Genomic DNA, 42,291 nt, shown 5'->3' on the forward strand with positions numbered 1-42,291 from the left:
GGGGACGACGGGGGCCCGGCCGGGCGAACCGATATACCCGCGGGCCCGGGCCCGGCCAACACCCGCGCGCGAGCGGCTCAGTGGATGACGGCCGCCTCCGGCGCCACCTCGGACTTGGCCGGGCCGCCATCGGACGCACCGGCCGGGCCGGCCCCCCGCAGCGGGACCTCCTTGACGAACCAGGCGGCCGCGAAGCCCAGTACCGCGATCCCCGCACCCAGCAGGAACGCCGAGTGCGTACCGGCGGCCACCGCGTGCTGGTAGGCGTCCCGGACGACCTCCGGCAGCTTCGCGAGGCTGGCCGCGTCCAACTGCGCCGAGCCGGCCTTGGCCGCCGCCTCGGGACCGAGCCGGTCGGTCATCGTGCTGGTGACCTGACTCGTGAACAGGGAGCCCATCAGCGCCACGCCGAAGGAGCCGCCGAGCGTACGGAACAGGGTCGCCGAGGAGGACGCGACGCCCATGTCCTTCATCTCGACGCTGTTCTGCGCGACCAGCATCGTGATCTGCATCAGGAAGCCGAGGCCGGCGCCGAGCACCGCCATGTACACACCGGACATCAGGCGGCTGGTCCCGGTGTCCATGGTGGCGAGCAGGAAGAGCCCGACGACCATGAGCCCGCCGCCGATGATCGGGAAGATCTTGTACTTGCCGCTGCTGGTGGTGATCCGGCCCGCGATCAGCGAGACGGCCATCATCGAGAGCAGCATCGGCAGGAGCAGCAGGCCGGAGTTGGTGGCCGAGGCGCCCTGGACCGACTGCTGGAAGAGCGGCAGGTACAGCACGCCGCCGAACATCGCGAAGCCGACCAGGAAGCCGATCACGGACATGAGGGTGAAGTTGCGGCTGCGGAAGATGTGCAGCGGCATGACCGGGTCGGCGGCCTTGGTCTCGGCGTAGAGGAAGCCGGCGATGGAGACGATGCCGACGGCGACCAGGCCGATGATCTCGGTGGAGCCCCACGCGTACTCGGTGCCGCCCCAGGTGGTGACGAGGACGGTGGAGGTGATGCCGACGGTGAGCAGCGCCGCGCCGAGGTAGTCGATCTTGGGGCGCTCTCCGTGCTGCTTCTTCGGGAGGTGCAGCACGGCGGTGACCATGGCCAGGGCCACGGCGCCGAGCGGCAGGTTGATGTAGAAGGACCAGCGCCAGCCCATGTGGTCGGTGATGGTGCCGCCGACCAGCGGTCCACCGATCATGGCGAGGGCCATCACGCCGGCCATCATGCCCTGGTACTTGCCGCGCTCGCGGGGCGGGATCAGGTCGCCGATGATCGCCATGACGCCGACCATCAGGCCGCCGGCGCCGAGGCCCTGGATCGCGCGGAAGCCGATGAGCTGGCCCATGTCCTGGGCCATGCCGCTGAGTGCGGAGCCGATCAGGAAGATGACGATCGAGACGAGGAAGGAGCCCTTCCGCCCGTACATGTCACCGACCTTGCCCCAGATGGGGGTGGAGGCGGCGGTGGCCAGCGTGTAGGCGGTGACGACCCAGGAGAGGTGCTCCAGGCCGCCGAGCTCGCCGACGATCGTGGGCATGGCCGTGCCGATGATCATGTTGTCGAGCATCGCCAGCAGCATCGCGATCATGAGCGCCATCAGGACGACCCGCACGCTGCGCGGCTTCACCTCCTCCGAGGCGGCCGCGTTCTTCTTGGTTTCCACCATGTTCCACTCCCCTGGCGCATACGCACCGGCCCTGGGACTTACTTGCCGACCGGCTAGTTCACTACACTGGGGAAGGTAGACCCGTAACTAGCCGGGCGTCAAGTAAGCAAACAGGGGAGAGTCATGCCCAGCAGCAGTCCACAGCCGCGCCGCGGCAATACGCGGCAGCGCATCCAGGACGTGGCACTGGAACTCTTCGCCGAGCAGGGGTACGAGAAGACCTCGCTGCGGGAGATCGCGGAGCGGCTTGGGGTCACGAAGGCGGCGCTGTACTACCACTTCAAGACCAAGGAAGACATCATCATCAGCCTGTTCGACGACCTGACCCGGCCGATCGACGAGCTGATCCAGTGGGCGGAGGAGCAGCCGCGCACGCTGGAGATGAAGCGGGAGGTCCTGCGCCGCTACAGCGAGGCGATGGCGGGCGGCGCCTCCCTGTACCGCTTCATGCAGGAGAACCAGGCCTCACTGCGGGAGCTGACCATCGGCGAGACGGTGAAGAAGCGCCTCTTCGCCCTGGTGGATCTGCTCCGGACCGGCCAGGAGGACGCCCCGCTGGCCGACCAAGTGCGGTGCGTGAGCGCCCTGTTCACCCTGCACGCGGGAATGATGTTCCTCCAGCACGTGGAGGGGGATCCCGAGGAGACCCGCCAGGCCGCCCTGGAGGTCGCGACGGACCTGATCACCCAGGCCCACCGGGCGTAGATTCCGCCTCGTTCACTCGATCGAACGAACGAGACCCGGAATAACTACTCTCCGTAGTCGGAGCGGCTACTTTTGGTGATGCGCGCTGCGGAAGGGCCGCGGCGCCCGAGCCAAAGGCACCGCCGTCATGATGCGTCTCGCCCTCACCACCGCCGCTGCCGCGGCAGCCGCCGTCTTCGCCACCACGCCCGCGCCGCCGCAGGCCCCCGCGCCGGCCGCCCCCCTCTCCTACGTCGCCCTCGGGGACTCCTACAGCGCGGCCTCCTTCGTGCGCCCCTGGAACACCGACGGATGCGGGCGCTCCGAGCTGGACTATCCCCATCAGGCCGCGCGGAGGCTGAAGTTGGAGCTCACCGATGTCACCTGCTCCGCCGCGGAGGTCAGAGCGGGGCTGCTGGGCCCGCAGTCCGAGCTGAAGGGGCCACCCTCCGTGCCCCCACCGGGCGGATGGGCCGCAAAGCCCGCGCAGATCACGGCCGTTACGGCGGCCACCGATCTGGTCACGGTCGGCGCCGGCGGCAACTCCGTGGGCTTCTCGGAGATCGTCGAGACCTGCGTGAAGCGGGGCCTGGCCTCTTTCGGTACGGGCACACCGTGCACCGATCACTACGCGCGGGGCCGGGGCGCCGCCGGACTCGACGCCCGGTTCAGCGCGCTGGAGGCCGATTTCACGGCCCTGCTGAAGGAGATCCGCACGCGCGCTCCGCGCGCCGGGGTGGCGGTCGTCGGATATCCGGCCGTCGTGGACGAGGCCGCGGGCTGCGGCTGGGGATCCTGGCACCAGCTCGGAACCGTCGCCAAGGGCGACATGCCCTGGCTCGACGGCCTGGAGCGCAGACTCAACGCCCTCCTGCGGGAGCAGGCCCGCCGCAGCGGCGCCGCGTATGTGGACACGTACACCTCCAGCACCGGGCACGGGGTGTGTGCGGGCGCAGAGCAGCGCTGGATGTACGGGATCAAGGACAGCCTGACCGGACCGGGGGAACAGAGCGACCCGCCCTCCGAGCTGTGCCGCTCCATCCCGGCCCGGGGTGAGGCCTGCACCGTCCTCCACCCGAACCTCCGCGGCGCCACCCACCAGGCGGACCGCGTCACCGAGACCCTGACCGCGCTGGGGGCGGACAGAACCTGATATTCAGCACGCCGGCCGGCATGTTGCTCGCCGGAAGGACCGCCATCGTCACGGGGCCGAGCAGGGGCTCGGAGGCGCCATCGCGGAGCGCTTCGCGCAGGAGGGCGCGCGCGTGGTCCTCGCGCCCTCCCACATGATCGGCGCCAGCTTCATCCTCGACGGCGGCTGGACCACCCGCTGACGGAGGCCGGACACGCAGCGGGGCCCGGACCCGCGCGGTGCGGTCCGGACCCTGTCTCGTGCGGTGTCGCCGTGGGGCGGGGGTGCGTCAGCTCTGCGCGGTGGTGTCGTCCGTCTGCCCGGCGCCCTCGGCCGCGACCGCCTTCTCGCGCATCTTGCGCAGCAGCTCCGCCTTCAGGTCGGCCGCACCCTGGCGGTCGAGGTTGCGGTGCGGGCCGTTGTTCTGCCGTTCGGCGCGGGACTGCCGCTTGCGCTGGCCGCCGCCCTGGCCGACGGGGTTGTTGATGTTCTTGCTGACGGTCACGGGTTCTCCCGGTCATGGTGCGAAGTGATCTACGGATGCGTCGGTGGGGGACGGACGGCGGCGGCGTCGACGGACGTCAGCCGGGGCCCATCACGCGCTCACTCGTAAATCGGCCTCTGGAAGAACATGACAAAGACGTTACCCGCTTCCGTCGACCCCGCACACCAACCGTTTCGCCGCACCGGCGCCCTGCCGTTGCGGGACGACCCTCAGCGGGCTTCCCGTGACTCCCGCCACTGGGCGAGTTCTGCTTCGACGTCGAATTCCCCGAGGTTCAGCGGGGGGCCGGGCGGCGGCCTGCGCAGGGCCGCGCGGATCTTGTCGTTGATCTCCGTGAGGAGGTCGCGGACCTGGCGTTCGGTGCGGGCGGCCTTGATCGCCTCGCGGGCGTCTTCCGCCTCCTTGCGCAGGGCGAGTGCCGGCGGGAGGACCGCGAAGCCCTCGCGGTGCAGCTTGCCCTTGATCCACCACAGCTCGTCGTACGGGGCGTCGAGCGAGGCCAGCGGTTTGCCGAAGCCGGGCAGTTCCGCGAAGTCTCCGCGTTCCCCGGCCTGTCTGATCTGGCGGTCCACGAAGGATTCGAAGCTGACACCAGGCGGTTTGCGCTCGGTCACGTTGCCTCCCAAGGGGTCCCTGCCAGCATAACTCCGAGGACTGGAGAGGGGGTTGCACACCGTAACCGGCTGGCCTTCGGCCTCAGAGGCGGCGGTCCGACTCCTCGATCGGGATGTCGTTGATGCTGGCCTCGCGGCGGCGCATCAGGCCCGCCGCGTCGAACTCCCACTGCTCGTTACCGTGGCTGCGCCACCACTGGCCGCTCGTGTCGTGCCACTCGTACTCGAAGCGCACCGAGATGCGGTTGCCGGTGTAGGCCCACAGCTCCTTGCGCAGCCGGTACTCCAGCTCGCGCTCCCACTTCTCGGCGAGGAAGGCGCGGATCTCGGCGCGACCGGTCAGGAAGCGGTCGCGGTTGCGCCAGGCGGAGTCCTCGGTGTAGGCGAGGGCGACGCGTTCGGGGTCGCGGCTGTTCCAGGCGTCCTCGGCGGCCTGCACCTTGGCCCGGGCGGACTCCTCGGTGAAGGGCGGCAGCGGCGGTCGCACGGAGGGAGGGGTGGTGGAAGGAGGGGTGACGGAATCAGTGGCGGTCACGGTGGGGCACCTCTCTGCAGCGGCTGGCGAGCGAGGGTGAGAACGATCGTTCTCAGCACTGCGCCCACCCTAGAGAACGGCCGTTCTCCGCGCAAGCGATTCTGGTTTACGCTGCATGCATGCCCGCCGCCCCGATGACCGACGAAGACGCCCGCACCCGCCTGCTGGACGCCGCCGAGGCGCTGTTCTACGCCGAGGGCATCCAGGCCGTGGGCATGGACCGGATCCGCGCCGCGTCGGGCATCCCGCTCAAGCGGCTGTACCGCCTCTACCCGGCCAAGGAATCCCTGGTCACCGCCTATCTGGAGCGCCGCGACCGCCGCTGGACGGCGAGCCTGCGCGCAGCGGTCGCAGGGCAGGCCGACCCGGTCGGGGCGGTCTTCGAGTGGCTCGCGGGGTGGTTCTCGGAGCCGGACTTCCGCGGCTGCGCCTTCCTGAACGCGTACGGGGAGCTGGGCGCGGGGCCCACCGGAGTGCTGGACGTCGTACGCCGGCACAAGGCGGAGCTACGGGCGTTGCTGGCCGGCATCACCGGGCCGGGCCGGGAGGGCCTGGCGGAACAGTTGCTGCTGCTGGTCGAGGGGGCGACGGTGGTCGCGGCCCTGGAGCCGGGCCCGGGGGCAGCGGTGCGGGCGCGGGAGGCGGCGTACGTCCTGGTGCGGGCCGATGGAGGGATTAACGCGGCGGCCGAGTGATCGGTCACGCGTCGTACACAACCGCTTCGCATTGTCAGCTTTTAACTGGTGTTGGGACTTTTGTCCACCGGAAGACCGCATTCGGCGGTCACCCTCCGGTCCGTCGCCTTTCCTCGCGGAGGAAACACCCTTGTCTGCTTCCCGCTGCACGTCGGCCGCCCTGGTCGTCGCGGCCGTCACCGCGACCTGCCTGCTGCCGGCCGTGCCGGCCTTCGCCGCCGGCTCGCCGCACATCCGGTTCTCCCAGCCGTACGTCCCCTCGATCGCCGCCGGAAAGACCGGCCGCGTGGTGATCGTGGCGGAGACCGGCGGCGATCCGGCACTCAGCAGCAGCTTCCGGATCACCGCTCCGGAGCGGACGACCTTCCCCGAGGCCCGCTTCTACTGGAACGGCGACCGCGCGGGCGCACCCTGCACCCTCTCCAGCAACGCCCGCCAGCTGACCTGCGACGCCGGGACCCGGGCGGGCTTCGCCTTCCCGGCGGAGAGCAACACCCGGCTGGGCGTCCTCGTACGGGTGGACGCGAACGCTCCCGAGGGCACGACGCTCGACGGCGGCGAGTGGGCGGCCGGGGCGGGCTCCTCGCCCGGTCTGTACGCGGTGTCCACCCCGGTGAGGGGGCCCAAGGGCGACGACGGGCACGACGGTCACGACGGGAAGCCGGGCCACGACGGCAAGCCCGGTCACCACGGGAAGCCGGGCCGCCCCGGACCCAAGGGCGACAAGGGCGACCAGGGCGAGCGCGGCGAGAAGGGCGAGCGCGGGGACCGCGGGGAGAAGGGCGACCAGGGGAAGAAGGGTCCGAAGGGCGACACCGGCCCCGCCGGGCCGAAGGGCGACCAGGGTCCGGCCGGCGGCCCCCAGGGTCCGAAGGGCGACACCGGGGCACCCGGGCCGAAGGGCGACACGGGCCCGTCGGGCGGCCCGAAGGGCGACACCGGAGCACCCGGACCGAAGGGCGACACGGGCAACCCCGGCCCGACGGGACCGGCAGGACCGGCAGGAGTCCCCGGACCGGGCGGACCCCAGGGCCCCAAGGGCGACACCGGCCCGGCCGGCGGACCCAAGGGCGACAAGGGCGACAAGGGTGACAAGGGCGACCGCGGAGACACCGGGCCGACGGGAGCGAGCGGACCGGCCGGACCGAAGGGCGACCGGGGCCCGAAGGGCAAGCCGGGCAAGCCCGGACCCGAGGGCAAGCCGGGCCGCCCGGGACCCAAGGGAGACCAGGGCCCGAAGGGCCCGAAGGGCGACCAGGGCAAGCCCGGCAAGTGCAAGTGCGGCAAGGACCACGGAGGTAAGGACCACGGGGGCAAGGACCACGGCGGTAAGGACCACGGCGGCAAGGGCAACAAGCCCGGCAAGCACGCCGCCCGCATCGTCAGCGACAAGCTGCACGTCCGCACCGGCCCCGGCACGCACTACAAGAAGACCGGCGTCTTCAAGTACGGCAACAAGGTCCAGGTGCAGTGCAAGACCAACGGCACCTCGGTCGACGGCAACACCATTTGGTACAAGCTCGCCGACGGCCGCGGCTGGATCTCCGCCCGCTACGCCGCGAACCTGAACCGCATCCCCACCTGCTGACCGGACCGGCCTGACCCGGCCTGACCCAGCTCGACCACCTTCGGTGCGCACCGAGGCCTCCAAGCCCCGGTGCGCACCGAAGTCGTTTCCGCACCAGCAGGGCCGTTCGACCGTTCCCCTCCGCCGGCTCCCCTCCCCCGCTCCCCTCTCCCTGCTCGCGGAAGCGCGGGTTCGATGCCCGCCCTCCGCTCCACAGCAAAGCCCCAGGTCACCGACCTGGGGCTTGGGTGATCCCGGCCGCAGCCGGCGAGGAGAGGACCTCGTACCGCCGCGAGGGCGGCCTGCTGCGCGAAGGAGAAGCGGACCCGCACGACGAGGCGCCCTGGCCGGCGGCCCGGTGCGGAGCACCGAATGCGCGGGGGGCTACCGGGTCGCCGCATGCTTGTGCCGTGCCCGGGCGTACCCGGACACGGCACAAGCGGTCAGGCCCTGATCAGCTCAGGGTGCCGGTTACTTCATGTCCTTCCGGCGGTGGTTGGGGTCCATGGGGGCCTCCATGACCTTGGCCGGCTTGGCGCGCTGGGCCGTCCCGATCGGCAGCGGCGGGGTGACCAGTACCCAGCCGTCGGTGCAGTTCACCAGGGTGTCGGTGTTGTTCTCGAGCTCACACCGGCGCTCGTACAGCTCGTTGTCCAGGGTCAGGACCTGGAACACGACGTCGTTCGCCTGGGAGGCCACGGAGATGGAGCAGGCGTCGGCGGGGAGGTCCGCGCCACCGTTGGTGCCCTGGGTCAAGGGCGTCCAGTTCCAGGTGGTCGGTTCCTGGATGGAGCGGACGCCGCCGACGACCTGGTCGGCGGTCAGGACGGCCTTGACCTCGCTGGAGTTGCTGGGCTCGTAGGCGTCGACGTCCTGGCAGGTGGCGGGACCAGCAGGACCGGTCGCACCGGTCGCACCGTCCGCACCGTCGGCGCCGGCCGGACCCGTCGGACCCTGCGGACCCGTCGGACCGGTCGCACCGCCGCCAGGTCCGGCCGGACCCTGCGGACCCGTCGGACCCGTCGCACCATCCGCGCCGTCGGCGCCGTCAGCGCCGGCCGGACCCTGCGGACCCGTCGCGCCGGCCGGACCCTGCGGACCCGTCGGACCGGTCGCACCGCCGCCAGGTCCGGCCGGACCCGTCGGACCCTGCGGACCCTGCGGACCCTGCGGACCCGTCGGACCCGTCGCGCCCGTGCCACCCGGCTTGCACTTGTCGTGGTCGTCGCCCGGCGCCAGGTACCTGGCGGACTGCTCGTGCTGCTTCGCCGCCCAGTCCACCACCTGCGGTGCGTGGAGCCAGTCCGGCCCCTGCGCCCCGCGCGGCCCGTCGTGTCCGTCGTGCCCGTCGGGCCGGCAGTCGTCACCTCCGTCCGGCGAGCTCGCCGCGGCCACTGCCACGGTCTGCTGCGCTGACGGCGTGCCCGCTGCGGCAGGGCTCGCGATGCCCGCCACAACGAGAGCCAGCGCCGCGAACGTGCCGGTCGTCAGCCACCCTGCCCGCCGGGGAAGCGGGCCGAGAGAAGATCGTGTCCCGGACTCAGGACTCATGCGTTGCTCCTTCTGGAACCGAATGATGTGCGTCTACGGACTGGGTCGCCCCGGGACACAGTCGACCGACAGCCGGGAGACGTGTCAGAGGCACGCACGGACTTCAGCGCATCGGCCCAAAGCGGGCGGGCCATGAGGACGACCCTCCAGCGCGCCTCCCCCGCTTCGGACGCACGTACAGGCTCCGGTGTGAATCTCGTCGACGGCCGTGTCGCGCCTCGTCCGGTCCGCCCTCGAACCTGTTCCTGAAGGCCGTGAGTTGGGCCGCGTGAGCACCCCGGCCCGGCGGGGCGGGACCGCCGCCTCGAAACCCGCGGAAGAAACTCCGACGGAGATGTCGAGAACCCGTGCCCCGCTCCGTCTCCTCAGTGAACGCGGCCACAATGGGTCGCACAGCACCGAGGAGACCACCATGGCCAAGTACCTGCTTCTCAAGCACTACCGCGGCGCTCCGGCCCCCGCCAACGACGTACCCATGAGCGAGTGGACGCCGGAGGAGATCTCGGCCCACATCCAGTACATGAGCGATTTCGCGGCCCGGCTGGAGGGGACCGGCGAGTACGTCGACGGTCAGGCGCTCGCCCCCGAGGGGACCTGGGTCCGGTACGACGGCGAGGGCCGCCCGCCCGTCACCGACGGCCCCTTCGCCGAGACGAAGGACCTGATCGCCGGCTGGATGGTGATCGACGTGGACAGCTACGAGCGTGCCGTCGAGCTGGCCGGGGAGCTCTCTGCGGCCCCCGGTGCGGGTGGCAAGCCGATCCACGAGTGGCTGGAGCTGCGCCCCTTCCTGTCGGCGGCGCCCACCATCCCGGAGTGCCCGCACTCGTGACCGCGCCGATGGACGAGGCCCTGCTCCGGAGCCTCACACCGCAGGTCCTCGGGATCCTCGTCCGCCGCGGAGCAGATTTCGCGGCGGCCGAGGACGCCGTACAGGAAGCCCTGATCGAAGCGGTCCGGGTCTGGCCCGAGGACCCTCCCCGGGACCCGAAGGCGTGGCTGGTCACCGTGGCCTGGCGCCGGTTCCTCGACGCGACGCGGGCGGACACCGCCCGGCGGCGGCGCGAGGAGCGCGTGGAGGAGGAGCCGGCGCCCGGCCCCGCGCCCGCGGTGGACGACACCCTCCAGCTCTACTTCCTCTGCGCCCACCCCTCCCTCACCCCGTCCTCGGCCGTCGCGCTCACCCTGCGCGCGGTCGGCGGACTCACGACACGGCAGATCGCCGCGGCCTACCTCGTCCCCGAGGCGACCATGGCGCAGCGCATCAGCCGCGCCAAGCGGACCGTCTCCGACGTCCGCTTCGACCGCCCCGGGGACGTCGGCACGGTCCTGCGCGTCCTCTACCTGGTGTTCAACGAGGGCTACTCCGGCGACATCGACCTCGCCGCCGAGGCCATCCGCCTCACCCGCGGCCTGGCCGCCGCCATCGACCATCCCGAGGTGTCGGGGCTCCTCGCCCTGATGCTGCTCCACCACGCCCGGCGCGCGACGCGCACCGCCCCCGACGGGAGCCTGATCCCGCTCGCCGAGCAGGACCGCACCCGCTGGGACACGGCCCTGATCGCCGAGGGCATCGGCATCCTCCATCCCGCCCTCGCCCGCGACCGGCTGGGCGAGTTCCAGGCCCAGGCGGCCATCGCAGCCCTCCACGCGGACGCGCCCACCACCGAGGAGACCGACTGGGTGCAGATCGTGGAGTGGTACGACGAGTTGGTACGCCTCACCGACAGCCCGATCGCCCGCCTCAACCGCGCGGTGGCGGTCGGTGAGGCCGACGGCCCCCGCGCCGGCCTGGCGGCGCTGGCGGAGCTCGACGCCACGCTCCCCCGCCACACCGCGGCGGCCGCGTACCTCCACGAACGCGACGGCGACCTGACCACGGCGGCCCGCCTGTACGCCGAGGCGGCCCACCGGGCCCCCAACCTCGCGGAACGCGACCACCTGACCCGCCAGGCGGCCCGCCTGAACTCCGCCCGCCGGCCCTGAGCAGCCGGAACCCCGAGATCTGTCAAGCCCCGAACGTCAGGGGCATGACGCGGTGCGCCGATCCGGGGTCAATGGAGGCATGGGATCACACAGAGCAGGTGACCCACCCGCATCGTCCGGGGCCATCCCTGAACGACGCGTCATGCGGGAACAGGGGGACCGATCGACCGTCCCTCTGCCGCTGCTCGACGGAGGTGAACTTCTCATGACCCACAAACCCCACATGCCCCACGCACCCCGCACACGGCGCCTCGCCGTACTCACGGCCACGGCCGCCCTGGCCGCGGCGGGCGGACTGCTGCCCTCCAGCGCGTTCGCCGCACCGGCCACGCCGCACGCCGACACCGTCACCGCCGCGGCACCCGGTCACGACGGCCGCGGCGATCAACGCATCGGCTCCTGCCATTGGCACAGCGTCGGCGGCGACCACGGCAAGCGCAAGGGCCACGATCCCGGCTGGGGCTGGTGGCACTGCCACAAGCACGGGCACGGGCACAAGCACGGGCACAAGGACGGGCACGACAAGGACCGCCGGCGCGACAACGACCGCTGGCGCGATGCCGACCGCTGGCGCGACGTCGACCGCTGGCTCGACATCGGCCGCTGGTACAACGACGGCCGCGTCCACGGCACCTGAGCCGGCTCTGGAGCCCAAGGAAGCCGCCCCACACCACAACTGAATTCACGGTCCGGGCTGGAGGGCACGTCCCCCCAGCCCGGTCCGCCGCACGTGTGCAGATGATCCGCCGACGCGTGGCCACACGCCTCACCACGTCATGCTCCGGCCGGGCGCGCGCCCTGTTGGTCCCGGTCCCGGTCTGCGCGTGCCGCCGCGGTGGCGCGGGCGAAGGCCTCCTCCGGGAGCGGGCCGTCGGCCTCGGGGAGCAGATGGGCGCGGGGAATCCTCAGGTCCAGCAGAAGCTCACGCAGGGTGGGGACGGTGCCGCGGGTGAGGTGGACCGCGCTGCGGTGCAGGGCCTCGCGGCCGGCCAGACGCGTGGTGGACCACCAGTGGGAGCCGGTCCGGTCGCGGACCTCTTCCCAGCCGCCCCTCAGGAACTCACTCTCGGGGTAGGCGGCGATCCCACTGCTGCCCGACGCGGCGGGTGCGCGCGGGATCGGGTCGAGGTCGGCGTCCACCAGGACCAGACGGGAGACCACGTGCTGGTGCCGGGCGGACAGGACGATGGCCACCCAGCCGCCCATGCTGTGAGCGATCAGTTCGGCGCCGGCGACATTCGCGCAGGTCAGGGCTACGGCACGCCTATCCGCGTGTGACTCCAGGATGTAGTCGAAGCCGGTCGGCCGGTCGCTGATGCCGTGCCCCGGCATGTCGACCAGCAGCGAACGGCGGCCCGCGAGCAGGGGATGGACCGCGACCTCCGTGAAGTAGGCGGGCGACGTGGCGCCCAGCCCGTGCACGTAGACACGTGCGGGCTCCCGCCCCGGCAGCTCGACCCAGCGGATCCGGTCGCCCTCGGGCGTCACGGCGGCATGGCGCGCAGTCTGCTCCCCTGCGGTCGAGATCGAGGAGAGACGAGAGTAGCCACTGGGCCAGGGCGTCCTGCTACGGCTTCCGCTTCACATCGGCCACGTCCACGCCTTCGCCCTCGAAAGCCCCGAACGCTTCGACGCTCACCCCGCTGCCGGTGCCCGTGACCTCCAGGGCCAACCGGCTTCCCATCATGCGCAAGTCGATCCTCACGCGGGGAGCGCCCTCGTGGTCCGGCATCCGGTGGATGTGCGCCGCCGGGTAGTCGAGGTCCGTCAGCTTCTTCTGCATCGTCTGGTAGTCGGCCGTCTTCGTGTTCTTGAACGCCTCGCTGATGCGCTGCGCGTGCTCGCCGCCGAAGCACTCCTCCCCGGCACTCAGGGGCACCTCTTCGGTCGGGTCGGGCAGGGCGAAGCCGGGTGTCGGCTCCGGCGGCGACGCGGCATCGTCCGGCAGGGGGACCGGTATGCCCCCGTCGGCGTCCGGAACACCCGGCGGAGTCTCGCCAGGCCCGTACTCCGGCTCCGGACCTCCCTCCCGACCCGGCAGGTCCTCGGGCTCGGGCGGGACTCCCCCAGTCGGCACGCCCTCGGGGGCCACGCCCTTGTCGGCCGGAACGTGCTGAGCACAGCTCGGCAGGATGCGGGTCATCATCTCGAGGAAGCGCAGCTCCGGATCGCCCTCGCCCGTCGGAGCTTCCTGCGACGCGGATGCCGCCGAGACGCCGCTGCCCGCGAGGGCCTGATCGGTGGTGGCGTTCCGGGTGCCGCAGCCGGACAGCACGATGCAGCCGAGCACGGCCACCAGCAGGGACTTCGGGAGGGAGATTGATCGCATGCCCGCATCATGCAGAGACCGGTTCACCGGCCACATGAGTACGCCTACTCACCTCATCCTGAGCTGCCGTCAGGAGGTGAGGTACCCGGCAGCCCCCGCCACCGGCAGGCTCGCCCAGGTTCGTGTCCCGCCCCCGGGTTCCCGGGACTCCCCGAAGCCCCAGGCCCCGCCGCAGTCCCGCACCACGGCGGCCATCACCCGCAGTGCGGCGCGTCGGCGGGCCTCGCAGTGGGCGGCGAGGCGGGGGTGGGAGTGGGGGGTGTGCCCGTCGTAGACGGTGAGGCGGAGGGCGCCTTCGCGGTGGCGGAGAGCGAGGTACAGGCTCCGGCCGGGATCCAAGTACCAGGCCGCCGCAATGAGTTCACCGACCACCTGCACGGCCGCGGGCACGACCCGGTCGAGGCGATGCGCGTGCAGGACGGACCGTACGGTGCTGCGCGCGATCTGGGCGCTGTACGGCTCCCCGGGCACGGTCAGGCTGCACGACAGCCCGTCGGGGGACGGCGGCTCGTCGCTCGGCGGACAAGCGTCGAAGCAGCCGGGGCTGGGGGGCATGAAGGGGCTGAGCATGACGGACTCCCTGTCGTAACGCGGATGGCGACGTGTACTTCGGTGAGCTCGACGCGCACGGATTGCTCTCGCGTTGATGGGGGCAGTGGCTCGTCGCCGAGGCCGAGGCATGCTGCGGCGATGCACTTCCAACTCCCTTGCGTGAGCCGTGCATTACCGAATGTAGCGCGAAGCGGGCCTTTTTTGGCCCGCCGTCCGGGAGAAGTCAGCCGTTCGTGCACGAGGGTCCGGTGACGCGTAAGACTGCACCCCATGACCGCGAGGACAGCTCCCACCGAGCGCCAGAAGCGACTGGGGTACGAACTGCGCCGAATGCGCACGTCAGCAGGGCTCTCGGCCGAGTTCACGGCGGGCCTGCTGGGCGTGGACCGCGGCGCAATCTCCGCCATGGAGTCGGGCACCCGCGCCATCTCTACCGAACGGATCCGCACACTGGCAGCCAACTGCCAGGTTGACGACGAGCGGTACATCGCCGGGCTGACGGACATGGCCCTGCCCGCCGGCCCTCGATGGTGGGACCGCTACAGGGGCCAAGTACCGCAAGGCTTTTTGGACATCGCCGAGCTGGAGGCGCGCAGCATCCGCATGCGGGTTGCGTACCCGCACCACATGCCGGGACTGCTCCAGACCTCGGACCATGCCCTCGCCGTGTTCCGCATGGTCATCCCCGCACTCCCCGAGCACGAGGTCGCGCTGCGGCTGGCACTGCGCGTCGAGCGCCAGAGCGTCCTGGACGGCGAGAACGCTCCCGCGTTCGTAGCCGTCGTGCACGAAGCCGCTCTGCGGTTGCGGTTCGGCAGTACGGACATCCTGCGGGCGCAGCTGAACCACTTGATCCAGCGCTCCGAACAGGACAATGTGACTTTGCTCGTCCTCCCGTTCGAGGCGGGCGGCTTTCCGGGAGCAGGACAAACGGTGCTCTACGCGGAAGGGCCGACGGCGCAACTCGACACCGTGCAGATCGACAACTCGCACGGGCCCGACTTCCTCCATGCCGAGACCCAACTCGCGAAGTACCGAGCTCATTTCGAGCTGATGGAGCAGATGGCGCTATCCCCGGAGGCATCCCGGGACTTCATCCATTCCATCGCGAGCGAACTGTGAGAGGGGACATCGTGACCGACGTGACCTGGGAGGACCCCTTCTGCGGCGAGGGGAACTCCTGCTACCGGATCGGGGTGGACGGGGACGGCAACAGCTACATAGCCCTCTCCGGCCAGGAGGACACGTACCTCACCGACACCCGTGAAGCCTTGCAACAGCTCATCCGGGACATCAAGGCCGGCAAGGCCGACCACCTGCTGGCGGACTGACCCCGCCACCCGCCGGAGCGGACAGCGGGGTCCCGCTCTACTTGATGCTGCGCGGGAAGGTGATCTCCACGCGGCGGTTCTTCTTGCGGCCTTCCTCGGTGCCGTTGTCGGCGATCGGGTAGTCCTCGCTGTAGCCGCGTACGTCGAAGGTGACGCTCGGGTTGGTCACCGTCTTCGCCAGCTCGGCCTGCACGGCGTCGGCTCGCTTCTTGGAGAGTTCCTTGCCGTGCTCGTAGCTGCCCTGGTCGTCGGTGAAGCCGAAAACCCGGACGGTGGTGGCCTTCTGGGTGTTGATCTCCTGCGCGATGGCCTGGATGCGGGCGGCGGCCTGTGCATTGAAGACGGCGCTGTCCTCGGGGAACATCACCTCGGACTGGAGCGCCATCATGACGGTCTGGTTCGTCTCCTGGCGCCGCTCTTCGCCGCCGAGATCTTCGACTACCTCCACCATGTCCAGCACCTTCGGGGGTGCGAGAATGCCGCCCTGGGGGAGCTTCAGCCCTGGGGAGTCGGCTTTGATGGGTACGGGCGCCGCGGCGGAAGGTTCCGTCCCGGGGGGTACGGACGGCGTGACGTCGTCGGCATACGCACTGGTCGCGCCGATGAAGTGCACGCTGGCGATGACGAGACCGGCGACGGCCGTGGCTGCGGTGGTTCGATGGCGTTTGGTCATGAGGTCACCCGGAGAGTTTGATGGTGGCCGCGGCAAAGCTCGGCAGACCGAACACGACCTCGGTGGTAGTGGCCGGCGGCGAGGGGAACTGTGCGAAGACGGCGACACTCTCCCCACCCTTAATGGACGCGAGGCCGGTAGTACACGCACATCGCCCCTCTGTGTCACGCAGCACGAGGTAGCGCTTCTTGCCAACAGCGTCGACCAGACTTGCGCCGGCAACGGAGCCGGGGCTAGCCGTCCTCTCTTCGCCTCGCAAGGCCCCGAGGCTGGTGACCCTCTCGGAACCTGTGTTCTTGATCTGACCACTGACGGTGACATACCCGTCTTGGTCGCGAACAGCCGAATTGATCTCCAATACGAGACTGGAAGGCCCTTGCGCCGTAGCAATTACTTCGAGAGGTCCCGAATTCTTACTTGCGCTGGGCGCGGGCTGCTGAGGGGTACTCTCCTGGTTCTGCGGAGTCGAGGACTTCTGGGACTCCTTCGGCTTCTCACCTGCTCCGCCGCACCCGGCCAACGCGAGGGCCAAGACCGCCGCAACCGCAACGGCCGCTCCCCCGCGGACCTTCACCTTCTGCCGAATGCTCATGTACGCCGCTTCCTTGTCTCTCGTTCGCTATCAGTCGACCAGTCGCACGCTGAAGAGCTTCCTCGCCAGCTTGTGCAACGGTCCTGGATCCGAAGGATCCACGGTGATCTCCCCTCCGCCCCGGCACTGAATGCCTATGGGCCCAGGTACGGTGTCGCCACCCCCTGGCGACGGTGTCGGGGTGGGCGTTGGAGTGGGCGCGGGTTGCAGTGAGCAGCGCGGTTCGATCAAGGCCGTCGCCCTGGCCTGGCCATGCAGGTTCTCGGTCCCCGGGACGACCGAGTCTCCCACCGTGCCGTTGGTGGTCACCGTGACGGTGAACTCCAGAGAGTCGAAATCGCATTCCGCAGTGGGCAGCCTGGCCTCGTTCGAGCCAGCAAAGCCCTGAGCCTTCGCGCAGGCCCCCTCAGCATCGAAGCGACGACCCCTGAGGATCTCCTCCCACTCCTCCGGTGTGAGGGTAAGGAGACTCCTGCCCATGAAGGCGTTGTCCCTGACCTCCCGGGCAGCCGCGAGCGCCGCCGCATCGGCAGCACCCTGCGCATCGCTGCGCGTGGCCCCCGCCATCCCGACGACGACGAAGGCCAACGCGGCGAAGAGCAGGCAGGCCATCATCGCAACGTAAAAGGGGAGAACCTGCCCCCGGTCACGCGAGCCTGGCCCGGTCATCCGCCCGTGATGTCCTGCAAGGCCCCATCGATGGCACCCACGATGTCGCCCGCCAGCCCGGACGCGATGATCGCCGTGATGATCAGCGCAATGATCACGATGATCCCCAGGTACTCGAAGACCGTCTGCCCCTCGTCCCCACCCCGCCGCACGCGGTCCTTCCGCTCGACGATCGCCTTGAGCAGTCTGAGGTTCTGCATGGGAGTCCTCTCCAGAGCCGGCGCCGATATCGGTTCGCGGACGGTACGTCGGCGCACCAGCAGTTGCAAAGGGCCCCGGGGCCCAATTACGGACCCACTGCGCACTCCGTCTACCCATGGCCAGCCACCCCCGGACGGGCGGTTCCCAGCCAACGGGCTATCGCCTCGCTGCGCGTGGCGGTCTGGAGCTTCGCGAAGATCCGGTTGATGTGGTTCTTGACCGTCTTCTCGCTGATAAAGCAACTGGCTGCGATCTGCTGGTTACTCATGCCGGAAGCGATGAGATCCATGACCTCCTCCTCACGCGAACTCAGCCCGAACACAGCATGGTTGGGAAGCCGCTCCAACGACTGTCCCACAGTTCGTTGCGGATGCGAAGAGCCCCGGAGTTCCGCGAGCACCGCGCTCGCCGCCGTCGGGCTGAAGTGCGCCCGCCCCGCGCGGACGTCGCGGACGGCTGCGACGAGGTGGTCCGGCGTGAATTCGCCGTGCACCAAGTAGCCGCCCGCACCCAGCAGCAGGGCCTCGCGGACGATCTCCGACTCCTGGCTGTACGTCAGCATCAGCACCGGGGCGAGCCGCACGAGGTGGGGCAGCGCGGAGATGCCGTCCACGCCCGGCATCCGGACGTCCAGGAGGACCACGTCGGGGGCGTGGAGCCGGGTCAGGTGGAGCGCCTCGCGGCCGTCCACCGCCTCGGCCGCCACCTGGATGTCCTCCGCGGTGGCCAGGAGGGCCGCCAGGCCGGCCCGTACGACCGGGTTGTCGTCGGCGATCAGGACGCGCAGGGACGATGCCATCACGCACCACCCCCCACAGCCAGGGCCGCCAGCGGAAGGGCCAGCCGGACCCGGGTCCCGGGGTGCCCGCCCGGGCGGGCTCCGATGTCGAGGCGTGCACCGACCGCAGCCGCTCGCTCCGTCATGCCGACCAGCCCGAAACGGCCCGCGCCGGCCAGTACCGCGAGGTCGATGCCGTCCGGGAGGCCCCGGCCGTCGTCCTCGATCACGAGCAGGAGGTCGGGGGCGTCGACGGCCGCCTCGACCGTGATGCGCGCGGCTCCCGCATGCCGCCGGGCGTTCTCCACCGCCTCCCCGGCCACCGCCAGCAGGTGCCGGGCCACCGGGGAGGGAACCATCGGAAGGGTGCCGGTCACGCGCAGTTCGGTGATGTCGGGGCCGGGGTCGGGGCCGATCCGGGCCCGGAGTTCCGAGGCCAGGGAGACCGCCGGCGCGTCCAGGTCCCGGCGCAGGTCGGCCAGTACGTCCCGGGACTCCGCGACCGCGCGGCGGGCCGCTCCGGACACCAGGGCGGCCTGGCGGCGCAGGGTCGCCGGGTCGGTGGTGCGGGTCAGGGAGTCGGCGGCGAGGGCCAGTCCGTGCAGGGTCTTCGACACCGAGTCGTGGAGTTCGCGGGCCAGGTGGTCCCGTTCGGCCTGTACCGCTTGCGCCACCGCCAGGCGGGCGCGGGTCTCCAGCACGGCTTGGCCGGCCGTTCCGAAGCGGAGCAGGACGTCGCGCAGGCAGGCCCCGGCCGCGCCGGCCAGGAGGCAGAGCACCGCCAGCACCAGCGCTTCGGCGACCACCGCCACCACGGCCGCCTGGACCGCCGCGTAGACCGCCGCGCCGCGCCGGCCGTAGACGATCCCGGCCAGCAGCGGGGTGCACACCGAGGTGAGGAGGAGCGGGGAGCCGGGGGTGGCCGTCAGGACCAGCAGTCCGCTGAAGAACACCCAGTCGACCGCCAGCGGCCAGCGGTGGCGCAGGAGCAGCGGTCCGAAGCGTTCCCAGTCGCGGAACAGGACGTAGGACAGCAGGAAGGCGAGCAGGACCGCGCCGCCCGCCAGGTGTGTCGGTGCCCCGGGTGCCGTGCGGCTCAGCACCACCGGCGTGCCGAGGGCGATCATGACCAGGCGGAAGGCGAAGACCTGGCGGCACAGCGCCTGGAGGGCGTTGGCCTGGAGGGCGATCGGCAGCTGCGCCGCGGTGCGTGCGGACGGCCGGTCCCGGGCGGTGGCGGACGCCGCCACGTCCAGCGATGCGGGCATGGGTCACCCGCCCCCGAACATGGCGCCGAAGTCGACGTCCGCTCCGTACACGAACCCGCCGATCAGGAGGATCATCGTCCCGGGCAGCATGAACATCGTGACGGCGAAGGTGGCCTTCGGGACGGCCTTGGCGGCCCGGCGGCGGGCGTTCTGGGCGTCGGTACGGCGCATGTCCTCGGCGATGGCGATCAGGGTGTCCACGATCGGGGAGCCCAGTTCCTCGCCCTGCTGCAGGGCGGTGACGAACTGCGCGACCTGCTCGGAGTCGTTGCGCCGGCGCAGCTCGTCGAAGGCCTGGCGGCGGCTGACGCCCATGGTCATCTGCTGGAGGGTGATCCGGATCTCGTCGGACCACGGGCCCTCGTACTTGTCCGCGACCCGTTCCAGCGCGGGCCGGAAGCCGAGCCCGGCGCTGACGACCACCGCCAGCACGTCCAGGAAGTCCGGGAGGGTCCGCTCGATGTGGTCGCGGCGGATCCTGATCGCCGACCAGAGGCCGGCCTCGATCCAGAACAGGCCGAAGGCCACCATCAGCAGGGCCAGGATCAGCTGGCCGTTGACCAGCATGGCGAAGGCCCCGACGGCGCCCAGGAAGGCGTAGACGGCCCGGCGGGCGGCGTAGCGGTCGATGGTCAGGCCGGACGGGTTGCCCGCCGTGTCGATCTGGCGGCGTTTGCGCGCCACCCGGTCCGGGCCCATCAGGCGCAGTATCAGCGGCGCGTAGCGGATGCCGATGCGGTCGATGAGCGAGCCGACGGCCGTCGTGCGGGTGGCGCCGACTTCCAGGGCCAGCATCAGGTCGGACGGGAGTTTGGTGTCGGCGCGGTAGAGCCGGATGCCGTGGAACGCGCCGAAGACCGACAGGCCGACGGCCAGGGCCAGGAGCAGGGCGATCATGCCGGCCTCCTCATACGTCGATCTTGGACAGGCGGCGGATGGCGAGGAAGCCGAGCACGAAGAGGCCCAGGGCGACGAGGACGGCGGTCTGCCCGAAGACGGATCCGGTCATCCGGTCCAGCGCGCCCGGCATCATCGCGTCCACGAGGAGGAGCGAGCCGACCCCCATCACCGGGACGAGGTACGCGGTGGCCGTCACCTGGGAGAGCTGCGTACGGATCTCGCGGCGGGTCTCCTTGCGCTGCTCCAGCGTCACCGTCAGATTGCGCAGGCTGCCCACGATCGCACCGCCCGCGCGGGCGGACAGGACGAGGGTGGAGACCAGGACGACCAACTCCCGGGACGGCAGCCGTTCTTCGATCTCACCCAGGGCCTCCTCGATGGAATGGCCCACCGCGAGCCGGTCGGCGACCCGCGCCAGTTCCTCGCCGGCCGGTGCCTCCAGCTCCTCGGCGGCCATGCCGATGGCCGTACGCAGGGCCAGGCCGGCCTGGGTGGCGTTCGCGAGGATCCGGGCCAGGTCGGGGAGCTGGTTGATGAACCGCTCGGTGCGGCGCGCCCGCTGCCAGTTGAGGAAGGCGTTGGCCCCCCACAGGGCGATCAGGCCGGCCACCGGACCGAAGAACGGGGCCAGGAAGGAGGCCGAGACCAGCCAGATCCCGGCGACCGTGGCCAGCATGTAGACGAAGTACTCGCCGACGGTGAGGTCCAGGCCGGTCACCGCGAGCTTGCGCTCGATGCCGCGGCCCAGCTTGGTCGTGCGCAGGCGCCGGTCCACGCCCGGGAAGCGGCGTATGCGGCCGGGGGGTGCCGGGACGCCGGTCGCCGAGAGGCGCTCGATGAGCGCGGCACGCTGGGCCCGGCCGGCGGCGTAGGCGTGGAGCCCGGCGACCACCAGGACGCAGGCCAGCAGCGTGGCGCCGAGGGTGAGGAGGATCAGTGGGTTCACAGGGCAGTCCGGGTGATGCGGGCGGGGAGGGGGCCGGTGAGCGGGTCGGGGAGGGGTCCGGTGAGGGGGTCGTCCGCCGACGCGACCCCGAAGGCCTGCGGGATCGGCTGGTTGTTCATGTAGAGGCGGTCCGCGATCCAGCGCGGCAGCGGGTAGTACGCGAAGCGGCCGTGGACGCGGCCGTCCGCGCCCATGGGCTGGGCGGCGAAGCGGCAGACCGTCGTGATGCGGAAGGGCTCGCGGCCGTGCGAGTCGAGGACGGAGATCTCGGTGATCCGGCGCGTGCCGTCGCCGAAGCGGGTGAGCTGGACGACGACGTTGACGGCGCTGTTGATCTGGTCCTGGAGGGCCTCGAAGGGGATCTCCACCTCCGACATCGACGCGAGGGTCTGCAAGCGCATCAGGGCGTCGACGGAACTGTTCGCGTGCACGGTGGCGAGCGAGCCGTCGTGGCCGGTGGACATCGCCTGGAGCATGTCGAGCGTCTCGCCGCCCCGGACCTCGCCGACGATGATGCGGTCGGGACGCATGCGCAGGGAGTTGCGGACGAGGTCGCGGATGGTGATCTCGCCCTTGCCCTCCACGTTCGCCGGACGGGACTCGAGCCGGATGACGTGGGCCTGCTGGAGCTGGAGCTCGGCGGAGTCCTCGATGGTGATGACGCGCTCGCCTTCCGGGATCAGGCCGGAGAGGGCGTTGAGGAGCGTGGTCTTGCCGGTGCCGGTGGCGCCGGAGACGATCACGTTCATCTTCGCCGCCACGAGGCCCGACAGCAGGAGGACCATCTGCTCGTCCAGGGAGCCGACGCCGATCATCTCGTGGAGGGTGAAGGCCCGGGGGAAGCGGCGGATCGTGAGCGTGGCGCCGGTCAGGGAGAGCGGCGGGATGATCACGTTGACGCGCTCGCCGCTGGGAAGGCGGGCGTCGACCATCGGGTTCGCCTCGTCCACGCGGCGGTTGACCGTGGAGACGATGCGCTCGATGGTCTGCATCAGCTGCTCGTGCGAGGCGAAGCGGAGCGGGAGCTGCTCCACGCGGCCGGAGCGCTCCACGAAGATCTGGTCGGGGCCGTTGACCATGATCTCGGAGATGGTCGGATCTTCGAGGAGCGGTTCGAGCACGCCGAGGCCGAGGGCCTCGTCCACGACGCGGCGAATGAGCTGGGCACGCTCGACGGTGGAGAGGACCGGTCCCTCGCGGCTGATGATGTGGCCGAGGACGCGCTCCAGGCGCGCGCGGCGCTCTGCGGGCGCGAGCGCCGACATCTCGGCGAGGTCGATCTCCTCCAGGAGCTTGGCGCGGTACGAGGAGACCAGGCGGCCGTCCTCGCGCGGGTTGTGGCGGTCGTCGGGGGTGTTCACCCTGGAACGCAGGCTCATGGTCCGGTCACCTCGGATCGTCGTTGGGCATGACGGCGGTCCGGATGACGGAGCGCTCGCCCACTCCGGGCAGGATCGACTCGATCGTGATGGTCACCGTCATCGTGATCGCGTCCTCGTTCGTGGCCGGCGCGATGACCGTTCGCGCCGCGAGGCTCGGCCTGATCGCCGCCAGGCCCGTCGCCACCCCCTCCCCCGGATAGCGCGCCTCCGCTCGTGCCGCCGTACGAGCGGCCGTCTCGGCCTGCTGTGTCACGTAGGCGGTCCAGCCGAGCTGGATGCCGCCGAGCCCGACCAGGAGCAGGAAGGGCAGGAACCCGATGTACTCCAGGGCGACTTGGCCCCGGTCGCGATCACCGTTGCGGATCGTGCGCAGTCGGTTCATCTCAGTCCTCCTGCTCGTTCGGGGAGCCGCCGTGGCCTTCGATGGGGACGCCGATGTCGAAGCCCGGGAACAGGAGGGGGAGGTTGAGCGTGACCCTGGCCTTGTAGAGGTTCCCCGAGGCCCCGCACTCCACGGTGGGCGCGTCCCACCCGCTGGAGATGTGCTCGAGCGCGGCCTCCCGGCAGGCGCCGCCCCCGTGCACCGCCCCCACCCGTGCCGCCTCGTCCGCGGCGTTGCCCACCAAGGAGTACGCATACCCGATGAGCACGCACTCCCACACGGCCACCACGACGAGCAGGATGTACGGGAGCATGCCGACGAACTCGATCGCCACCTGCCCCTGATCCCCCCGGCACCGGAACCGGTCCCGTCTCCGCCCGGCCACCCCTCAGCCCTCCCGCCCGCGCCGCGTCCACGGTCCGAGTGCGCCCCGGTCGCCCTTGCCGCGCAGCCGGGCCACCGGCCCGGAGCCGCGTACGGCCAGGGCCGCGCCGGGCTCGGCCGCAGGGGCGTCCTGGGTCTCCGGGGCGGTCAGCAGCCCCAGTTCGCCCGCCACCGCCCACAGGGCCTGCTTGACCGTCGAGCGGTTGTCGAGGTCCTGGACCCGGCCCGCGTCGACGACGGCCTGGAGTTCCTTGAAGGCGGCCGGCACGGGGGTGCGTACCGAACGGGTCTTGGTGATCTTCTCGATCAGGGCGGGCTGGATCTCGGTCTGCTTGCTCCAGCGGTTGACGACCATCGTGGTCTCCTCGGCCTTCCTGACCTGGAGCCGGTCCCACATCCGGACCATCCGCTTGGCCGCCCGTACCGCGACCACGTCCGGGGTGGTGACCAGGACGGCCACGTCCGCGAGCTCCACGGCCGCCGCGTTGGCGCCGGTCACCTGGGTGCCGCAGTCGATGACGACGAGCTCGTAGCGGGCGCGCAGGGCGGCGATCACGTGGCGGGCGGCGCGGTCGTCGACCTCCTCGCCGCGTTCGCCGTCGGCCGGGGCCAGGAGCAGCGCGAGGCCGGTGCGGTCGTCGTAGACGGCGTCCTGCAGGACGCGTGGGGAGATGTCCTGGATGCCGGCGAGGTCGGCGATGGAGCGGCGGAACTGCACGTCGAGGTACGAGCCGATGTCGCCGGCCTGGAGGTCCAGGTCGACCAGGGCGGTACGCCGTCCCGCGGCGACCGCGGCGAGCGCGAACTGCACGGCCGCGAAGGTGGCGCCGACTCCGCCCTTGGCCCCGGTGACCGTGACGACCTTGCCGCCCGGGCCGCTGGGGAGCTCCGGGCCCCGGCCCAGGTGGCGGCGTACGCCCACGGACCACTGGGCGGCGGCCTGCACGCGGGCGGCGAGCTCCTCGTAGGAGAGGGGCAGGCCGATCAGGCCGCGGGCGCCGGAGTCCATGGCGGCGGAGAAGAGGGCGGGACTCGCGTCGGAGGTGAGGAGGACGACGCCGACCGCGGGGAAGCGCAGGGCGACCTCGCGGATGAGGTCCAGGACGGGGAGCGGACCGATCCGCTCGTGTACGAGGACCACCTCGGGCAGTTCGTCGATCGACTCGCCCGCCAGCCGGGCGAGCATGTCGAGGAGGAAGGTGGAGTCGGGGACGGGGGCGGCCGGCTCGGCGCCGGGGAGCTGGCTGAGCAGGGTGGCGATGATGCGGGCGGATTCCGGGTCGCCGACCGCGGGGAGGATGCGCGTGGTCATCGGCGCCTCACCTGTCCCCTTCGAGGGTGTAGAAGTGGTCGCCCGGGTTGGGCGCCGAGTCGGTGCCGGGGGCCACCAGGGCCAGGCGTACGTGCACGGCGAAGGACTCGGCGTAGGCGACGCGCTGGGTGTCCTTGGTGGACAGGGCGAAGGTGATCGGGACGGCGTCGGTGGTGTTCTTCTTGTCGCTGTCCTTGGAGTCGATGGGGGTCAGCTTGCCGACGTTGATGACGCGGGCGTTGGCCACCATGAGCACGGACTGGTCGGGGCCGTCCGCCTTCTTGCTCTTGTAGGTGCCGATGATGTTGACCTTGGAGCCGGGGGTGATCTTGCCCGCCACGCCCGTGGAGGCGTCGATCATGATCGCGATCTCCTGCTCGCCGGCCTGGAGCTTCGGCTTGTCGACGAACATGTCGCTCTGGAGCAGCGAGCCCTTCTTCAGGGCGGTGAGCGCCAGCTTGTCCTTGAGTGCGGCCAGGTCGGTGACGGCGGTCTTGGACAGCCACCGCTCGGGGACCGTGACCTGCTCGAACTGGCCGGCCGCCAGGGGGGTGTACGGGGCTATGTCGCCCTTCACCCGGTAGGCGACGACCTCGTTGCCGACCTTGGAGTTGACGTCTCCCACCACCACGAGGACTCCGCCGAAGGCGGCGAGGGCGCACAGGACCGACAGGATCAGCAGGATGACGCCGCGGCGCTGGCGTGAGTTCATGGCCGTCTTACCTCGCCGTTCTTCATTCGTTCGGGCCGGTCAGTGTCTGGATCTGGATCTGGGGCGGAGTTGGGCCGCGGAGGCCGCCGGGGGCGGCGGGGCCGGTGCGAGGAGCGGGGCGGCGCAGAAGCCGCAGCGGTCGCCGATGAGTTCGAAGCCGCACCAGCGGCACTCCTCGCGGCGGACCGAGGCGACGAGCTGGTAGAGCACCGAGGGGTCCGGGATGGCGGCCGCGAACTCCACCAGCTTCGGGGTTCCCCACCAGGCGGGCGAGTCGGCGGGCAGCTGGTTCTCCATGACGCCCTGGACCCGCCACGCGGGGGCCAGCTCGGAGGCCACCCAGTCGGTGGTGAGCTGGCCGCGGGCGAAGGTGAGGTGGGTGGCGAAGTCGGGGCCCGGGGGGAGCGTGGCGCCGCCGCCGTGGGTTCCGCCGGAGCCCGAGCCCAGTTTGACCAGGTGCGGGGTCGGGTGTGCCAGTACGGCGAACTGGGCGTTCGGGGACCAGGACTTCGCGTGCGCCTTGAGTCCGACCGGCACCCGGTCCAGCTTGGCGACCGAGCCGAGCAGCGCGCCGGCGTAGACGTAGTGCGCGAGGAGCCGGGCCGCGGAGGCGAGGACTCCGGGGCTGAAGTCGCTGATGCTGAGCTGGCGCAGCTGACGCGCCAGCAGGGCCGTTCCCAGCGGGGGGAGGTCGACGTCGACGAGGGCGATCCGGTCGGTTTCCAGGATGGCCCGGACGGTGTGCAGGCGGCGGACGGCGGAGACCCGGAGCCAGGACGGCACGAGGACCACCAGGTGGCCGTGGCGCTCCAGCAGGCCGGCCGCCTGGGCGAGCGCGCCCTCCAGGTCGAGCTCCTCGGGCGGCGGCAGGACGGCGCCGGCCGGAGTGTGCCGGTCCGGGGCCGGCAGCACCAGATCGGCGCTGGTGACAGCAATGGCGATCGGCACGCGCGTCCCCCCGTTCACCCCGTCATCCGCGGGTGTTCCCCTGGCCGCCGTGCGGGCGCGCATGCTGCGCGACCGCAAACGATCAACACCCCTCCCCCTTGCCCCAGCACCATATCCGCGTCCTTCCTGACAGGGCAGGGCCTTGCGGATTCCCGTGCCACCGGCACGTGTCACGGAGGTCGGGAAAATCCGGACAACAAGGATCGGAAGTCACCGGAAGGCGATGGCCGGGTCGATCGGATCAAGCCATATTGCAAACACTCTTGACAGGGGACATTGGACTAGACCAACTTGGCTGCGGGGCACCCCACTTGCCCCCGACCACTCCCTGACGCGTCCTCACATCCCCACTCCCCCCACCGGAGCCCACGTGAACCGCATACGCTCCCTCGCCATCCCGCTCGCCGTGACCCTCGCCGCCGCCGGGCTCACCGCCCTGACCACCGGCACCGCCCAGGCCGCCGACGTCAACGTCGTCCGCAACGGCGGCTTCGAGTCCGGCCTCGCCAACTGGACGTGCACCTCCGGCAGCGGCGCCGTCGTCTCCTCCCCCGTCTTCGCGGGGGCCGGAGCCCTCAAGGCCACCCCGGCGGGCCAGGACAACGCCCGGTGCAGCCAGGTCGTCACCGTCAAGCCGAGTTCGACCTACACGCTCAGCCAGCAGGTCAACGGCTCGTACGTGTACCTCGGCGCGACCGGGACCGGCACCCAGGACGTCTCCACCTGGACCCCCGGCACCGGCGGCGGCTTCCAGAAGCTGTCCACGACCTTCACCACCGGCCCGAGCACCACCCAGGTCACCGTCTACACCCACGGCTGGTACGGCCAGCCGGGCTTCGTGGTCGACGAGTTCAGCGTCTTCGGCCCCGACGGCGGTGGCGGCACCGACCCGTCGCCGACCATCCCCGGAGCCCCCTCCGGCAGCGCCGTTTCAGGCCAGAGCTCCAGCGGGCTCACCCTTTCGTGGAACACGGTCAGCGGGGCCACCGGGTATTACGTGTATCAGGACGGCGTCCGCGTCCAGACCGTGACCTCGGGCACCTCCGCGCAGATCACCGGGCTCGCCGCGTCGACCACGTACTCCTTCCAGGTGAGCGCGTACAACGCCGCCGGAGAGGGCACGAAGGGCGCGGCCGTCCCCGGCACCACCACCAGCGGCGGGGGCGGCAACCCGAACCCGGCGGTGCCCAAGCACGCGCTGACGGGCTACTGGCAGAACTTCAACAACGGCGCGACCATCCAGAAGATCTCCGACGTCTCCGCGCAGTACGACATCATCGCCGTCTCCTTCGCCGATGCCACGTCCACGCCCGGCGCCATCGCCTTCAACCTCGACTCGGCCGGCCTCGGCGGCTACACGGTCCCCCAGTTCAAGGCGGACATCGCCGCGAAGAAGGCGGCCGGCAAGTCCGTCATCCTCTCCATCGGCGGCGAGAAGGGCACCATTTCGGTCAACGATTCGACGTCCGCGACCAACCTCGCGAACTCCGCGTACGCGCTGATGCAGGAGTACGGCTTCACCGGGATCGACATCGACCTGGAGAACGGCCTGAACCCGACCTACATGACCCAGGCGCTGCGCGCGCTGTCGGCCAAGGCCGGCCCCTCCCTCGTCCTCACCATGGCCCCGCAGACCATCGACATGCAGTCGACGCAGGGCGGCTACTTCAAGACGGCGCTCGCGGTGAAGGACATCCTGACCGTCGTCAACATGCAGTACTACAACAGCGGATCGATGAACGGCTGCGACGGCAACGTGTACCACCAGGGCTCGGTGGACTTCCTCACCGCGCTGGCCTGCATCCAGCTGGAGGGCGGGCTCGCCCCCTCGCAGGTGGGCATCGGGGTCCCGGCCTCGCCCAGCGGCGCGGGCAGCGGCTACGTCTCGCCGGCCATCGTGAACAACGCGCTGGACTGCCTGACCCGGGGCACGAGCTGCGGAAACTTCAAGCCGTCGAAGACCTGGCCGGGACTGCGCGGCGCGATGACCTGGTCGACCAACTGGGACGCCAAAGCGGGTAGCGCTTGGTCCAACGCGGTGGGTCCGAAGGTCCACGGCCTGCCGTAGCAGGTAGGTGTGTGGGGGTGGCCGATTCGAGTTCTTGACCCGGACATGCCACGAGAGCACGCTGTGCGCGTCCGCACGGCTACCCCCACACTCCCACCCAGGAGAACGCATGCGGCTCCACCACCGCCGAAGGGCCGCCATCACAGCGGCCCTTCTCGCGCTCGCGCTCGGCGCACCCGCCTACGGCATGAGCGCGACGGCAGCCCCGCCACCCACCCCGTCGACCGCCACCCAGGACGAGTCCATCGCCCAGTACGAGATCCAGGGCCCGGCCACGGCGGCCGAACGCACCGCCCTGCTCCGTACGGGGATCTCGATCGACGAGGTGGACGCCCGCTCGGTCGTCGTCAGCGCCGACACGATGCAGGCCAGGAAGCTGCGCGCCCTCGGCTACGAGCTGACCGCGCTGCCCGGACCGCCGGACCGCTCCGACGGGCGCGACATCGCCGCCGGGATCAACGACTTCCCGTCGAAGGACGCGCTTTACCACAACTACGCCGAGGCGAGCGCGGAGATCGACCAGCGCGTCGCCCAGTACCCCTCGATCATCAGCAAGCGGGTCATCGGGAAGTCCTACCAGGGCCGGGACCTCGTCGCGATCAAGATCAGCGACAACGTCGCGACCGACGAGGCCGAGCCCGAGGTGCTCTTCACCGCGCACCAGCACGCCCGCGAGCACCTGACCGTCGAGATGGCCCTCTACCTGCTCAAGGAGTTCGGCTCCAAGTACGGGACGGACTCGCGCGTCACCAACATGGTCAACGGCCGCGAGATCTGGATCATCCCCGACCTCAACCCGGACGGCGGCGAGTACGACATCGCCAGCGGCTCGTACCGCTCCTGGCGCAAGAACCGGCAGCCCAACGCCGGCTCCTCCTACGTCGGCACGGACGAGAACCGCAACTGGAACTACAAGTGGGGCTGCTGCGGCGGCTCCAGCAGCAGCAAGAGCTCCGAGACCTACCGGGGCCCGGCCGCCGAGTCGGCGCCCGAGGTGAAGGCGGTCTCCGACTTCGTGCGCAGCCGCGTGGTCGGCGGCAAGCAGCAGATCACGGCCGCCATCGACTTCCACACGTACAGCGAGCTCGTGCTGTGGCCGTTCGGGTGGACGTACAACGACACGGCGCCCGGCCTGACCGCCGACGACCTGGCCGTGTTCAAGAAGATCGGCACCAGCATGGCGGCCAGCAACGGCTACACGCCGGAGCAGTCGAGCGACCTGTACATCACCGACGGGACGATCGACGACTGGCTGTGGGGCGACCAGAAGATCTTCGGCTACACCTTCGAGATGTACCCGGTCGGCTCGGGCGGCGGGGGCTTCTACCCGCCGGACGAGGTCATCGACCGCGAGACGGCGCGCAACAAGGACGCGGTGCTGCAGCTCCTGGAGAACGCCGACTGCATGTACCGGTCGATCGGCAAGCAGGCGCAGTACTGCTCATAGCGGCTGCCGCAGCGCCTGTCGCAGTACCCGTCACGTGAACCGGGGCGCCCCACCGCCAGGGGGGCGCCCCTCCGCGTGCGCTGCGGCTAGTCCTTCTTCGCCTCCTCGGCGTTGCGCCAGATCGTGAGGTCGAGGGTGATGTACTGGCTCGACTCCTTCGCCCCCGACTTGCCGCGGTAGGTCGCCACCGCGACGTGCCCGGCGTCGCTCAGGACGCAGACCTGGGATCCGACCGTGAGCTGGTCGAGGCTGATCTTCTCGGTGAAGCGGGTCACGCTGCGGCAGGTCTCCAGCGAGCCCTTCTCCGCGTTGTTCAGCAGGACCAGCTTCCCGTTCGCGGTGCCGAACTCGTCGTTCCCGAAGACGGAGTCCCGGTAGTAGTAGAGGTCCCCCTTGCCGTACTTCACGCCCCCGCCGTTCGGCTCCTCCGCCGGACGCGGCGGATTGTCGGCGAGCAGCAGCCGGTGGGATCCGGGCATGTCGATGCCCTTGTACTCGACCGGCTGCGGGTCGACGGGTTTGGCGGCCTTGCCCGGGGAGGCACTGGCGCCCGCCGTGGTGCCACCGCTGCCGGGCGACCCGGCCGCACCGTTCTTCTTGGAGCCGTCCGGGAGCAGGTTCCCGAGGACGGCGAGCCCGATGACGGCGCCCACGACGGACAGGGTGACGATCAGCCCGGTCCGCTTGGGGCGGGTCGGGGCGGGCGGGTACGTCTGCTGCCCCCACCCGGGCTGCGCGTACGAGGGCTGTGCGTACGAAGGCTGCGGGCGCGGAGGCTGCGGGTACGAGGGCTGAGCGTACGGGGGCTGCTGGTGCTGGGGCTGCCCGTACGGCGGCGGTGTCCCGTAGCCGCTCGGCACGGTCGCCTGTCCGGGCTGCGCCGGAGGAGCGTGCGTCGGGGCGGCGTGCGTCGGGGAGGCGTGCGTCGGGGAGGCGGCCAGGCCGGTGGGCGTGTACCCGGGCGCGGCGGCGGGTGCCGGAGGCGCGCTCGGGGCCGGGGGCTGCGGGGCGAGTTCCGTAGGAGTCGGCGCCTGGGCCGCCGCCGGCGGCGGGGTGTGCGCCGCGGCGGGCAGCAGGTGCACCCGCTCGGTGATGGAGCCGGCGATCGCGCGCGGCAGCCAGTCCTCCCCCTGGCGCAGCGGAGCGGCCGAGGCCGCGTGGCACAGCTCGATGACCTCGGTGAGGGCCGGGCGGTCGGCCGGGTCGCGGCTGAGGCAGCGGGTCACCAGGGGCCGCAGCTCCTCGGGCAGCCCGCTGAGGTCGGGGTCCTCGTGCACGATCCGGTAGAGCACGGCGTGCGAGGGCCCGTCCCCGTAGACGGAGGACCCGATCGCCGCGAAGGCCGCGATCTGGCCGAGGGCGAAGACGTCGGTGGCCGGGGTGACCGTGCCCGCCGAGGCCTGCTCGGGCGCCATGAACGCCGGGGTGCCGATGCTGACGCCCGTGCTGGTCAGGGCGGTGGTGTCGGCGGCGCGGGCGATGCCGAAGTCGATGACGCGCGGGCCGTCGGAGGCGAGGAGGACGTTGGCGGGCTTCAGGTCGCGGTGGACGATGCCCGCGCCGTGGATGACGGTCAGGGCCTCGGCGACCCCGACGGCGAGCAGCAGCACGCTGCGCGGCGGCAGTGCGCCGTGGTGGGCCACGGCGTGCGCGAGGGAGGGGCCGGGCACGTAGGCCGTGGCCAGCCAGGGCTGGGCGCCCTCGGTGTCCGAGTCGATGACCGGAGCGGTGTAGAGCCCCTGGACGCGCTCCGCGGACCGCACCTCCTGCTGGAAGCGCCGCCGGAACTCGGGGTCCTCGCCGAACTCGGACCGGATCACCTTGATGGCGATGGGCCGGCCGCCCGGCGTGTACGAGAGGTACACCTTGCCCATGCCGCCGGCGCCGAGCACCGCCGCGAGCCGGTAGCCGCCCACGACCTCCGGGTCGTCCGCCTTGAGCGGTTGGAAGATGCCTGCCGAAGGTGCGCTGCTCATGAGGTTCCATCCCTGCTGGCGGCGTTCCCCGGCCCCCGCCGACGCCCCGAAGTCATCCGTGAGGGTACCCAATGCGCGATCGCGTCCCGGACCCGGACCGCGTGCCCGACGGCGGGAGTTGGCCCGCCGCCGGTCTGCGCCCGTCAGCCGTGGAAGGTGATGTACCCGTTGCCGTCGGAGTCGGAGCCGCTCTTGGTGTAGGCGTGCGAATCCGCGATCTTGCCGGTGGGGGTGGAGAAGTAGATCGTGTCGCGGTCGTTGTTCCAGATGAAGTTGCAGCTGCCGCGGTAGGCCACGTTGTTCGCGTCGGACTCGGTGCCGTAGCCGCCGCGGAGCTTCACGAAGTCACCGGGCTGCAGGTAGTGGTTGTTGGTGAAGGTGAAGCGGTTGCCGACGGCGTCCTTGACGACGTAGCCCTTGAGGTTGACCGTCGACGTGGTCGAGTAGTTCTTGATCGTCAGGTACTCCGCGGCGGTGTTGCCCGTGGAGCAGCTGTTGGAGTCCGCGCCGGGGGCGTCGTACTGGACTCCGCGGATCTTCAGGGAGAACCCGGACTCGGTGGCCTGGGCCGGGGTGGCGGCGAGGACGGCCAGCGTGCCGGTGGCGACGGCCGCGGCTATGACAGAGAGCTTGCGCAAGAGAGTTCCCCCCACATCGTGTGTACAAAGCGCGCTCAAGATACACAGGACACGGAAGGTGATCACCGGTTCGCACACACTCTGGGACGCAGGCCGAAAGCCTGCCCACGCCGGACCCGCCCCGGCCGCCAACTCCCGTGGAACGCAGGGGCGGGCGACCCTCTAGCCGAGCACCGCGAGGGCGTCGATCTCGATCAGCAGGCCGCCCGGGAGGCCCACGTACACGGTAGTGCGCGCGGAGGGGGCCTGCTTCAGGTTCTGCTCCTCGAAGTAGGCGTTGTAGATCGCGTTCATCTCTCCGAAGTGGGTGGTGTCGGTGAGGTAGACGCGCAGCATCATCACGTCGTCCCAGGTGGCACCGCCCGCCTCCAGGACCGAGCGGACGTTCTCCAGCGTCTGGAGGGTCTGCTCGCGCAGGGTGGGGCCGGCCGGCGTGGGCTCCTGCCCGTCCACGTGCGGGAGGAAGCCGACCTGGCCGGCGACCTGGAGGATGGTGCCCTTGCGGACGCCGTGCGAGAACTTCGCGGGCGGGTCGGTGTGGGTGGCGGGGGTGATCGCGGTCTTGTCGGTCATGGCCTGTCTTCTTCCTGTTCCTGCACGGGGCCCGAGCCTGAGTACTCGCGGCCGATGGCGTCGGCGGTCTGCCGTACGAGCGGGAGGAGTTCGAGCAGCCCCGCCACGGGGAGGACCACGCCGGGGGCGGAGACGGACATCGCGGCGACCACCCGGCCGTCGGGTCCGCGGACGGGGGCGGCGAGGCAGTTCAGGGACTCCTCGTGGCCGCCGATGTCGGTGGCCCACCCCTGGGCGCGTACGAGGTCCAGCTCGCGCAGGTACGCGGCGGCGTCGGGGGTGGAACGGGAGGTGTAGGCCGGGTAGTCGATGCGCGCGGCCAGGGCCCGGCGCTCCGGCTCCGGCAGGTCGGCGATCAGCAGCTTCGCCACGGCGGCCACGGTGAGGGGGACGGGCCGGCCGATGCGCGAGTACATCCGCACCGCGTAGCGGCTGTCCACCTTGTCGACGTAGACGACCTCGTCGTCCTGGTGGAGGGCGAGGTGCACGGTGTGCCCCGTGGTCCGGTTCAGTTCCAGCAGGTGGGGATGCGCGATCTCGCGCACGTCGAGGTTCTCGATGGACTCGGCGGCCAGTGCGAAGAGGGAGGCGCCGAGCCGGTAGCGCCCGTCGCTCTGCCGGTAGGCGAAGCCGTGTTCCTGGAGGGTCCGCAGCAGCCGCAGGGCCGTGCTCTTGTGCACGTCGAGCACCTCGGCGACCTCGCCGAGCCCGGCCGGGCCCTTGGCCAGGGCAGGCAGGATCCGGAGCGCCCGCTCCACCGACTGGCTCACGCCGCGTACCTCCGTACGGAACCGGACCCGTTGACCCGTCGTCATCCGGGATGTTAGACAGCATGCAGCGGTACACGCAACGACTGTTGCAGCATACGCAACAACCGCAACGCTCCGGGAGGCACACGCACATGCCCAGCGACCCCGTCCAGGCCCTCGCCCAGGAACCGGTGGACCACCGCTTCAAGGGCCTCCCCCCGGATGCCGGGCAGGCGGGCCTCACCGTCGGGGAGCTGACCGCCCAGCGGCGGAGCCTCTACACCGGCGGGTTCACCACGCCCGTGCTCACCCTCGACGCCGATGCGCTGAGCCACAACCTCGCCGCCCTCGGCACCTACGCCGAGCGCCACGGCCTGGCCTTCGCCCCGCACGGCAAGACCTGCATGGCCCCGCAGCTGTTCCGGCGTCAGCTCGACCACGGGGCCTGGGGCATCACCGCGGCCGTGCCCCACCAGGCCCGCGTCTACCGGGCGTTCGGCATCCAGCGGATCTTCCTCGCCAACGAGCTCGTCGACGCCGCGGCCCTGCGCTGGGTGGCCGCCGAGCTCGCCGCGGACCCCGCTTTCCGCTTCGTCTGCTACGTGGACTCCGTGCGCGGGGTCCAGCTCATGGACCGGGCACTCCAGGGCCAGCCGCAGCGCATCGACGTGGTCGTCGAGCTCGGCGCCGGGGAAGGCGCCCGCACGGGGGCCCGTACGGACGAGGACTGCCGGGCCGTCGCCGACGCGGTGGCGGGTACGGACACCCTGCGCCTGGTCGGCATCGCCGGGTACGAGGCGGAGGTGCCCGGGGCCGACCCGGACTCCGTGCACGCCTACCTGCGCCGGCTCACCGCCCTGGCGGCCGAGTTCGACAAGGCCGGGCGGTTCGAGGGGGTCGGGGAGATCGTCGTCAGCGCGGGCGGATCCGCCTGGTTCGACGCCGTGGCCGACGTGTTCGCCGAGCTGCCGGAGCTCTCGCGGCCGGTCCTGAAGCTGCTGCGCTCCGGTGCGTACGTCTCCCACGACCACGGCTGGTACACCCGCCTCACCCCCTTCAACCGGGTGCCCGAGGAGGGCGGGCTGCGCCCCGCCTTCCGGCTCTGGGCGCAGGTGGTCTCCCGCCCCTCCCCCACGCAGGCGTATCTCAACGCCGGCAAGCGGGACATCGCCTACGACCTGGGGCTGCCCGAGGCCGAGCTCGTCCGCGACCCCCTCACCGGCGCCGAGCGCCCGGCGACGGGGATCCGCGTCCTCAAGCTCTCCGACCAGCACGCCTGGCTGGAGACGGACTCCGCCGAGGACGTGCAGGTCGGCGACTGGGTGGCGCTGGGGATGTCGCACCCGTGCACGATCTTCGAGAAGTGGCCGCTGATCCCGGTGGTGGAGGCCGACGGCACGGTCACGGAGTACGTCCGGACCTTCTTCTGAGCCTCGAAGGGGCACTCCCACCATCATGGACCTGGTCATCCGCGGGGCCCGCGTCGTCGACGGCACGGGCGGGCCCTCCTTCACCGCCGACGTCGGGATCCACGAGGGCCGCATCGCCGAGGTGGGCCGGATCGCGGGCGGCGGGCGGCGGACGCTCGACGCCCGCGGCCTCGCCCTGGCCCCCGGTTTCATCGACATGCACGCCCACAGCGACCTCGCCCTGCTGCGCGATCCGGACCACAGCGCGAAGGCCGCCCAGGGCGTGACCCTCGAAGTCCTCGGCCAGGACGGCCTGTCCTACGCCCCCGTGGACGACCGCACGCTGGCCGAGGTGCGGGCGGCCATCGCCGGCTGGAACGGCACGGGCGAGGACATCGACTTCGACTGGCGCACGGTCGGCGGGTACCTGGACCGGCTGGACGCGCAGGGCATCGCCGTCAACGCCGCCTACCTCGTACCCCAGGGAACCGTCCGCGCCCAGGTCGTCGGCTGGGGCGACCGCCCCGCCACCCCGGCGGAGCTCGACCGGATGCGGGCCCTGGTCGCCGAGGGGCTCGCGCAGGGCGCCGTGGGGATGTCCTCCGGGCTCACCTACACCCCGGGCATGTACGCGTCCGGCGCCGAACTGACGCAGCTGTGCCAGGTGGTGGCGCGGTACGGCGGCTACTACTGCCCCCACCACCGCTCGTACGGCCGCGGCGCCCTCACCGCCTACGCCGAGATGGTCGAGCTGACCCGCGAGGCCGGCTGCGCACTGCACCTGGCGCACGCCACGATGAACTTCGGCGAGAACCGGGGCCGGGCGGGCGAGCTGCTCGCCCTGCTCGACGGGGCGCTCGCCGACGGCGCCGACATCACCCTCGACAGCTACCCGTACACCCCCGGCTGCACCACCCTGGTCGCCCTGCTGCCCAGTTGGGCGAACGAGGGCGGACCCGAAGCGGTCCTGGCGCGCCTGCGCGACGACGCCGAGGCCGAGCGGATCCGGTACGCGCTGGAGGTGGAGGGGGCCGACGGCTGCCACGGGGTCCCGGTCGACTGGTCGACGATCGAGATCGCCGGAACCACGGATCCGGCCTACGGGGCGTACGTCGGCACGCGGATCCCCGACTGGGAGACGGCCCGGGCGCTGCTGCTGGGGGACCGGCTCGGACCGAGCATCCTGCAGCACGTCGGGCACGAGGAGAACGTACGGGCGATCATGCGCCACCCGGTCCACACGGGCGGCTCGGACGGCATCCTGCAGGGCGCGAAACCGCACCCGCGGGCCTACGGCACCTTCCCGCACTACCTCGGGCACTACGTCCGCGAGTTGGGCGTCCTCTCCCTGGAGGAGTGCGTCGCCCACCTCTGCGGCCGCCCCGCCGCACGGCTGCGGCTGGCGGACCGGGGGCTGGTGCGCGTCGGGCACGTGGCCGACCTCGTCCTCTTCGATCCGCTGACGGTCGCGGCCGGATCGACGTACGAGCATCCGCGCGGGCTGCCGACCGGGATCCCGTACGTCCTGATCGAGGGGCGTTTCGTCGTACGGGACGGGCGCCGGACGGACGTCCTCGCGGGGCGGGCCGTGCGCCGCACGCCGTACGGCGGCCGGTAGCCGGTGATCGGTCCGCCGGTTGCCGGTAGCCGGTGATCGGTCCGCCGGTTGCCGATAGCCGGTGATCGGTCCGCCGGTTGCCGATAGCCGGTTGCCGCTTGCCGCTTGCCGGTCTCCGTCTCCCCGTCACTCCTCCGCCCGTCCTCCCTCCACACCTACGATGATCGGCATGTACGCCTTCGTACCTGCCGCCCTCTTCCTCGTCCTCTTCGGCGTGAGCGTCCGGGAGGACCGTCGGCGCTTCCGCAACGCGGTCTACCTGGGCCTCACCTTCATATTCCTGTCGGTCGGCCTGCTCACCCTGGTCCCGGACCTGCCCGACGGCCTCGGCGGCATCATCGTCGCGCTGGTCTTCCTGATCCCCTCGCTCGGCACGATCGCGCTCGGCTTCTTCCTGATCGGCAACGGGCTGACGATGATCCGCAAGGAGGGACGCAGCCCGGCCAATCTGCTCGCCTTCACGGCGGGGGTGGGGATCTTCGCCCTGATCGCGTTCGTCCTGACCCTGGGCAGCCGGGGCTCCCGGACCTGGGACGCGGTGGTGGGGGGCGTGGTCCTCCTCACCGGGTACGTCTCCTTCCTCTTCCTGTGCTTCCTCGCCTACGCCTACCTCTACGGCCGGATCAAGGTGCGCGGGGACGTCGATTACGTCGTGCTGCTCGGCTCCGGCCTGATCGGCGGCGACCGGGTCCCGCCGCTGCTGGCCTCGCGGCTGCGCAAGGGCCGGGAGATCCACGACGCGCAGATCGCCCGGGGCGGACGGGTGCCGCTGCTGCTGACCTCGGGCGGCAAGGGAGCGGACGAGAAGGTCGCGGAGGCGCGGGCGATGGCCGACTGGCTGATCGCCGGGGGCGTCCCCGAGGACCACGTGCGGCTGGAGGACCGGTCCCGCACGACGGAGGAGAACCTCCGGTACAGCCGGGCGATCATGGAGAGCGCCGATCCCGGCTACCGCTGCGTGGTGGTCACCAACAACTTCCACGCCTTCCGCGCCGCGATGATGGCCCGCAAGGCCGGGGTGAACGGTCAGGTGCTGGGCTCTCCCACGGCGAAGTACTTCTGGCCGAGCGCGACGATCCGCGAGTTCGCGGCCGTGTTCTGGGAGCACAAGATCGTGAACCTCGGCATGTGCGGTGCGATCGTCGCGCTGGCGGCGGTGCTGGCGGTGCTGGCGATCAACAGCGCCTGAGGCGCGGCCCCGACGTGCGTTCATGGGGGCACGGCCGGAGGATGGGGGCCAGGGGGACACAGCAGGAGGTAGCCATGGACAGTGAATCGGACCAGCAGCCCCAGCGCCCGGCCCACCTCTACACGGGGTCGGAGCACCCGTTCGACCCCGAGGACCTCGTGATGGCGCGCGGCCAGGACGTGACTCCGGAGCGGGTCGAGAAGGCGCGCAAGCTGATCGAGAAGGAGGGCCCGAGGGCGCTCGAACGCTACCTCCCCTAGGTGGGCCCGGAGCCGGGCGGACCGGGCTCCCCGGTCCGCCCGGCGGTGTCCGGCGGGCCCGGTGCGCATCCGGATGCACGGGATCCCGCTCGTGCCCGACGTCATCGCGTGCGCGCGCTCGCCCCACGCGGCCCGAAGCCGCTGACGATCAGCCGGCCGGCCAGCGCCAGCTCCCAGGCGAACACGGGCAGTGCCGCGACGGCCCCCGCCGTGGAGAGCTGCTCGTAGGCACCGAACATCACGGCTACGGCAGAGGCGCAGATCAGCGGCCCGCCGACCAGCCCGAGCACGGCGATGAAGCGCGGCACGAGCCGTGCGCGGTAGGCGACGTACGCGAGCAGGACGGTGTTCAGGCCGAGGGCGATGTTGGGCCCGAGCAGGAACGTCCAGTCGTGCACGGCCACCAGCGCGGCGTCGGCGCCGCCCGCCGCGCCCGCGTCCCGGCGCAGGGTGACGAGCGCCAGGACGGCGACGATCCCGACGGCGATGACGGCGGCCTCCAGCAGGCGCCCGAAGGCGTACCCGAGCGCGAGCCCCTCGCCGTGGCGCCGCAGGACGGGGAACAGCGCCGCGCCGGTGCCGGCGACCGCCACCACCAGCACCACCTCGCAGAGCGCCCCGAGCAGCGCCTGCGTGTCGGCGCCCTGCGGGATCCGGCCGTCCGCGGCGCCCAGCAGGGGGCGGTAGAGGATCGCCCCGGCTATCGCGGAGGCCTCGGTCAGCAGGAACAGCAACCCGGCGGCCACTGCGGTTCTCCGGTCCGGACTCATCTTCTCGGTACCCCTCACTCGATGGAGGTGTACGCCGTACACCTGCCAGCGACCATAGGTGTACTGCGTACACTCGTCAAGGAGAGGGTGTCGTCGAGGCGGGAAGGGACCCAACCGGAATGACCCGGCAGCAACCCACGGACAAGGCCACGGGCCCCACCACGGACGAGGCCGCGCACGAAGCCGCACAGGAAGCCGCGGACCGGCAGCGGATCCCCCTGAACAGGGACCGCGTGCTGCGCGCCGCCGTCGCGCTCGCCGACGCCACGGGCATCGACGCGCTCAGCATGCGCAAGCTCGCTCAGGAGCTGGGCGTCGTACCGATGGCCCTCTACAAGCACGTGGCCAACAAGGAAGAGCTGCTCGACGGCATGGTCGACGCGGTCGTCACCGAGATCGACCCGCCGGCAGCGGACCCCGACTGGCGGTCCGTCGTGCGCGGGCGGATCCTCTCGGCCCGGCGGGCCCTGCTCCGCCATCCCTGGGCGGCCCGCGTCATCGAGTCCCGCACCGCCCCCACCCCGGCCGTGCTGGCCTACCTGGACTCGATGGCCGGGTGCTTCCGGAGCGGCGGCCTCTCCGCCGACCTGACGCACCACGTCATGCACGCGATGGGCAGCCGCCTGCTCGGCTTCAGCCAGGAGCTGTTCGACACCTCGGGCCCCTCCGGACCGCCCGACCCCGCGATGGCGGCCCGCTACCCGCACATCGCGGAACTGGCCGCGACGGCCGCACACGACGGGGGCTCCACGGTCGCCGGCGGCTGCGACGACCAGTTCGAGTTCGAATTCGCCCTGGACCTCCTCCTGAACGGCTTCGAAACCCTCAACCGCCAGGGCTGGACCTCGACCCGGACGACGCGGCGGACGCCGCCGACCTGAGCACCCCGGCCCCCGGGCGCCGGCTAGCCGAAGTCGTACACCGTGACGGGTATCCCCTTCGCGCACAGACCGTCCCGGATCAGCGGCTCGATGCGCGACCACTTTCCACCCGCGAGCCCGCAGCCGATGCGGGGCATGTGGACGGAGGCCCCCAGCTCCGTGGCGTGGGCCGCCACGAGGGCGAGGCAGCGTTCGACCGCCTCGTAGCGGATGGGCGGGCCACCGCTGCCGGTGCGCATGCCGTGCTGGCCGACCATGTTCGCGACCCAGGTGTCCGGGAGGACCTGGACGAGCTGCACCGCGCCGAGCGCGAAGTCGTTCCCGCTGCGGCCCCTGTGCCAGGCCCGGTACGCGGCCTCCGGCTCGCTCCAGCGCTTGGAGAGCGCGAGGACGAAGCCCTTCCCCCAGCCCCCGAGGTCGTTGCAGACGTGCGCGATGATCTTCGGCCCCCGAGCCTGTGGGCTGCTCGCATCCCCTCGGACGACGGTCGGCTGCTGCATGCGGATCCCCCTCCACTCCCCTGCCCGGAAGGTACCCGGACCCTCTGACATCGCCAGAGGGCTCCAGGTTCGGGGGGCTTGGGTCCTGAGCCTCCGGGCCATAGGTCCACAGTCTGTCCGGCCGTTGGTTTATGCCGTTTTAACCGTGTTACAACTGGAACATCGCGCTGCAAATAGCGCATTTTCCTTAGCTGTTGCCCAGCCCACACAAGCGCTGCCCGCCTTGGCAACACACCCCGTTTCCTCTGGAGGAAGCAACCGTGAGCACAGCCGAGCAGACGGCCCCGTCTGCCAAGAAGAACTCCGCCGCGATGGCGGTCATGCAGCGCCTCGGCCGCAGCCTCATGCTGCCGATCGCCGTACTGCCGGCCGCCGCGCTGCTGATGCGCTTCGGCCAGGGCGACATGCTGGGCAGCAAGTCGCTGCCGAGCTGGTGCAACGAGATAGCCAGGTACATGGCCGCCGGTGGCGGCGCCATCTTCGACAACCTGGCGTTGCTCTTCGCGGTGGGCATCGCGGTCGGCTACGCGAAGAAGGCCGACGGCTCCACCGGCCTCGCGGCCGTCGCGGGCTACCTGGTCTTCGCCAAGGTGCTGGGCACCTTCACCGACGGCAACGTGCCGAAGATCGAGGCCGTCGTCGACCACAAGGTCGCCCTGGTCGAGGCGCCCGTCAACGCCGGCGTCCTCGGCGGTGTCGTCATGGGCATCGTCGTCGCGCTGCTGTACCAGAAGTTCTACCGGACCAAGCTGCCCGACTGGGCGGGCTTCTTCGGCGGCCGCCGCCTCGTCCCGATCCTGTCCTCCCTCGCGGGCCTGGTCATCGGCATCGTCATGGGCCTGATCTGGCCGGTGCTCGGCAAGGGCATCCACGGCTTCGGCGAGTGGCTGGTCAACTCCGGCGCCGTCGGCGCGGGCATCTTCGGTGTCGCCAACCGCGCGCTGATCCCGGTCGGCATGCACCACCTGCTGAACTCCTTCCCCTGGTTCCAGGCGGGCGAGTTCGACGGCAAGCACGGCGACATCGCCCGCTTCCTCGCCGGCGACCCGAGCGCCGGACAGTTCATGACCGGCTTCTTCCCGATCATGATGTTCGCCCTCCCGGCCGCCTGCCTCGCCATCACCCACTGCGCGCGCCCCGAGCGCCGCAAGGTGGTCGGCGGCATGATGTTCTCCCTCGCGCTCACCGCCTTCGTCACGGGCATCACCGAGCCGATCGAGTTCACCTTCATGTTCATCGCCCCGGTGCTCTACGCGATCCACGCGGTCCTGACCGGTGTGTCCATGGCGCTGACCTGGTCGCTCGGCATGAAGGACGGCTTCGGCTTCTCGGCCGGCGCGATCGACTTCTTCCTCAACCTCGGCATCGCGTCGAACCCGTGGGGCCTGGCCGGCATCGGGCTCTGCTTCGCGGCGCTGTACTACTTCATCTTCCGCTTCGCGATCACCAAGTGGAACCTGCCGACCCCGGGCCGCGAGTCCGACGAGGAACTCGCCGAGATCCTCAAGGCCGAGGCGAAGTAACCGTGCCCCCGACGCAGCGCACTCCCGGACGGGGAAGGCCTTGCGGGCAGCGGCGCGAGCTGATCGCCGGCGCGGTACGGGCCAGGGGCCGCGTACGGGTCGCCGATCTCGTACGGGAGCTCGGCGTCAGCCGGATGACGATCCACCGGGACCTCCAACACCTGGACGCCCAGGGCCTGGTCCGCCGGATCCGCTCGGGAGCCGATCCCGTGGATCCGACGGACGCGACGCACTCGACGGACCCGGCGAGCCCGGCGGACGCGGCGAGCCCGACGGACCCGGCGAGCCCGACGGACCCGGCGAGCCCGGCGGACGCGGCCGCCTGAGCTCCACCCCGAGAGCAGGGGCGGGGGGGGGGGCGCCCCCCCCGGAGGGCCCCGCCCCCGCCAGCCGGC

General features: G+C 71.3%; 46 protein-coding genes. 18 read left to right on the plus strand and 28 right to left on the minus strand.

Annotation, left to right across the window (positions count from 1 at the left end):
• Nucleotides 1-77: 77 nt before the first annotated feature.
• Nucleotides 78-1,667: an MDR family MFS transporter gene (locus tag ABZY57_RS17430; protein ID WP_356512752.1), complete on the minus strand. Its 1,590-nt coding sequence runs from the start codon at nt 1,665-1,667 to the stop codon at nt 78-80.
• Between the two features lie 123 nt (nt 1,668-1,790).
• Between ABZY57_RS17430 and ABZY57_RS17435 the strand changes: the two genes are divergently transcribed.
• Together ABZY57_RS17435 and ABZY57_RS17440 are read left to right on the plus strand one after the other, a co-directional pair.
• Entirely contained in the window at nt 1,791-2,372 is a 582-nt protein-coding gene (locus ABZY57_RS17435; RefSeq protein WP_356512754.1) for a TetR/AcrR family transcriptional regulator, read from the plus strand.
• 127 nt (nt 2,373-2,499) lie between these two features.
• Nucleotides 2,500-3,504: an SGNH/GDSL hydrolase family protein gene (locus tag ABZY57_RS17440; RefSeq protein WP_356512756.1), complete on the plus strand. Its 1,005-nt coding sequence runs from the start codon at nt 2,500-2,502 to the stop codon at nt 3,502-3,504.
• 268 nt (nt 3,505-3,772) lie between these two features.
• Here ABZY57_RS17440 and ABZY57_RS17445 read toward each other — a convergent pair whose 3' ends face one another.
• From ABZY57_RS17445 to ABZY57_RS17455, 3 genes are all read right to left on the minus strand, one after another.
• Nucleotides 3,773-3,988: a DUF6243 family protein gene (locus tag ABZY57_RS17445; RefSeq protein WP_356512758.1), complete on the minus strand. Its 216-nt coding sequence runs from the start codon at nt 3,986-3,988 to the stop codon at nt 3,773-3,775.
• 209 nt (nt 3,989-4,197) lie between these two features.
• A complete protein-coding gene (locus ABZY57_RS17450; protein WP_356512760.1) occupies nt 4,198-4,602 on the minus strand; it encodes a DUF1992 domain-containing protein in 405 nt (134 codons plus the stop codon).
• 82 nt (nt 4,603-4,684) lie between these two features.
• On the minus strand, nt 4,685-5,137 hold the full coding sequence (locus tag ABZY57_RS17455) for a nuclear transport factor 2 family protein (RefSeq protein WP_356512762.1): 453 nt from the start codon (nt 5,135-5,137) through the stop codon (nt 4,685-4,687).
• A 119-nt stretch (nt 5,138-5,256) separates the two neighbouring features.
• Between ABZY57_RS17455 and ABZY57_RS17460 the strand changes: the two genes are divergently transcribed.
• Both ABZY57_RS17460 and ABZY57_RS17465 read left to right on the plus strand, forming a co-directional pair.
• On the plus strand, nt 5,257-5,832 hold the full coding sequence (locus ABZY57_RS17460; RefSeq protein ID WP_356512764.1) for a TetR/AcrR family transcriptional regulator: 576 nt from the start codon (nt 5,257-5,259) through the stop codon (nt 5,830-5,832).
• A 130-nt stretch (nt 5,833-5,962) separates the two neighbouring features.
• Entirely contained in the window at nt 5,963-7,420 is a 1,458-nt protein-coding gene (locus ABZY57_RS17465; protein ID WP_356512766.1) for an SH3 domain-containing protein, read from the plus strand.
• Between the two features lie 450 nt (nt 7,421-7,870).
• Here the strand turns inward: ABZY57_RS17465 and ABZY57_RS17470 are convergent, their stop codons facing one another.
• Nucleotides 7,871-8,950 (minus strand): hypothetical protein, encoded by a 1,080-nt coding sequence (locus tag ABZY57_RS17470; protein WP_356512768.1) that lies wholly within the window; start codon nt 8,948-8,950, stop codon nt 7,871-7,873.
• Nucleotides 8,951-9,362: 412 nt separating this feature from the next.
• Between ABZY57_RS17470 and ABZY57_RS17475 the strand changes: the two genes are divergently transcribed.
• From ABZY57_RS17475 to ABZY57_RS17485, 3 genes are all read left to right on the plus strand, one after another.
• Nucleotides 9,363-9,782: a YciI family protein gene (locus ABZY57_RS17475; protein ID WP_356512770.1), complete on the plus strand. Its 420-nt coding sequence runs from the start codon at nt 9,363-9,365 to the stop codon at nt 9,780-9,782.
• A gap of 8 nt (nt 9,783-9,790) precedes the next feature.
• Complete coding sequence (locus ABZY57_RS17480) at nt 9,791-10,936, plus strand: sigma-70 family RNA polymerase sigma factor (RefSeq protein WP_356512829.1); 1,146 nt, start codon at nt 9,791-9,793, stop codon at nt 10,934-10,936.
• Between the two features lie 223 nt (nt 10,937-11,159).
• Nucleotides 11,160-11,573: a hypothetical protein gene (locus ABZY57_RS17485; RefSeq protein ID WP_356512772.1), complete on the plus strand. Its 414-nt coding sequence runs from the start codon at nt 11,160-11,162 to the stop codon at nt 11,571-11,573.
• A gap of 137 nt (nt 11,574-11,710) precedes the next feature.
• Here ABZY57_RS17485 and ABZY57_RS17490 read toward each other — a convergent pair whose 3' ends face one another.
• The 3 genes from ABZY57_RS17490 to ABZY57_RS17500 form a co-directional block, all read right to left on the minus strand.
• Entirely contained in the window at nt 11,711-12,424 is a 714-nt protein-coding gene (locus ABZY57_RS17490; protein ID WP_356512774.1) for an alpha/beta fold hydrolase, read from the minus strand.
• Nucleotides 12,425-12,503: 79 nt separating this feature from the next.
• Nucleotides 12,504-13,265, minus strand: a complete 762-nt coding sequence (locus tag ABZY57_RS17495) for a hypothetical protein (protein ID WP_356512776.1) — start codon at nt 13,263-13,265, stop codon at nt 12,504-12,506.
• A gap of 69 nt (nt 13,266-13,334) precedes the next feature.
• On the minus strand, nt 13,335-13,835 hold the full coding sequence (locus tag ABZY57_RS17500) for an ATP-binding protein (RefSeq protein WP_356512778.1): 501 nt from the start codon (nt 13,833-13,835) through the stop codon (nt 13,335-13,337).
• A 252-nt stretch (nt 13,836-14,087) separates the two neighbouring features.
• On the opposite strand from ABZY57_RS17500, the gene ABZY57_RS17505 reads away from it, so the two are divergent.
• Together ABZY57_RS17505 and ABZY57_RS17510 are read left to right on the plus strand one after the other, a co-directional pair.
• On the plus strand, nt 14,088-14,939 hold the full coding sequence (locus tag ABZY57_RS17505) for a helix-turn-helix transcriptional regulator (protein WP_356512780.1): 852 nt from the start codon (nt 14,088-14,090) through the stop codon (nt 14,937-14,939).
• Between the two features lie 11 nt (nt 14,940-14,950).
• Nucleotides 14,951-15,148 carry a hypothetical protein gene (locus ABZY57_RS17510; RefSeq protein ID WP_356512781.1) on the plus strand — a complete coding sequence of 66 codons (198 nt, stop codon included), beginning with the start codon at nt 14,951-14,953 and terminating at the stop codon, nt 15,146-15,148.
• Nucleotides 15,149-15,185: 37 nt separating this feature from the next.
• On the opposite strand, the gene ABZY57_RS17515 is transcribed toward ABZY57_RS17510, so the two are convergent.
• The 14 genes from ABZY57_RS17515 to ABZY57_RS17580 all read right to left on the minus strand — a co-directional run bounded on the left by ABZY57_RS17515 (nt 15,186) and on the right by ABZY57_RS17580 (nt 26,295).
• The gene (locus ABZY57_RS17515) at nt 15,186-15,821 is read right to left on the minus strand and encodes an OmpA family protein (protein WP_356512783.1); all 636 of its coding nucleotides are present in this window, start codon (nt 15,819-15,821) and stop codon (nt 15,186-15,188) included.
• Nucleotides 15,822-15,825: 4 nt separating this feature from the next.
• A complete protein-coding gene (locus ABZY57_RS17520) occupies nt 15,826-16,413 on the minus strand; it encodes a hypothetical protein (protein WP_356512785.1) in 588 nt (195 codons plus the stop codon).
• A 30-nt stretch (nt 16,414-16,443) separates the two neighbouring features.
• Complete coding sequence (locus ABZY57_RS17525) at nt 16,444-17,082, minus strand: pilus assembly protein TadG-related protein (RefSeq protein WP_356512787.1); 639 nt, start codon at nt 17,080-17,082, stop codon at nt 16,444-16,446.
• Nucleotides 17,079-17,282, minus strand: a complete 204-nt coding sequence (locus ABZY57_RS17530) for a hypothetical protein (protein ID WP_356512789.1) — start codon at nt 17,280-17,282, stop codon at nt 17,079-17,081. The genes ABZY57_RS17525 and ABZY57_RS17530 overlap by 4 nt, the downstream gene beginning before the upstream one ends.
• A gap of 110 nt (nt 17,283-17,392) precedes the next feature.
• The gene (locus ABZY57_RS17535) at nt 17,393-18,082 is read right to left on the minus strand and encodes a response regulator transcription factor (protein ID WP_356512831.1); all 690 of its coding nucleotides are present in this window, start codon (nt 18,080-18,082) and stop codon (nt 17,393-17,395) included.
• The gene (locus ABZY57_RS17540) at nt 18,082-19,329 is read right to left on the minus strand and encodes a histidine kinase (protein WP_356512791.1); all 1,248 of its coding nucleotides are present in this window, start codon (nt 19,327-19,329) and stop codon (nt 18,082-18,084) included. Before ABZY57_RS17540 ends, ABZY57_RS17535 begins: the two co-directional genes overlap by 1 nt.
• Before the next feature lie 3 nt (nt 19,330-19,332).
• On the minus strand, nt 19,333-20,223 hold the full coding sequence (locus tag ABZY57_RS17545) for a DUF5936 domain-containing protein (protein ID WP_356512833.1): 891 nt from the start codon (nt 20,221-20,223) through the stop codon (nt 19,333-19,335).
• Between the two features lie 13 nt (nt 20,224-20,236).
• Nucleotides 20,237-21,175, minus strand: a complete 939-nt coding sequence (locus ABZY57_RS17550; RefSeq protein ID WP_356512793.1) for a type II secretion system F family protein — start codon at nt 21,173-21,175, stop codon at nt 20,237-20,239.
• Nucleotides 21,172-22,554 (minus strand): CpaF family protein, encoded by a 1,383-nt coding sequence (locus ABZY57_RS17555; protein WP_356512795.1) that lies wholly within the window; start codon nt 22,552-22,554, stop codon nt 21,172-21,174. Before ABZY57_RS17555 ends, ABZY57_RS17550 begins: the two co-directional genes overlap by 4 nt.
• A gap of 7 nt (nt 22,555-22,561) precedes the next feature.
• Nucleotides 22,562-22,939: a TadE/TadG family type IV pilus assembly protein gene (locus tag ABZY57_RS17560; RefSeq protein WP_356512797.1), complete on the minus strand. Its 378-nt coding sequence runs from the start codon at nt 22,937-22,939 to the stop codon at nt 22,562-22,564.
• A 1-nt stretch (nt 22,940) separates the two neighbouring features.
• Nucleotides 22,941-23,273 (minus strand): TadE family protein, encoded by a 333-nt coding sequence (locus tag ABZY57_RS17565; protein WP_356512799.1) that lies wholly within the window; start codon nt 23,271-23,273, stop codon nt 22,941-22,943.
• A gap of 54 nt (nt 23,274-23,327) precedes the next feature.
• Nucleotides 23,328-24,635, minus strand: coding sequence for an AAA family ATPase (locus ABZY57_RS17570; protein ID WP_356512801.1), 1,308 nt, complete (start codon nt 24,633-24,635; stop codon nt 23,328-23,330).
• 7 nt (nt 24,636-24,642) lie between these two features.
• On the minus strand, nt 24,643-25,347 hold the full coding sequence (cpaB, locus tag ABZY57_RS17575; RefSeq protein WP_356512803.1) for a Flp pilus assembly protein CpaB: 705 nt from the start codon (nt 25,345-25,347) through the stop codon (nt 24,643-24,645).
• Nucleotides 25,348-25,386: 39 nt separating this feature from the next.
• Nucleotides 25,387-26,295 (minus strand): hypothetical protein, encoded by a 909-nt coding sequence (locus ABZY57_RS17580; protein WP_356512805.1) that lies wholly within the window; start codon nt 26,293-26,295, stop codon nt 25,387-25,389.
• 394 nt (nt 26,296-26,689) lie between these two features.
• Here ABZY57_RS17580 and ABZY57_RS17585 point away from each other — a divergent pair, with 394 nt between their 5' ends.
• On the plus strand, nt 26,690-28,363 hold the full coding sequence (locus ABZY57_RS17585; RefSeq protein ID WP_356512835.1) for a glycosyl hydrolase family 18 protein: 1,674 nt from the start codon (nt 26,690-26,692) through the stop codon (nt 28,361-28,363).
• 109 nt (nt 28,364-28,472) lie between these two features.
• Nucleotides 28,473-29,810 carry a M14 family metallopeptidase gene (locus tag ABZY57_RS17590; protein WP_356512807.1) on the plus strand — a complete coding sequence of 446 codons (1,338 nt, stop codon included), beginning with the start codon at nt 28,473-28,475 and terminating at the stop codon, nt 29,808-29,810.
• A gap of 86 nt (nt 29,811-29,896) precedes the next feature.
• On the opposite strand, the gene ABZY57_RS17595 is transcribed toward ABZY57_RS17590, so the two are convergent.
• The 4 genes from ABZY57_RS17595 to ABZY57_RS17610 form a co-directional block, all read right to left on the minus strand.
• Nucleotides 29,897-31,786, minus strand: a complete 1,890-nt coding sequence (locus tag ABZY57_RS17595) for a protein kinase (RefSeq protein ID WP_356512809.1) — start codon at nt 31,784-31,786, stop codon at nt 29,897-29,899.
• A 143-nt stretch (nt 31,787-31,929) separates the two neighbouring features.
• The gene (locus ABZY57_RS17600; RefSeq protein WP_356512811.1) at nt 31,930-32,424 is read right to left on the minus strand and encodes a lamin tail domain-containing protein; all 495 of its coding nucleotides are present in this window, start codon (nt 32,422-32,424) and stop codon (nt 31,930-31,932) included.
• Nucleotides 32,425-32,586: 162 nt separating this feature from the next.
• Nucleotides 32,587-32,997 (minus strand): RidA family protein, encoded by a 411-nt coding sequence (locus ABZY57_RS17605; RefSeq protein WP_356512813.1) that lies wholly within the window; start codon nt 32,995-32,997, stop codon nt 32,587-32,589.
• Entirely contained in the window at nt 32,994-33,767 is a 774-nt protein-coding gene (locus ABZY57_RS17610) for an IclR family transcriptional regulator (protein ID WP_356512836.1), read from the minus strand. Before ABZY57_RS17610 ends, ABZY57_RS17605 begins: the two co-directional genes overlap by 4 nt.
• Nucleotides 33,768-33,898: 131 nt before the next feature.
• Between ABZY57_RS17610 and ABZY57_RS17615 the strand changes: the two genes are divergently transcribed.
• The 4 genes from ABZY57_RS17615 (at nt 33,899) to ABZY57_RS17630 (ending at nt 38,222) form a co-directional block, all read left to right on the plus strand.
• Nucleotides 33,899-35,176 (plus strand): amino acid deaminase, encoded by a 1,278-nt coding sequence (locus tag ABZY57_RS17615; protein ID WP_356512815.1) that lies wholly within the window; start codon nt 33,899-33,901, stop codon nt 35,174-35,176.
• 25 nt (nt 35,177-35,201) lie between these two features.
• Nucleotides 35,202-36,773 carry a D-aminoacylase gene (locus ABZY57_RS17620; protein ID WP_356512817.1) on the plus strand — a complete coding sequence of 524 codons (1,572 nt, stop codon included), beginning with the start codon at nt 35,202-35,204 and terminating at the stop codon, nt 36,771-36,773.
• Nucleotides 36,774-36,942: 169 nt separating this feature from the next.
• On the plus strand, nt 36,943-37,962 hold the full coding sequence (locus ABZY57_RS17625; RefSeq protein ID WP_356512819.1) for a YdcF family protein: 1,020 nt from the start codon (nt 36,943-36,945) through the stop codon (nt 37,960-37,962).
• 74 nt (nt 37,963-38,036) lie between these two features.
• The gene (locus ABZY57_RS17630) at nt 38,037-38,222 is read left to right on the plus strand and encodes a hypothetical protein (RefSeq protein WP_254382666.1); all 186 of its coding nucleotides are present in this window, start codon (nt 38,037-38,039) and stop codon (nt 38,220-38,222) included.
• Between the two features lie 101 nt (nt 38,223-38,323).
• Here the strand turns inward: ABZY57_RS17630 and ABZY57_RS17635 are convergent, their stop codons facing one another.
• A complete protein-coding gene (locus tag ABZY57_RS17635) occupies nt 38,324-38,968 on the minus strand; it encodes a DUF4386 domain-containing protein (protein ID WP_356512821.1) in 645 nt (214 codons plus the stop codon).
• Between the two features lie 143 nt (nt 38,969-39,111).
• Here ABZY57_RS17635 and ABZY57_RS17640 point away from each other — a divergent pair, with 143 nt between their 5' ends.
• Nucleotides 39,112-39,873 (plus strand): TetR/AcrR family transcriptional regulator C-terminal domain-containing protein, encoded by a 762-nt coding sequence (locus tag ABZY57_RS17640; RefSeq protein WP_356512823.1) that lies wholly within the window; start codon nt 39,112-39,114, stop codon nt 39,871-39,873.
• 23 nt (nt 39,874-39,896) lie between these two features.
• Here the strand turns inward: ABZY57_RS17640 and ABZY57_RS17645 are convergent, their stop codons facing one another.
• Nucleotides 39,897-40,373: a macro domain-containing protein gene (locus ABZY57_RS17645; RefSeq protein WP_356512825.1), complete on the minus strand. Its 477-nt coding sequence runs from the start codon at nt 40,371-40,373 to the stop codon at nt 39,897-39,899.
• A gap of 311 nt (nt 40,374-40,684) precedes the next feature.
• On the opposite strand from ABZY57_RS17645, the gene ABZY57_RS17650 reads away from it, so the two are divergent.
• Together ABZY57_RS17650 and ABZY57_RS17655 are read left to right on the plus strand one after the other, a co-directional pair.
• Nucleotides 40,685-41,896 (plus strand): PTS transporter subunit EIIC, encoded by a 1,212-nt coding sequence (locus ABZY57_RS17650; protein WP_356512838.1) that lies wholly within the window; start codon nt 40,685-40,687, stop codon nt 41,894-41,896.
• Between the two features lie 2 nt (nt 41,897-41,898).
• Entirely contained in the window at nt 41,899-42,222 is a 324-nt protein-coding gene (locus ABZY57_RS17655; protein ID WP_356512827.1) for a DeoR family transcriptional regulator, read from the plus strand.
• Nucleotides 42,223-42,291 lie beyond the last annotated feature (69 nt).

It is taken from the genome of Streptomyces sp. NPDC006450 (assembly GCF_040612195.1).
In the GTDB taxonomy this organism is placed as follows: domain Bacteria; phylum Actinomycetota; class Actinomycetes; order Streptomycetales; family Streptomycetaceae; genus Streptomyces.

Coding starts and splice junctions, on each gene's coding strand:
- ABZY57_RS17605 (WP_356512813.1), bottom strand. CDS start 32,997: ATGACCGACAAGACCGCGATCACCCCCGCCACCCACACCGACCCGCCC.
- ABZY57_RS17620 (WP_356512817.1), top strand. CDS start 35,202: ATGGACCTGGTCATCCGCGGGGCCCGCGTCGTCGACGGCACGGGCGGG.
- ABZY57_RS17430 (WP_356512752.1), bottom strand. CDS start 1,667: ATGGTGGAAACCAAGAAGAACGCGGCCGCCTCGGAGGAGGTGAAGCCG.
- ABZY57_RS17640 (WP_356512823.1), top strand. CDS start 39,112: ATGACCCGGCAGCAACCCACGGACAAGGCCACGGGCCCCACCACGGAC.
- ABZY57_RS17495 (WP_356512776.1), bottom strand. CDS start 13,265: ATGCGATCAATCTCCCTCCCGAAGTCCCTGCTGGTGGCCGTGCTCGGC.
- ABZY57_RS17555 (WP_356512795.1), bottom strand. CDS start 22,554: ATGAGCCTGCGTTCCAGGGTGAACACCCCCGACGACCGCCACAACCCG.
- ABZY57_RS17505 (WP_356512780.1), top strand. CDS start 14,088: ATGACCGCGAGGACAGCTCCCACCGAGCGCCAGAAGCGACTGGGGTAC.
- ABZY57_RS17480 (WP_356512829.1), top strand. CDS start 9,791: ATGGACGAGGCCCTGCTCCGGAGCCTCACACCGCAGGTCCTCGGGATC.
- ABZY57_RS17515 (WP_356512783.1), bottom strand. CDS start 15,821: ATGACCAAACGCCATCGAACCACCGCAGCCACGGCCGTCGCCGGTCTC.
- ABZY57_RS17485 (WP_356512772.1), top strand. CDS start 11,160: ATGCCCCACGCACCCCGCACACGGCGCCTCGCCGTACTCACGGCCACG.
- ABZY57_RS17615 (WP_356512815.1), top strand. CDS start 33,899: ATGCCCAGCGACCCCGTCCAGGCCCTCGCCCAGGAACCGGTGGACCAC.
- ABZY57_RS17650 (WP_356512838.1), top strand. CDS start 40,685: ATGGCGGTCATGCAGCGCCTCGGCCGCAGCCTCATGCTGCCGATCGCC.
- ABZY57_RS17540 (WP_356512791.1), bottom strand. CDS start 19,329: ATGCCCGCATCGCTGGACGTGGCGGCGTCCGCCACCGCCCGGGACCGG.
- ABZY57_RS17475 (WP_356512770.1), top strand. CDS start 9,363: ATGGCCAAGTACCTGCTTCTCAAGCACTACCGCGGCGCTCCGGCCCCC.
- ABZY57_RS17460 (WP_356512764.1), top strand. CDS start 5,257: ATGCCCGCCGCCCCGATGACCGACGAAGACGCCCGCACCCGCCTGCTG.
- ABZY57_RS17560 (WP_356512797.1), bottom strand. CDS start 22,939: ATGAACCGACTGCGCACGATCCGCAACGGTGATCGCGACCGGGGCCAA.
- ABZY57_RS17520 (WP_356512785.1), bottom strand. CDS start 16,413: ATGAGCATTCGGCAGAAGGTGAAGGTCCGCGGGGGAGCGGCCGTTGCG.
- ABZY57_RS17595 (WP_356512809.1), bottom strand. CDS start 31,786: ATGAGCAGCGCACCTTCGGCAGGCATCTTCCAACCGCTCAAGGCGGAC.
- ABZY57_RS17625 (WP_356512819.1), top strand. CDS start 36,943: ATGTACGCCTTCGTACCTGCCGCCCTCTTCCTCGTCCTCTTCGGCGTG.
- ABZY57_RS17590 (WP_356512807.1), top strand. CDS start 28,473: ATGCGGCTCCACCACCGCCGAAGGGCCGCCATCACAGCGGCCCTTCTC.
- ABZY57_RS17530 (WP_356512789.1), bottom strand. CDS start 17,282: ATGCAGAACCTCAGACTGCTCAAGGCGATCGTCGAGCGGAAGGACCGC.
- ABZY57_RS17630 (WP_254382666.1), top strand. CDS start 38,037: ATGGACAGTGAATCGGACCAGCAGCCCCAGCGCCCGGCCCACCTCTAC.
- ABZY57_RS17500 (WP_356512778.1), bottom strand. CDS start 13,835: ATGCTCAGCCCCTTCATGCCCCCCAGCCCCGGCTGCTTCGACGCTTGT.
- ABZY57_RS17440 (WP_356512756.1), top strand. CDS start 2,500: ATGATGCGTCTCGCCCTCACCACCGCCGCTGCCGCGGCAGCCGCCGTC.
- ABZY57_RS17525 (WP_356512787.1), bottom strand. CDS start 17,082: ATGACCGGGCCAGGCTCGCGTGACCGGGGGCAGGTTCTCCCCTTTTAC.
- cpaB (WP_356512803.1), bottom strand. CDS start 25,347: ATGAACTCACGCCAGCGCCGCGGCGTCATCCTGCTGATCCTGTCGGTC.
- ABZY57_RS17645 (WP_356512825.1), bottom strand. CDS start 40,373: ATGCAGCAGCCGACCGTCGTCCGAGGGGATGCGAGCAGCCCACAGGCT.
- ABZY57_RS17535 (WP_356512831.1), bottom strand. CDS start 18,082: ATGGCATCGTCCCTGCGCGTCCTGATCGCCGACGACAACCCGGTCGTA.
- ABZY57_RS17435 (WP_356512754.1), top strand. CDS start 1,791: ATGCCCAGCAGCAGTCCACAGCCGCGCCGCGGCAATACGCGGCAGCGC.
- ABZY57_RS17470 (WP_356512768.1), bottom strand. CDS start 8,950: ATGAGTCCTGAGTCCGGGACACGATCTTCTCTCGGCCCGCTTCCCCGG.
- ABZY57_RS17570 (WP_356512801.1), bottom strand. CDS start 24,635: ATGACCACGCGCATCCTCCCCGCGGTCGGCGACCCGGAATCCGCCCGC.